Raw genomic sequence first — 55,373 nt, forward strand, 5'->3', positions numbered from 1 at the left:
GTGATCCCCAAGGCCCACTACGAGAACGGGGCCAGGCTCGCCGCGGCCGCCCCGCAGCTCGCGGCCGACGTGCTCGCCGAGACCCAGGCCGTCGCCGACGAGGAGAAGCTGGAGAGCTACCGCACCGTCTTCAACACCGGCAGCGGCGCCGGCCAGACCGTCTGGCACGCGCACGCGCACGTCCTCGGCGGGCGCGGTCTGCAGTGGCCCCCCGGGTGAGGCACCGTGTCCGCCCGTGAACTCGTGGTCCTCGGCACCGCCAGCCAGGTGCCGACCCGGCAGCGCAACCACAACGGCTACCTGCTGCGGTGGGACGGCGAGGGCATCCTGTTCGACCCCGGCGAGGGCACACAGCGGCAGATGCTGCGCGCCGGGGTCGCCGCCCACGACCTGAACCGGATCTGCGTCACCCACTTCCACGGCGACCACTCCCTCGGCCTCGCCGGGGTCATCCAGCGGATCAACCTGGACCAGGTGCCGCACGAGGTGACCGCGCACTACCCGCGTTCCGGTCAGCACTTCTTCGACCGGCTGCGGTACTCCACCGCCTACCGGGAGACGGTCCGCCTCACCGAGGCGCCGGTGGACACCGACGGGTCCCTCGCGGTGACACCGTCGTACACCCTGGAGGCGCGCGGTCTCTCGCACCCCGTCGAGTCCTTCGGCTACCGGCTGACCGAGCCCGACGGCCGCCGGATGCTGCCCGACCGGCTCGCCGCGCACGGGATCAAGGGCGCGGACGTGGGGGTGCTCCAGCGCGAGGGCAGGCTCGGGGACGTGACGCTGGAGGAGGTCAGCGAGGCGCGGCGCGGACAGCGGTTCGCGTTCGTCATGGACACCCGGCTCTGCGAGGGCGTGTACGCGCTCGCGGAGGGCTGCGACCTGCTCGTCATCGAGTCCACGTTCCTCGACGAGGACGAGGAACTGGCCGTCGACCACGGCCATCTGACGGCGGGGCAGGCGGCGGCCGTGGCCCGGGACGCGGGGGTCCGCCACCTCGTCCTCACCCACTTCAGCCAGCGCTACTCCGACCCCGACGAGTTCGAGCGGCAGGCGCGCGCCGCAGGCTTCGACGGGGAGCTGACCGTGGCCCACGACCTGCAGCGAGTGCCTGTTCCGAAACGCCGGTGAGCGGGCCGTACGATGCTTCGATGCCCCTCCCGAAAGCAGAACTGCACCTCCACATCGAAGGCACCCTGGAGCCCGAGCTGGCCTTCGAGCTGGCCGCCCGCAACGGTGTGAAGCTTCCGTACGCCGACACCGACGAGCTGCGCGAGGCGTACCGGTTCGAGGATCTCCAGTCCTTCCTCAACCTGTACTACGAGCTGATGGCCGTGCTGCGCACCGAGCAGGACTTCGCCGACCTGGCGGACGCCTACCTCGCCCGTGCCGCCGCGCAGGGGGTGCGGCACGCGGAGATCTTCTTCGACCCGCAGGCCCACCTCGCCCGGGGCGTGTCCATGGACACGGTGGTGGAGGGGCTGTGGCGGGCGCTCGGCCGCTCCGAGGAGAACCACGGGGTCTCCACCAGGCTCATCCTGTGCTTCCTGCGCGACGAGTCCGCCGAGTCCGCCCTCCGGACGCTGCGGGCCGCCGAGCCGTACCTGGACCGGATCACCGGTGTCGGCCTGGACTCCGCCGAGGTGGGGCACCCGCCGGTGAAGTTCCGCGAGGTGTACGAGGCGGCCGCCGCGCTCGGGCTGCGGCGCGTGGCCCACGCCGGCGAGGAGGGGCCGCCGGAGTACGTCACCGAGGCCCTGGACGTCCTCGGTGTGGAGCGCGTCGACCACGGCCTGCGCTGCATGGAGGACCCGGCGCTGGTCGAGCGGCTGGTGCGGGAGCGGATCCCGCTCACCCTGTGCCCGCTGTCCAACGTCCGGCTGCGCGCCGTCGACACGCTGGCCGACCACCCGCTGCCGGCCATGCTGGACGCCGGGCTGCTGTGCACGGTCAACTCCGACGATCCCGCGTACTTCGGCGGGTACGCGGGCGACAACTTCACCGCGGTCCGCGACACCCTGGGGCTGACCGAGGACCGGCTGCGCGAGCTGGCCCGCAACTCCTTCCTCGCCTCCTTCCTGGAGGACGACGAGGAGCGGCGGGCCCGTTACCTCGCCGAGGTGGCGGCGTACGAGTTCGGGGACGCGGTCTCGTAGGCCCCCCGGGCGGGCACGGCGGCCGTCTCCAGCGGGACCTCCACGACCTCGACGACCGGCAGGGGCCGCCGGCCCGCCCGCAGCGCCACCGCGGTCATCGGCACCGAGACCAGCAGCAGGCCGGCCGCCAGTACCTCGCCCATGACCGGGAAGCCGGCCGCCCCCGCCAGCACGCTCCCGGCCAGCGGTCCCGCCGCCGTGCCCAGCGAGGCCGCCGAACCGACGAACACCGCCCAGCGGCCGCGCGGGTCGAGGGAGGCGGCGAGGCCGATGACGTACGACAGCACGACGGGGTAGAGCAGGTTCCAGGAGATCTCGCCGGCGGCGAAGGCCGGCAGATCGGTCGCCGACGCGCTGAGCGCGATGCAGACCGCGATCAGCGCCGTACCCGCGCCGATGGGCACGGCTCGGCCCAGCCGCGGGCCGAGCGCTCCCGCGCCCAGCACCCCGAGCAGCCCGGCGCCGAGCGCGACGGCGAACACCGCGCCCACGGTGACCTCCGTCAGGTGGGCCTGGACGAGGCCGATCGTGCCGCTCACGCCCCACAGGGAGTTCTGGGCGAGGGACCAGCAGGGCATGGCGGCGGCCAGCAGCAGTCCGGGGCGGCGCCGGGGCAGCCGGCCCCGCGCGCGGCCGGCGCGGACCGTCGCCGTGCCGGGGGACAGCCGGCCGGTGAGCGGCCACACGGCGAGCGCGGTCAGGGCGAGCGCGGCGAGCGGGATGCCGTGGCCCGGGCCGAGGCGGGGGATGGCCAGGTAGAGCGCGCCGGCGAGGGCGGAGACGCCGAGCAGGCCGAGGGTGGTGACGCGGTGCGGATCGCGGTGCGCGGCGACGCCGCTCGCGGCGACCGCGGTGATCGTGCCGGACCCGAACCCGCCGACGACCGCGCCCGCCACGACGGCCGGCACGAGTCCGGTGAGGGCGGCGCCGCCGTACCCGAGGACGGCGAGCGCGAGGCCGGCGCGGGCGAGTGTCCGGGGGCCGATCCGGTCGACCCGGGAGGCCAGCAGGAAGCCCGCCGTCGCCGAACTCAGCAGCAGCGCACTGCCGATGGCCCCGGCCTGGGTGGCGGTCAGCGGAAGGCCGCTGTCGAGCCGGCCGACGGTGGTGGGCAGCAGATAGGGGGCGAGATACCCGGCCGTGAAAAGGGCGACGAGGGGCCAGGGCAGGGTGCGACGGGCGGACACGGGCGTTCCCAGGGCAGGCGTGCGCGGCACGGAGGAGAGGGGGGAGGGGCGACGACCGTCGACGGACAGGAACGCGCGAGCAAGTTGTATCAAGCACGTGGTTCCGAGAAGAAGGTCGGCCGGAGTGATCCGGATCACTCATTGGTTTGCGCGTGATCGGTGGGGGTAAGTGCGGTCGCCCTCCGGGCCTCACCGCGCGTCGTTCACCCGCCCTCCCATTGACGGCCGCGCAGGCGTGTATCTAGCCTCTGTTCTCATACATGGACGATATTCATAAGAGGAGATGGTGTGGGTGGGCGGCGACCGGAGTCCGCGGGACGTGGCGCGGCGGCTGCGGGACGGGATGGCGCGGGGCGTGCTCTCCTTCCCCCTCACCGCCTTCCACGACGACGGCGCCCTCGACCCCGACGGCCTGCGCGCACACGTCGCCGACCGGCTCGCCGCCGGGCCCGGGGCCGTCTTCCCGGCCTGCGGCACCGGCGAGTTCTTCTCCCTCGACGAGGACGAGTACCGGACGGTCGTCCGCACCACCGTCGAGGAGGCGGCCGGGCGGCTGCCCGTCGTGGCGGGCACCGGGTACGGCTGGGCGCAGGCCGCCAGGTTCGCGCGGATCGCCGAGGAGGCCGGCGCCGACGCCCTGCTCGTCCTGCCGCACTACCTCGTCGACGCCCCGCAGGACGGCCTCGCCGCCCAGTTGGAGCGGCTCGCCGCCCGCACCCGGCTGCCGCTGATCGCCTATCAGCGCGGCCAGGTCGCCTATACGGTGGGCGCACTGCGCCGCATCGCGGGCATCCCGAACGTCATCGGCCTCAAGGACGGCCACAGTGACCTCGACCGCCTCCAGCGCCTCACCCTGGCCGCCCCCGACGGCTTCCTGTTCTTCAACGGCGCCGCCACCGCCGAGATCCAGGCCCGCGCCTACGCCGCCGTCGGCGTCCCCGCCTACTCCTCCGCCGTGCACGCCTTCGCGCCCGAGATCGCCGGCGCCTTCTTCACCGCGCTCCATGACGGCGACCACGGCGCCGTCGACGGGCTGCTGCGCGACTTCTACGTCCCCTTCGTCGAACTCCGCGACCGCGCGCCCGGATACGCCGTCTCCCTGGTGAAGGCGGCGGCCCGGATGCGCGGGCAGCGCGTCGGGCCCGTGCGCGCCCCGCTCGCCGACCCCGCGCCCGCCGACCTCGCCGATCTCAAGGCCCTGCTCACCGCCGGACTCGATCTCGTAGGAGCCTCCCTGTGACCCGTGACCTGACCATCGCCGAGGTGCGGCTGACGCCGATCCTGGTCGCCGACGCCCCGCTGCTCAACACCCAGGGGGTGCACCAGCCCTACACCCCCCGGCTGATCGTGGAGGTCGTCACCGCCGACGGGGTCACCGGGCTCGGCGAGACCTACGGCGACACCAAGTACCTGGAACTGGCCCGGCCGATCGCCGAGCACCTCACCGGCCGGTCGGTCATGGATGTGAACCACCTCTTCGGGGTCGACCTCGGTGTGGACGAGTCCCGGGTCAGCGGGCAGGTCGACGCGGGCGGGCTGCGCGGGGTGCAGAGCGCCGACAAGCTGCGGCTGTCGGTGCTGTCCGCCTTCGAGGTCGCCTGCCTGGACGCCCAGGGCAGGGCGCTCGGACTGCCCGTGCACGCGCTGCTCGGCGGCCGGGTCCGCGACGCCGTGGAGTACAGCGCCTACCTGTTCTACAAGTGGGCCCGGCACCCGGAGGGCGTCCCGGCCGAACCGGACGAGTGGGGCGCCGCCCTCGACCCCGCCGGAGTCGTCGCCCAGGCAAGGGAGTTGCGGCGGCGCCACGGGTTCGGGTCGTTCAAGCTCAAGGGCGGTGTGTTCCCGCCGGAGGAGGAGATCGCCGCCGTACGCGCCCTCGCCGAGGCCTTCCCCGGACACCCGCTGCGCCTCGACCCCAACGGCGCCTGGTCGGTCGGGACCTCGCTGAAGGTGGCGAAGGAACTCGGTGACGTCCTGGAGTACCTGGAGGACCCGACGCTGGGCACACCGGCGATGGCCGAGGTGTCCGCCGGGACCGGCGTGCCGCTGGCCACCAACATGTGCGTGACCACCTTCGGCGAGATCAAAGAGGCGTTCACCCGGGACGCCGTGCAGGTCGTCCTCTCCGACCACCACTACTGGGGCGGGCTGCGCAACACGCAGCACCTCGCCGCCCTCTGCGCCGCCTTCGGGGTCGGGGTGTCCATGCACTCCAACACCCACCTCGGCATCAGCCTCGCCGCCATGACCCAGGTGGCGTCCACCGTGCCGAACCTCCACCACGCCTGCGACTCCCACTACCCCTGGCAGCCGGAGGACGTCCTCACCGAGCGGATCGCCTTCACCGGCGGCCGGGTCGCGGTGTCCGACGCCCCCGGTCTCGGCGTCGAGCTCGACCGGGACGAACTGGCCCGGCTGCACCGGCGGTGGGCCGAGGACGACGGCTCGCTGCGGGACCGCGACGACGCGGCGGCGATGCGGGCGGCCGAACCGGCGTGGCGGACACCGGTGATGCCCCGCTGGTGAGCGCTGCGCGGTGCGCGCGGTGGTGCACACTGGCCAGACCCGCACCACGAGGGAGCGCACCGTGACCCCGTCGCACTCGATCGCCGGAGAGGAACCGGAACACCTCACGCAGGCAGGGCGCCGGCAGGCCCGGGTCGACCCGCTCGCCGCGCTGCGCGCGCCCGGAGATCCGTCCTGGGACGTCTACCTCACCGGCACGGTCTTCCTCGACATCGTCTTCACCGGCCTGGACTCGGCGCCCGTGCGCGGCACCGAGTCCTGGGCCCGGGGCATGGGCTCCAGTCCCGGCGGGGTCGCCAACATGGCCGCCGCGCTGGCCCGCCTCGGACTGCGCACCTCGCTGGCCGCGGCCTTCGGCGACGACCACTACGGCGAGTACTGCTGGGACGCCCTGGAGCAGGGCGAGGGCATCGACCTCACCCCCTCCCGCACCGTGCCCGGCTGGCACTCGCCGGTGACGGTCTCCATGGCGTACGAGGGCGAGCGGACCATGGTCTCGCACGGGCACGAGCCCCCGCCCGAGGAGACCGCCCCCGACCGCCCGCCCCGCGCTCGGGCGGCCGTGGCCTCCCTGACGCCGGGCACCAGGGCGCCGTGGATCGCCGAGGCCGCCCGCGGGGGCACCCGGATCTTCGCCGACGTCGGCTGGGACGAGACCGGCGCCTGGGACCTCGGGGGCCTCCCCGACCTGGCGCACTGCGAGGCGTTCCTGCCGAACGCGGAGGAGGCCAAGCGGTACACCGGGGCCGACTGCCCGCGGGCCGCCGCGCACGCGCTGAGCGCGTACGTGCCGGTCGCCGTGGTCACCCTCGGGTCCGAGGGGGCGTACGCGGTGGACCGGCGCACCGGGGAGGCCGCGGAGGTGCCCGCGATCGCCGTGGAGGCACTGGATCCGACGGGGGCCGGGGACGTCTTCGTCGCCGGGTTCGTGACCGGGACGCTGGCGGGCTGGCCGCTCGCCGACCGGCTGGCCTTCGCCGGGCTCACGGCCGCCCTGTCGGTGCAGGAGTTCGGGGGGTCGCTGTCGGCGCCGGGATGGTCGGAGATCGGGGCGTGGTGGCGGCGGGTGCAGTCACTGCCGGGGCAGGAGCCGATGGCCCTGCGCCGGTACGCGTTCCTGGACGGACTGGTGCCCAGGGAGCTGGACCGGCCCTGGCCGCTGCGGCGGGCGGTGCCGACGATCGGTTTCCGGCGTTCGGGCTGAGCACCGCCCGGACGCCGTCCCCGGAAAAGTCCTACGGGCGTGTCATCCCCCCGTCGTACCCTGGAACCGCGAGGCCGCCCTCAGCCGTGCGGCCGTGACGAGGAGGAAGCGCAGGCCTTCAGCGCCGGCCCATGACACAGACACCCACAGCTCACACCCCCGCGCAGGAGCAGGCGAGAGCGCAGTTGACCGTCCCCGCGCAGCACCCCATGGTGACCGTGCTGGGATCCGGCGACTCCCTCCTGCGCGTGATCGAGAGGGCCTTCCCGGCGGCCGACATCCACGTCCGGGGCAATGAGATCAGCGCGGTCGGCGATCCCGGCGACGTCGCCCTGATCTCACGCGTGTTCGACGAGATGATGCTGGTGCTCCGCACCGGGCAGCCGATGACGGAGGACGCAGTGGAACGCTCGATCGCCATGCTCAAGGCGAGCGACAACGGGACGAGCGACGGCCCGGAGACCCCGGCAGAGGTGCTGACGCAGAACATCCTGTCCTCGCGCGGCCGGACCATCCGCCCCAAGACCCTCAACCAGAAGCGGTACGTCGACGCGATCGACAAGCACACGATCGTCTTCGGCATCGGCCCGGCGGGTACCGGCAAGACCTACCTGGCGATGGCCAAGGCCGTGCAGGCCCTGCAGTCCAAGCAGGTCAACCGGATCATCCTCACCCGCCCCGCCGTGGAGGCCGGTGAGCGGCTCGGCTTCCTGCCCGGCACGCTCTACGAGAAGATCGACCCCTACCTGCGGCCGCTGTACGACGCGCTGCACGACATGCTCGACCCCGACTCGATCCCCCGTCTGATGGCGGCCGGGACGATCGAGGTCGCGCCGCTCGCGTACATGCGCGGACGCACCCTCAACGACGCCTTCATCATCCTGGACGAGGCCCAGAACACGAGCCCCGAGCAGATGAAGATGTTCCTCACCCGCCTGGGCTTCGACTCGAAGATAGTCATCACCGGTGACGTGACGCAGGTCGACCTGCCGAACGGCACGAAGAGCGGTCTGCGGCAGGTGCAGGAGATCCTGGAGGGCGTCGAGGACGTCCACTTCTCCCGGCTGTCGTCCCACGATGTCGTACGGCACAAGCTGGTGGGCCGTATCGTCGACGCGTACGAGCAGTACGACAGCGCGCACGGCACCGAGAACGGCACCCACAAGGGCGGCCGGGGCAGGTCCGGGCACAAGGGGAAGTAGAGACACGGCACCACCATGTCGATCGACGTCAACAACGAGTCCGGCACCGAGGTAGACGAGCAGGCGATCCTCGACATCGCCCGCTACGCGCTCGCGCGGATGCGCATCCACCCGCTCTCCGAGCTCTCGGTGATCGTCGTGGACGCCGACGCCATGGAGCAGCTCCACATCCAGTGGATGGACCTGCCCGGGCCCACCGATGTCATGTCCTTCCCGATGGACGAGCTGCGTCCGCCGGGCAAGGACGACGAGGAGCCGCCGCAGGGGCTGCTCGGCGACATCGTGCTGTGCCCGGAGGTCGCCGCCAAGCAGGGCACCGAGGCGGCCACCCAGCACTCCATGGACGAGGAGTTGCAACTGCTCACCGTCCACGGCGTGCTGCACCTGCTCGGGTACGACCACGAGGAGCCCGACGAGAAGGCCGAGATGTTCGGCCTGCAGGCCGCCATCGTCGACGGCTGGCGGGGCGAGCGCGGCATGACCGGGCCGTCCCCGGCGCCGACCGTCTCGTAAGCGTCGATGAGTCCGCAGATCGTGGTCGGCGCGATCGCGCTGGTCGTCGTCGCCTGGCTCGCCGCCTGCGCGGAGGCGGGCCTGGCGAGGGTCTCCAGCTTCCGCGCCGAGGAGGCCGTGAAGTCGGGCCGGCGCGGCAGCGCCAAGCTGGCCCAGATCGCCGCCGACCCCACCCGCTACCTCAACCTGGCCCTGCTGGTCCGCGTCGCCTGCGAGATGGCGGCCGCGGCCCTGGTGACGTACGCCTGCCTGGAGGAGTTCCCGGCCACCTGGCAGGCCCTGCTCGTCGCCATCGGCGTCATGGTCCTGGTGTCGTACGTCGCCGTCGGCGTCTCCCCGCGCACCATCGGCCGCCAGCACCCGCTGAACACCGCGACCGCGGCCGCCTACGTGCTGCTGCCGCTGGCCCGTGTGATGGGGCCGATCCCCTCGCTGCTCATCCTCATCGGCAACGCCCTCACCCCCGGCAAGGGCTTCAGGCGCGGTCCGTTCGCCTCCGAGGCGGAGCTGCGCGCGCTGGTCGACCTCGCCGAGAAGGAGTCGCTGATCGAGGACGAGGAGCGCCGCATGGTGCACTCGGTCTTCGAGCTGGGCGACACGCTGGTGCGCGAGGTCATGGTGCCGAGGACCGACCTGGTCGTCATCGAGCGCTTCAAGACCATCCGCCAGGCCCTCACCCTCGCCCTGCGCTCGGGGTTCTCCCGGATCCCGGTCACCGGCGAGAGCGAGGACGACATCGTCGGGATCGTGTACCTAAAGGACCTGGTCCGCAAGACGCACATCAGCCGGGAGGCGGAGAGCGAACTGGTCTCGACGGCCATGCGGCCCGCCGTCTTCGTGCCCGACACCAAGAACGCCGGCGACCTGCTGCGCGAGATGCAGAAGGAACGCAACCACGTCGCCGTCGTCATCGACGAGTACGGCGGCACCGCCGGGATCGTCACCATCGAGGACATCCTGGAGGAGATCGTCGGCGAGATCACCGACGAGTACGACCGGGAACTGCCGCCCGTGGAGGACCTGGGCGACGACCGCTTCCGGGTCACCGCCCGGCTGGACATCACCGACCTCGGCGAGCTGTACGGCCTGGAGGAGTACGACGACGAGGACGTGGAGACCGTCGGCGGACTGCTCGCCAAGGCCCTCGGCAGGGTGCCCATCGCCGGTGCCTCGGCGGAGGTCGAACTGCCCGACGAGCGCAGGCTGAGGCTCACCGCGGAGGCGGCCGCCGGACGCCGCAACAAGATCGTCACGGTCCTGGTGGAGCCGACCTCCGGGCCCGCGCGGGAGGGGGAACCCGAGTGACCCCCAAGGAGCTGCGCGCCCTGTGCCTGTCCTTCGACGCGGTGGTGGAGGACTTCCCGTTCAACCCGGAGACCTCCGTCTTCAAGGTGCTGGGCAAGATGTTCGCCCTGACGAACCTGGACGCGCGGCCGCTGACGGTCAACCTCAAGTGCGACCCGGAGGACGCCATCCGGCTCCGCACCGAGCACGAGGGCCTGATCGTGCCCGGCTGGCACATGAACAAGCGCCACTGGAACACCGTCACGGCGGACGCGGGCCTGCCCGACCGCCTGCTCCGCGAACTGGTCGAGGACTCGTACGACCTCGTCGTCGCCGGCCTGCCGAGGGCCGAGCGGCTCCGCCTCGACCGGCCCTGAGGTCCCGGGCGAACGCCGCGCGCGGCCGTGCGGTGGGCACGGCCGCGCGCGGCGGGATCGGTCAGACACCGGACCGGCGGCGCAGCCCCAGGCCGACGAGGGCGGCGGCGGCCAGCACGATCGCCGCGTCCAGGGCCAGGACCGTGTGCACGCCCGACAGCAGGTCGCCGGAGGTGGTGGCGAGCACGCCCAGCAGCGGGATGCCGACCGTGATGCCGACCTGCTGGGTGGAGGTCACCAGGCCGGTGGCCAGGCCCTGTTCCTCGTCCGGCACACCGGAGGTCACGGTCAGGCCGTACGAGATGATCGCGCCCAGGTGGCACATACTGGCCAGGGACACGGCGGCCGTGGCGAGCCACACCGACCAGCCGTGGGCGTCGAGCGGCAGCAGGGCCCCGATCAGCGCGCCCTGGCCGGCCAGCGAGCCGACGAGGGTGCGGCGGGCGCCGAAGCGGCCGATGACCTTCGGGGCCACCGTGCCGGCGACGGCCGACAGCACGCCCTGGACGCCGAAGACCAGACCCGTCTCGAAGGCCGACAGACGCAGCACCTCCTGCAGGTACAGGGTCAGCACGAAGATCACCGTCGACATCATCGAGAAGGTGACGAGACCGCCCACGTTGCCCCACGCCACCGTGCGGCGGCGCAGCATGGGCAGGGAGACGAGGGGCGCCGCCGAGCGGGACTCCACGACGGTGAACGCGGTCAGCAGCAGGAGCCCCGCGGCCAGCGCCGCGATGACGTCGGCGCGTCCGAAGCCGTGGTCGGCGGCCGTGGACAGGGCGTAGATCAGCGACAGCAGACCGGCGGTGACGGTGACCGCGCCGGGCACGTCCAGGCGCGGCCGCTCGGGGGTGCGGGACTCGGGCAGCAGGCCCGGCGCCAGGGGCAGCACGATCAGCGCGAACACCGAGAGCAGGGCCATGGTGGAGCGCCAGCCGAGCGCGTCCGTCAGCACACCGCCCGCGACCATGCCGACGGTGAAGCCCAGCGACAGCAGCGTGCCGGAGATGCCGAGGGCGCGGTCGCGGGCCGGGCCCTCCGGGAAGGTCGTCGTCAGCAGGGACATGCCGGTCGGCACGATCGCCGCCGCGCCGAGCCCCTGCAGGGCCCGACCGGCCAGGAACGACGCCGGGTCCCAGGCCAGCGTCGCCAGCAGCGAGGCCGCGCCGAACAGGGCCAGGCCGGCCAGGAACAGCCGGCGGCGGCCGTAGAGGTCGCCGATCCGCCCGAAGAGGAGCAGGAAGCCGCCGGACGGGAGCGCGAACGCGGTGACGGCCCACTGCAGGGCGGACCGGCTCATGCCGAGGTCGTCGCCCAGTGCGGGCAGGGCCACGTTCAGCACGGAGAAGTCCAGCGCGACCATGAACTGGGCCGCGCACAGCACGAACAGGACGAGCTTGTCACGCGTCGACAGCCGGGGCGTGTCGAGCGGAGCGCCCGTGGGGGTGGGTGTCTGGGTGGTGGTGTCGATCGCCATGGCAAGAGCTTGCGGCGGCCGGAATACCGGTGGGGAGTCGGAACTTATGGTGGTGGTGGCACCACCAGACACGACGGGGGAGGAGCGGCCACGTGCGCGGTGCGGAGGCGGCGAGGAGCGGGCGGCGCAGTGAACTGCGCGAGTTCCTGATGAGCAGGCGGGCCCGGGTGAGCCCGGAGGAGGCCGGACTGCCGGTCGGCGGGGCCCGGCGCCGTACGCCGGGGCTGCGCCGGGAGGAGGTCGCCGTGCTCGCCGGGGTGGGCGCCTCCTGGTACCAGTGGCTGGAGCAGGGCCGGGAGATCTCCGTCTCCCCGCAGGTCCTGGACGCCGTCGCCCGGGTGCTGCGGCTCAGCGACGCCGAGCGACGGCACCTGTACCTGCTGGCGGGGATGAACCCGCCCGCGCCCCAAGTGGCGCCCGAGAAGCGGGACATGTGCGAGGGGCTGCGCCGGCTGATCGACACCTGGATGCCGTACCCGGCGCACATCATGGACCTGTACTACAACTGCGTGATGTACAACGACGCGGCCGCGCTGGTGCTCGGGATGCGCCCGGGCAGCACGCAGAACTGCCTCGTCGACTTCTTCACCGACCCGCTGTACCGCTCGCGCAGCAACAGCTGGGAGGAGAACGCGCGGACGGTCGTGGCGCAGTTCCGGGCCGCGTGTGCCGCACGCCCGGAGGACGAGGGCTTCCAGTCCGTGCTCGCGGAGGTGAGCGAGGTCAGCGCGGAGTTCCGGGAGCTGTGGGCGGAGCGGGACATCGAGGACCAGGGGCAGATCCGCAAGGAGCTGGACCATCCGCTGGCCGGACTGCTGGTGGTGGAGTCGACGGTGATGAAGGTGCCGGCCCGTCCCGATCTGGTGATCGTGCTGCACACCCCGCTGGAGGAGGCGAACACCGCGGCCAAGCTGGAGTGGCTGGCCTCCCCGGAGGGGCGCCGCGGTGCCATGTACCCCGTGGCCGGGTGAGCGCGGCACGGCTTCGTATGCTCGGGGCATGACCGAGAGCAACGCGCTTGACCCCGAGGACCGCAAGATCGTCACCCTGGCCCGTTCCGCGCGGGCCCGCAACTCAGTGCCCGAGGGCGCGGCCGTACGGGACGAGACCGGGCGCACGTACGTCGCCGGTTCGGTGGACCTCGCCTCGCTGAAGCTGAGCGCGCTGCGGACCGCCGTGGCCATGGCGGTGGCGTCGGGGGCCGCGTCCCTGGAGGCGGCGGCGGTGGTGAGCGGGGCCGAGTCGCTGCCCGCCGAGGACCTGGCCGCCGTGGCCGACCTCGGCGGCCCCGGGACACCGGTGCTGCTGGCCGGGCCCGACGGGACGGTGCGGCTCACCGTCACCGCGGGCGCCCCGGAGTAGTCCGGATTTCATCCTTGCCGCCGCCCGCCCCGCGCGCATCAATGGATCCGTAAGTTCCGACGATCCGTCAGATCCGCACCGCCGGCCCGTGCGTCCGCATCCGCCCGCCCGGCCTGCCGTTCGTCGGCGCACCTTCCGACCATCCCCACATGGCATCCCCACAGGGAAGGGAAGCGGATCCCCATGAGAGGCAAGCGCACGGCAACGGGTGCGGCACTGGTCGCGGGGGCCCTCGCGGTCACCGGACTCGCCTTCGCACCGACCGCGGCCGCCGTCACTCCCCAGTCGGCGACCATCACCGCGAGCTGCGGCATCTTCGGGGGCGGTGCGGCCACGCTCACCGCCACCCAGAGCGGCACCTCGGCCACCGTCACCATCGCGTCCTCCGCGATCACCGTGCCGATCGCGGTGGCGCAGGACTCGGTGTCGTCCACCGCCACCTTCGTGAAGGCCGGCGGCGGCACCACCGTCTTCAGCGGCAAGCGCAACCCGGCCATGGCGGCCGGTTCCACCGTCACCGTCGGCCCGCTCAGCGCAACCGTGGCCCCCGGGGACAGCCTGGAGTCGTACGGCGGCTCGCTGAAGATGACCGTCTTCGGCATCACCATCACCTGCACGGCCAACGCCCCGCAGTCGCCCGGCCCGTTCGTCTTCGACTGACGGAACCGAGCGATCTGTTCCGGTTGGAACCGGAACCCCCACGGATGCCGCAGAATCTGATGCTCCGTCAGGTTTCTGCGGCATCTCCATTGACTTCTCACGGCGGCTCCACATCAATGCCCCCTGTCGGCGCAGACCAGCCGCTGCGCCAGCAACCCTCAGGAGGGGGCCCATGGGTCCGAAACCCCGAAGAACCCGACGGTGGCGCTGGGCGTCACTGCTCGGGGCGACCGCCCTCGCGGTCACCGCGGGCGGCGCGCTGGCCTGTCCGGCCGGTGCCGCCGGCACGAACGTGGACTTCGCCACGCACTGCATCCCGCCCGCCGTCGCGGGCCTGCCGCCCATCGACGGCACCACGACCGCCGCCGTCTCGGTGGACAACACCAGCCCGAAGGTCGGCGACACCGTCACCGTGACCTACACCGTGGTCACGGCCGCCGCGAGCAACCCCACCGACCTGGCCCTGCCGGCCGACATCATGACCCCGACCGGCAAGGTCACCCTCGGCGGCGCCCAGACCGGTGACGTCACCGTCGCCGGACCCAAGAAGAACCCGCCGGTGCCGGGCAAGGCGGCCTTCCCGTCCTTCTCCATGACCGGCACGTTCACCGTCACCAAGGCCGGGCAGATCACCCTCTCGCCCGGCGACTACAACATCCACACCAGCTACATCCTGGAGCTGGACACCCCCTGCAGCGTCACCAGCCCGCCCGCACCGGCCTCGGAGACGATCACGGCGACCGACGGCACACCGGCCAACACCCGGGCCATCACGCTGGGTTCGGCCTCCGGTGACCCGGGCGCGAGCGTCACGGTGAGCGGCAGCCACTTCACGCCGGGCGCCACCGTCACCCTGGCCGGACGGTCCGGGACCACCCAGACCGCCGACACCGCGACGGCCACCGCCGACTCCTCGGGCGCCTTCAGCGGTTCCCTCGTCGTCAACGACAAGTCGACGACCGGGATCGTGGCCTACGAGGGCGGCACCTGGAGCGCGGACAAGGGCGCGGGCCCCGCGGCCTACGTCGTCAACGACAACACGCCCGTCCCGCCCGGCAGCCAGAAGCTCACCACCACCGTCAAGGCGGGCACCCTGTCCATGTCCCAGGCCGGGGACGCCGTCGCACTGTCGGCGGTCGACTTCGGCACGGGCGGGGCCTCGACCGGCTCCCTGCAGACGGTGACCGTCAAGGACTTCCGCGGCGGCCCCGCGGGCTGGTCCCTGACCGGCAAGGTCACCGACTTCACCGGGCCCGGCGCCAAGATCGACGGCGGCAGGCTGAGCTGGACCCCGTCCTGCGCGGCCAAGGCGGGCAGCCCCAGCACCTGCAAGGCCGGTTCCACGGGAGCCGTGGGCACCTCGGGAGCGACCCTCGCGCAGACCGCCGACGGCACGCTCACCGGCGGCGAGTTCACCGTCGACGCCGGGCTCTCCCTGGACGTACCGGCGTTCACGCCTCCGGGCGCGTACTCCGGCGTCCTGACGCTCACCCTCACCTGACACCGGGGGCCGGGCGCCCCCGTCGTACGACAGGGTCCGCACCCGCCCGACCACCGCCTACCGAGCCCATGGGGGGTCCGCACCCATGCGCAAGCCGCACGTCCTCCTCCTGACCTTGATCTGCCTGCTCCTCGGGATCACCGCCGGGCCCGCGCAGGCCGCCGACAACGGCAGCTGGTCCGTCTACCCGGTCGCCTCGAAGATCGCCGCGCGCCCCTACTTCTACCTCTCCGCCGACCCCGGCCAGACCCTCACCGACACGGTCGCCGTGCAGAACAAGACCGGCACCGCGCTCACCTTCCGGCTCTACGCGGCCGACGCCTACAACACCGCCAGGGACGGCGGGTTCGCCGTACGCGGCGCCGGGGAGCGGATGCACGGGGTGGGCGCCTGGGCGCGCCTCGCCCGGTCCCGGATCACCGTGCCGGGCCACCGGACCGTCACCGTGCCGTTCACCCTCGCCGTCCCGCGGGGAGCCGGGCCCGGCGACCACCCGGGCGCGATCGTCGCGCTCGACGAACGGATCGACCCCGGCAGCGGCAGACTCGCGCTCGGCGTGCAGCGCGCCGTCGGCGCCCGCGTCTACCTCCGGGTCGGCGGCCCCGCCCTGCCCGCCCTCTCCGTCGAGCAGGTGCACATCGGCCACCACCAGCCCCTGCTGCCCGGCCTCGGCGACAGCACCGCGACCATCTCCTACACCCTGCGCAACACCGGCAACGTCACCCTGGACCCCAGGGTGCGGCTGAGGGCGCGCGGGCTGTTCGGGCGCACCCTGCTCGACCGGGCGCTGACCCGGGTCCCCTCCGAGCTGCTGCCGGGACAGCGGGTACGGCTCACCGAGACCTGGCGCGGCGCGCCCCAGCTCGACCGGGCCGACGTCACCCTCACGGCGAGCGCGCCGGGCACCCGCCAGTCGGCGAGCGCCTCCTGGTTCGCGCTGCCCTGGCTGCTCGTCGCGCTCGTGTTCGCCGCGGGAGCGGTGAGCGGGGCGCTGCTGGTCAGAGCGCGTCGGGGCCGCGCTCGCCGGTCCGCACGCGCACGACCGTCTCCACCGGGACGGACCACACCTTCCCGTCCCCGATCTTCCCCGTCTGCGCGGCCCTGACGATCGTGTCGATCACCTCGTCGGCGACCGCGTCCTCCACCACGACCTCGATGCGCACCTTCGGCACCAGGTCGACCCGGTACTCGGCCCCCCGGTACACCTCGGTGTGACCGCGCTGCCGGCCGTAGCCGCTCGCCTCGGTCACGGTGAGACCGTGCACGCCCAGTTCCTGCAGGGCGGTCTTGACCTCGTCCAGACGGTACGGCTTGACGATCGCGGTGATGAGCTTCATGCCTGGGTCTTGGCCTTCTGAGCGGAGGGGAGGAGCGACGGGCTGACCGGGGCGCCGTGGCCCAGGACGCCGTGATCGTATGCCGACTCCGCGTGCACCGTAAGGTCCAGTCCGGTGAGCTCCTGCTCCTCGCTGGCGCGCAGGCCCATCGTCCTGTCGAGCAGCTTGCCGAGGCCGAACGTCACCCCGAAGGCGTACAGCGCCACGACCACCACGGCGAGCAGCTGCCTGCCGAGCGGGGCGAGCCCCCCGCCGTAGAACAGGCCCTGCGTGCCACCGGTCATCGCCTTCTCGGCGAACAGGCCGATCAGCAGGGTGCCGATGACCCCACCGACCAGGTGGACGCCGACGACGTCGAGGGAGTCGTCGTAGTTCAGCCGGAACTTCCAGCTCACCGCGTAGGAGCAGACGGCACCGGCGGCGAGGCCGACGACGAGGGCGCCGAGCAGGGAGACCGTGCCGCAGGAGGGCGTGATCGCGACCAGACCGGCCACCGCGCCGGAGGCGGCGCCCAGGGTGGTGGGGTGCCCGTCCCGCTTCTGCTCCACGAAGAGCCAGCCCAGCAGGCCGGTGCAGCCCGCGGCGAGGGTGTTGAGGAAGGCGGCCGCGGCCAGGCCGTTCGCGCCGAGCGCGGAGCCCGCGTTGAAGCCGAACCAGCCGAACCAGAGCAGACCGGCGCCGAGCACGACCATCGGCAGGTTGTGCGGCCGCATCGCGTCCTTGCGGAAGCCCAGCCGGGGCCCGAGGACCAGGCACAGGGCGAGGCCCGAGGCGCCGGAGGTGATCTCTACGGGCAGACCGCCCGCGAAGTCGAGCGCGCCGAGCCGGTCCAGGATCCAGCCGCCGGGGCCCCACACCCAGTGGGCGACCGGAACGTATACGAGGAGGGTCCACAGCGGTACGAAGACCAGCCAGGCCGAGAACTTCGTCCGGTCGGCCACGGCACCGCTGACCAGCGCGGCCGTGACGATCGCGAAGGTCAGCTGGAAGGTGGCGAACAGCAGGGTGGGCACCGTGCCGTGCACGCTGCCGGGGCCGAGGCCGCTCATGCCGGCCTGTCGCAGCCCGCCGATCAGCCCCCCGCCGGTGTCGTCCCCGAAGGCGAGCGAGTAGCCGGCCGCCAGCCAGACCACCGTGACGAGGGCGATCGACACGAAGCTCATCATCAGCATGTTGAGGACGCTCTTCGTGCGGACCATGCCGCCGTAGAACAGGGCGAGGCCCGGAGTCATCAGCAGGACGAGGGCGGTCGCGGCGAGCAGCCAGGCGGTGTCGCCGGTGTTCACGTGCGCGGCGGCGAGGGTCACGGGCGTCTCCAACGGTGTGGGGGCTCGTCAGAGGGTCACCGGTGCGCGTTTCCGGTCGCGTACGGGTGTGTTTCCGTGACGTTTCATTGCCTGAGGGTTACCGGAACCTCACCGTGCGGCGGGGGCTCATGGATCAGGGACAATGAACGGCATGAGCGTTCGCACCCAGTCATCCGAGCAGCCGGCCGAGACCGCCCACCGCGCCGGCTTCGCCTGCTTCGTGGGCCGCCCCAACGCGGGCAAGTCCACCCTCACGAACGCTCTGGTCGGGAAGAAGGTGGCGATCACCGCGAACCAGCCGCAGACGACGCGGCACACGGTACGCGGCATCGTGCACCGGCCCGACGCCCAGCTGATCCTGGTGGACACCCCCGGCCTCCACAAGCCGCGCACCCTGCTCGGCGAGCGCCTGAACGACGTCGTGCGCACGACGTGGGCCGAGGTCGACGTGATCGGCTTCTGTCTGCCGGCGAACGAGAAGATCGGCCCCGGTGACCGCTTCATCGCCAAGGAGCTGGCGGGGATCCGGAAGACCCCCAAGGTCGCCATCGTCACCAAGACCGACCTGGTCGACTCCAAGACCCTCGCCGAGCAGCTGATCGCCATCGACCAGCTCGGCAAGGAGCTGGGCTTCGAATGGGCGGAGATCGTCCCGGTGTCCGCGGTGGGCGACAAGCAGGTGGGCCTGCTGGCCGACCTGCTCGTCCCGCTGCTGCCGGAGGGCCCGGCGCTCTACCCCGAGGGCGACCTGACGGACGAGCCCGAGCAGGTCATGATCGCGGAACTGATCCGCGAGGCCGCCCTGGAGGGCGTCCGGGACGAACTGCCGCACTCCATCGCGGTGGTCGTCGAGGAGATGCTCCCGCGCGAGGACCGTCCCGCGGACCGCCCCCTCCTGGACATCCACGCCAACGTCTACATCGAGCGCCCCAGCCAGAAGGGCATCATCATCGGCCCCAAGGGCAAGCGCCTGAAGGAGGTCGGCATCAAGTCCCGCAAGCACATCGAGGCGCTGCTGGGCACGCCGGTCTTCCTCGACCTGCACGTGAAGGTGGCCAAGGACTGGCAGCGCGACCCCAAGCAGCTGCGCCGGCTGGGCTTCTGACCCACCCGCAGTGCCGCGCCCGGTCCGGCGGGGGCCCGCGGGGTCAGTCCCGCGGGGCCGTGGGACTCCGTGCCCGGGCGGGCCGTGTGGATGACGAGGAGCTGATGGTGCTGGTGGCTCAGCAGGACCTCGCAGTCGAGTTCCAGGAGGCCCACGACCGGGTGCCGGAAGCGCTTGGGTCGAGGCGCGCCGCAGCGCCACCTCGTGGACGGCCCACAGGCGGGCGAACTCCTCGCTGCCGGTGCGCAGTCCGGTCACCAGGGCCGCGGGTTCAGGGTCGTCGGGGCGGGCCGCCGCCACCGCGCGCAGGTTGGCGACGTGGTCGCGGGCGAGGTCCGGGACGTCCTCCGGCGGGAACAGGTCCCGGGCGGCGGGTTCCAGGAAGAAGCGGCGGATCAGGTTGCGCTCCCGCGGCGGCCGGGCGAAACAGTCCCCGGACAGGGCCCGCGACAGGGCGTTCTGCGCCAGCACCTCGCCGCAGTCCGTGACCACCTGCGCCGGGGTGTCGTGCAGCCGGTCAAGGACCAGCAGCAGGTCGCCCGCGACGCCGGGGCGCTGTGACCCTCGGCGCGCCGGGTGCCCGGACCACTCTGCGCGCCGGGCGTCCCGGCCCGCTCGGCGCCGCGGATCACTCGACGCCCCTGATCCGTCCCACCAGCACCGCCCCGGCCAGCCCGACCACCGCCGCCACCAGGTACAGCACCCGGTAGCCGCCGAGGTACGTCACGATCGGCGCCGCGAGCGCGGGGGCCGCGACCTGGGGCAGGGCGTTGGCCACGTTGATCACGCCGAGGTCCTTGCCGCGGTCCAGCGCCTTCGGCAGGACGTCCGTCATCAGCGCGAAGTCGACCGAGGTGAACACGCCGAATCCGATGCCGAGCAGGGCCGCCGCCACGATCGCGCCGGGCCAGGTCTGCCAGCCGGCGAGCGCCGCCGTCGCCACCGCCATCAGCACGCCCGACCAGACGACGAACGGCTTGCGCCGGCCCACCCGGTCCGACCACACGCCGCCCGCCACGACCGTCGCGACCAGTGTCAGGCCGTTGACCGCCGTGAGCACCAGCACCCCCTGGCCGGGGTCGGGGCGGTGCAGGCGGTCGCGCAGGTAGTACAGGAGGTACAGCAGCACGAGCGAGTTGCTGAGGTTGATCAGGAAGCGGGTGAGCCAGGCCCAGCCCAGGTCGGGATGGCGGCGCGGGCTCAGCCAGAAGCCCGCCAGGAACCCCCGCCAGGACCACGGCGGCCGGTCGGCGGGGGACAGCCGCGGATCCTCGTGGCGCAGGACGTACGGCAGCACGCCCGCCACCGTGAACACCGCGCAGGCCGTGTACCCGGCCCCGGTGCCGCCCGCCGCCGTGGCCAGGCCCGTGCCGCCGACCACGCCGAGGATCTGCGCCGCGCCCAGCCAGCCGCCCACCGCGCCCCGCTGGAGCCGGGGCACCCGGTCGGGGACGGCCGCCGTGACCGCCGCGAAGGCCGCGTTCAGGGTGAGCTGCACCAGGCACCAGCCGGCCGCCATGGACCACACCCCGCCCGCGCCCGCGAGCAGCAGCAGCGACAGCGCGCCGCCCGCGGTCCCGGCCGTGATCCACGGGGTACGGCGGCCCCGGCGGGCGGTCGTACGGTCCGACAGCGCGCCGAAGAAGGGGTTCGCGAGCAGGGAGACCACCGCGCCCGCGCCGGTCACCCACGCCAGCATCGTCTCCTTGGACATGCCGGAGCCGGGCGCGAAGTCCCGTGCCTGGTCGGCGAGCAGGATCTGCAGCGGGCCGAACCAGCCCACCCAGATGGCCCCGTTGGCCAGGGACAGGGCCGCCGTCCAGCCCCGGCCGACCGGTTCGACGGGCTCGGCCAGGGCGGCCGGGGCGCGGACGGTGGTCACCCCTGCGTCCGGAGCACGTCCCGGAACCAGTGGTACGACGCCTTCGGGGTGCGCTCCAGCGACGCGTAGTCCACGTGCACCAGGCCGAAGCGGCGCGCGTAGCCCTCGGCCCACTCGAAGTTGTCCAGCAGGGACCACACGAAGTAGCCGCGCACGTCCACCCCGGCCCGCAGGGCGGTGTGCAGGGCGCGGATGTGGGCGTCCAGGTAGGCGATGCGGTCCTGGTCGTCGACGCCCTCGTAGGAGCAGCCGTTCTCGGTGATGACGACCGGGGGCAGCCGGTCGCCGTAGCGGTCGCGGAACGTCGTGAGCAGTTCCGTCAGCGCCTCGGGGACCACCGGCCAGCCGAAGTCGGTCACCGGGCGGCCCTCGATCTCCCGGACCGAGAAGGGCAGTTCGGCGGGCATGGTGAGGCCGCCGAACTCGGTCTCGGTGCCCCGGGGGGCGCCCACGAGGGACGGCGCGTAGTAGTTGACGCCGTACCAGTCGACGGGCTCGGCGATGACTTCGAGGTCCGCCCGCACGTCACCGGGCATCAGCTCGCCCATGCCGTCGGGGTACTCGCCGAGGATGACGGGCTCGGCGAACAGGCGGTTGAGCAGGACGTCGTAGAAGCCCGCCGCCTCCACGTCGGCCGGTTCGGCGGAGGCGGGCCAGACCGGGCCGTGCGAGTTGGCGATGCCGATGTCCGCCGCCCCGGCCGCGCGCAGCGCCCGTACCGCGAGGCCGTGGGCGAGGAGCTGGTGGTGGGCGACCGGGAGGGCGTCGAAGAGCAGCTGCCCGCCGGGGGCGTGGGCGCCGAGCGCGTGGCCCAACAGGGTGTGCTCGGCGGGCTCGTTGAGGGTGATCCACTTGGTCACCCGGTCGCCGAGGCGCTCGGCGACCGCCGTCACGTGGTCGGCGAACCTGGCCGCCGTGTCGCGGTCCAGCCAGTCCAGCGAGGCGGGCAGGTCCCAGTGGAAGAGGGTGGGCACCGGCCGCACGCCGGCCGCGCACAGCTCGTCCACCAGGCGGTCGTAGAAGTCCAGCCCGCCGGGGGAGTTGACCCGGGGCCAGGAGACGGAGAAGCGGTACGCGTCCACGCCGAGCCCGGCGAGCAGGGCCACGTCCTGCGCGTAGCGGTGGTAGTGGTCGCAGGCCACCGCCGCCGTGGAACCGTCTTTCACCCGGCCGGGCTCGGCGGTGAACACGTCCCACACGGACGCCTCGCGCAGATCGGCCGCCCCCTCGATCTGATGGGCGGAGGTCGACACGCCCCACAGGAAGCCGGCCGGGAACCGGGGTATCGGATCGCCCGCGTCAGTCGCCATGGCCGGATCATCCTTACCCCGAGTAACAGAAGTCAACGGCCGTGCGCCACCTCATAACTGACGAAGCCTTGGTGATGAAGCTCTGTCGGCCGGTTGGAGCAGCGGAGTGGCAAAAGGGAACCCGACGTTCCGAGACTGAGCCGCATGAATCACCGACTTCGGTTCCGCGGATCGCTCGTACGGTCGTGGGCCGCCCTCGCGGTCTGTCTTCTCGTCGTCCTCGCCGGCGCGCCCAGCGCGTTCGCGGGCTCCGGCCGGAGCGCCGCGGCCGCCCCCGTCGGCGGCTGCATCTCCACGCCGGCCGAGTACCGGGCCGCGTGGGTCGCGCGCGAGGTCCGCTGTGTGTCGCCGTCGCTGTTCGGCACCACGCACACCCGGGGCGACACCTCCCCCTACCCGAGCGGCTTCCGGTACGCCTGGGCCGGCTCGAGCACCAACCTGGAGCGGTACCTGGAACTGCGCAGGCGCTACGGCACCCAGCCGCCGAAGAACGGCATCGGGGTGCTGTCGTACGTCGGCTACCCGGGCCTGGAGACCTGGTCCACCCCGACGGACCTGGCCGTGTACACCGTGCCGTCCGGGGTCCGGGCGCTGGTCCCGGCCTTCGAGACCTGGTTCCGGCTGCTCGACGAGCAGTTCGGGGACACGGGGACCTACCCGCTCGCCGCCCAGCGGGACCTCGTCCTCGCCTACTCCCGGCTCCGTCCGGGCGAGGACGTCGTCGGCGCGTTCCAGGACGTGACCGGGTGCCGGCGGGATCGGCTGCTCCAGGGCGCCGTCCCCTCGGCGGCCATCGGCTGCAACCGCTCCTTCCTCGGGGCGCTGGCCGCCGTCGGCCCGTCCCCGTACGACGGCGGCAACTCCCTGACCTGCTTCGCGAACTTCCGGACGCGGTACACCGGTCCCCGGGACGCCGCCGCGCTGCGGGGCGTGCTGTACCAGTGCCAGGACGCCGGATTCCTCAACACCGGCACCGGGCTCGGCTACAACACGTACGCCAATCCCTTCGTGTGCGCTCCCGCCGACCGGCAGACGGTGCGGCAGCGGTACACCGGAAGGGAGTTCATCCTCCCGAACGTCTCCTTCGCCGCCCTCCCGAGCCATGTCGACATCCCCCTGGACCTCGGCACGCCCGGCCGGCGCGGCTTCCTGCGCGCCGGTTACTGCTAGGGCCTGTCTGAACAATTCCCGTCTGCCGCGCGACGCCATGCACGCCGAGAGCGCGCACCTGACGCCGCGCGGCCGCCCTTCGGGCGACGACGCGCATTGTCGGACAGAACACCTAGGCGCCCTCCTTCAGCACCCGGGTGATCAGCTCCCGCTCGTCCTCGGTCAGCCGGGGGTCGGCCGCGTACACCGACCGGCCGTCCACCGTGATCTCGTAGCCGAACCCGTCGGGGACACCCGCCGGGGGCGTGGCCCGGCCGGACGCGAGGACGCGTTCGGCCAGGGCCCGCCACTCCTGGGCGTCCGGCCGGGCCGAGGTGTCCACCTCGGCCCGGCGCTCGATGCCCGCGAAACCGCCCGTGCGCCGCACCTGAATCCGCATGGGCCCAGTGTGCGGTACTAGAGCGTTCGCACGCCGACCTGTTCCCAGGCCTTCTGCACGGACTGCAGTTCGTCCCCGGCGCCGTAGCGCTCGCGCGCCGCCTGCACGGTGAGCGTGGCGAAGTCGGCGAACAGGGCGTCCTGTTTCAGCTCGCCGCCGGTCAGCACGTCGTACCAGATCTGCCCCGCCTTCTCCCAGGAGTGGCCGCCGAGGGCCGTGGCGGCGAGGTAGAAGGCGTGGTTGGGGATGCCGGAGTTGATGTGCACGCCGCCGTTGTCGCGGCCGGTGCGGACGTAGTGCTCCATGGTCGCCGGCTGCGGGTCCTTGCCGAGGTTCGGGTCGTCGTACGCCGTGCCCGGGGCCTTCATCGAGCGCAGCGCCGTGCCGTGCACGCTCGGGGCGAGCAGGCCCGCGCCGATCAGCCAGTCGGCCTCGGCGGCGGTCTGGCCGAGCGTGTACTGCTTGATCAGCGAGCCGAACACGTCGGAGAGCGACTCGTTGAGCGCGCCGGACTGACCGAAGTAGGTCAGGTTCGCGGTGTGCTGGGTGACGCCGTGGGTCAGCTCGTGGCCGATGACGTCGACCGGGATGGTGAAGTCGAGGAAGACCTCGTTGTCGCCGTCCCCGAACACCATCTGCTCGCCGTTCCAGAAGGCGTTGTCGTAGCCCTCCCCGAAGTGCACCGTGGCGTCCAGCGGCAGCCCGTCGCCGTCGATGGAGTGGCGGCCGTACGCCTTCAGGTACAGCTCGAAGGTGGCGCCGAGGCCCGCGTAGGCGCGGTTGACCGTGGCGTCCGAGCCCGGGTCGGACCCCTCCTCGCGGACCTTGGTGCCGGGCAGGTCCTGGGTGTGGTGGGTGTCGTAGATGGTGCGGTGCGGCTGGTCGGCCGCGGCGCCGGCCGGCGCCGCGACGGCGGGTGCGCCGATCACCGTGGTCAGCCGCCGCTTGGTGCGCTGGTAGGCGTCGTGCTCCAGGGACCGGCGGGCCGGTCCGGAGAGCGCGGGATCCTCGGCCTGCGCGAGCCGGTCGAGGACATGGGGCGGCACGATCGTGCAGAAGACGGGCTGGGAGCCCCCGTTGGTCGTCATGCCCGGCACACTTGCACTGTGTGACGCACATGTCACTAGCTGCCACCATGATTGGTGAAATACCCGGACAGGAATCGCGACGCTCAGTGACGATGTGGTACGGCGCACTTTTCGTCCCTTTTGCACCCGCGGTCCCGCATACTGGAACGCGTCCCCGCGTCCGGGGCGGCTCGGCTAGGCTGCGAAGCATCATGCGTTTCGGGCTGCTTCTTCTTAGCTGCCGCGGCGAGGGCCTGTAGTCGAGGCCGACCCCCTCCCCGCGGAGCTTGGCGTTGCGTCGTCGGCCGTCCTTCCGGACCTCCAGAGGAGCCTTACGCATCATGGCCAACCGCCAGCAGCCCAGTTCCATGCCGATCCACAAGTACGGCCGCTACGAGCAGGTCGACATCGCGGACCGCACCTGGCCCCAGAAGCGCGTCACCACCGCCCCCCGCTGGCTCTCCACCGACCTGCGCGACGGCAACCAGGCCCTGATCGACCCCATGTCGCCCGAGCGCAAGCGCCGGATGTTCGACCAGCTGGTCAAGATGGGCTACAAGGAGATCGAGGTCGGCTTCCCCGCCTCCGGCCAGACCGACTTCGACTTCGTGCGCTCGATCATCGAGGAAGAGGGCGCGATCCCCGAGGACGTGACGATCTCCGTCCTGACCCAGGCCCGTGAGGACCTGATCGAGCGGACCGTGGAGTCCCTGAAGGGCGCCCGCCGGGCCACCGTCCACCTGTACAACGCCACCGCCCCGGTCTTCCGCCGGGTCGTCTTCCGCGGCTCCAAGGACGACATCAAGCAGATCGCCGTCGACGGCACCCGCCTGGTGATGGAGTACGCCGAGAAACTGCTGGGCCCGGAGACGGAGTTCGGCTACCAGTACTCGCCCGAGATCTTCACCGACACCGAGCTGGACTTCGCGCTGGAGGTCTGCGAGGCGGTCATGGACGTCTACCAGCCGGGCCCGGGCCGCGAGATCATCCTCAACCTGCCCGCCACCGTGGAGCGTTCGACCCCCTCCACGCACGCGGACCGCTTCGAGTGGATGCACCGCAACCTGTCCCGCCGCGAGTACGTCTGCCTGTCCGTGCACCCGCACAACGACCGCGGCACGGCCGTGGCGGCCGCGGAGCTGGCGCTGATGGCCGGCGCCGACCGCGTCGAGGGCTGCCTGTTCGGGCAGGGCGAGCGCACCGGCAACGTCGACCTGGTCACCCTGGGCATGAACCTCTTCTCCCAGGGCGTCGACCCGCAGATCGACTTCTCCGACATCGACGAGATCCGTCGTACGTGGGAGTACTGCAACCAGATGGAGGTCCACCCGCGCCACCCGTACGTGGGCGACCTGGTCTACACGTCCTTCTCCGGCTCCCACCAGGACGCCATCAAGAAGGGCTTCGACGCCATGGAGGCCGACGCCCTCGCCAGGGGCGTCACCGTCGACGACATCGAGTGGGCGGTGCCGTACCTGCCGATCGACCCCAAGGACGTCGGCCGCTCCTACGAGGCCGTGATCCGGGTCAACTCGCAGTCCGGCAAGGGCGGTGTCTCCTACGTCCTGAAGAACGACCACAAGCTGGAGCTGCCGCGCCGGATGCAGATCGAGTTCTCGAAGATCATCCAGGCGAAGACCGACGCCGAGGGCGGCGAGATCACGCCGAAGGACATCTGGGCGGTCTTCCAGGACGAGTACCTGCCGAACCCCGAGAACCCGTGGGGCCGCATCCAGGTCAGGACCGGCCAGTCGACCACCGACACCGACGGCGTGGACACCCTGACCGTCGAGGCCACCGTCGACGGCGAGGACACCGTCCTCACCGGCTCCGGCAACGGTCCGATCTCGGCCTTCTTCGACGCCCTGCAGTCCATCGGCGTCGACGTACGCCTGCTGGACTACCAGGAGCACACGATGAGCGAGGGCGCCTCCGCGCAGGCCGCCTCCTACATCGAGTGCGCGATCGACGACAAGGTCCTGTGGGGAATCGGCATCGACGCGAACACGACGCGTGCGTCGCTGAAGGCGGTCGTCTCCGCCGTCAACCGCGCCACCCGCTGACCACCCTGACCGGGAGTTTCGGGGCCCCGGCCGCCAGGTACGGCGGCCGGGGCCCCGTCGCTTATCGGCCACCGGGCCGGCCAGGTCACAGAAAGGTCTCTTACGGGGTACTGACTCAGCCTCCGTGATGTGGCTAACATCACGCCAGCGCGGCGATGTTGCCGTGCGGTTACGGAGGTGCGACGTGCTGCCAGTACGGGGACGAGACGACCGTGCCACCAGGGCTGTGCACATCCTGGGCACCCGCACCGCCTGGACACCCGTGGGCGACGGCGAGTTCTTCTGCCCCGGCTGCGGAGGCGACCGCAACTACCAGCGGCTCACCGGGCGCCGCCGGCTCACCGTGCTCGGCGTGCCCGTGCTGCCCCGCGGGGCGACCGGACCGGTCGTGGAGTGCGCCGCCTGCCACCACCACTACGGCACCGACGTCCTCGACCACCCCACCACCCGCCGCTTCTCCGCGATGCTCCGCGACGCCGTGCACACCGTCGCCCTCGCCGTCCTCGCCGCGGGCGGCACCTGCTCCCGCACGGCCCTGGAGACGGCCGCCGCCACGGTCCGCGCGGCCGGCTTCGACGACTGCACCGAGGAGCAGCTCGCCGCCCTGGTCGAGGCCCTCGCCGCCGACACCGGCCGGGTCTTCGAGCAGCCCTGCGGAGCGAGCCTGACCATAGAGCTGCACGAGGCCCTGGACCCGCTCGCCCCGCACCTCGCCCCGGGCGGCCGCGAGGCCCTCCTCCTCCAGGCCGCCCGCATCGCCCTCGCCGACGGCCCCTACACCCCCGCCGAACGCGACGCCCTCACCACGGTCGGCGCGGCCCTGACCATCTGCGCCCCCGACGTCACCCGGCTGCTGGCCGCGGCCCGGACACCGTCCTGATCAGCCGGACGGAGTAAGAACAGCCCGGTCGATCCGGGCAGCATCACCGCGTGACCCCGCTGAACCGCGCCCTCCTGACCAGCCTCGCCCTCCTCACGCCGTTCACCCATCCGCTGCCCGCGCACGCGGCCCCCGCGCGCGCCGCCTGTGTGTCCTCGCGGCCGTACGTGTCGGGCGAGGGCGGCTACCACACGTACCGGATCCCCGCCGTGGTCCGCAGCCGGGCCGGTACCGTCCTGGCGTTCGCCGAGGGGCGCCGCGACGGGGCGGGGGACAGCGGGGACATCGACGTCGTGCTGCGCAGGTCCGGCGACGGCGGATGCAGCTGGGGCCCGCTGACCGTGGTCGCCGCGGGGGAGGGGGACACCCGGGGCAACCCGGCGCCCGTGGCCGACCCGCGCACCGGCGCGATCGTCCTGGTGACCTGCGGCAACGGCGGGGACGTGACGGAGGACCAGATCATGCGCGGTCGGGCCGCGCCCGGGGCGGGGCGCCGGGTGTACGTGCAGCGCAGCCTGGACGACGGCCTCCACTTCACCGCCCCGCGGGACATCACGGCCGGGGTGAAGCCGCCGCGCTGGCGCTGGTACGCGACCGGCCCCGGCCACGCCGTCGCCCTCACCCTGGGCCCCCACGCCGGCCGCCTCCTGGTCCCCGCCGACCACTCCACCGCCCCGCCCGCGGGCTCCCCCGCCACCGGCCGGGAGCCCCGGTTCTACGGCGGCCACTCCCTCTACAGCGACGACGACGGCCGCACCTGGCACCTCGGCTTCGTGACCCCCGGCCACGACGGCGAGACCAACGTCAACGAGACCAGCGCCACCCAACTCCCCGACGGTCGCGTCTACTTCAGCGCCCGTGACCAGTTGGGCGGCGCGCCCGGCAACCGCCTCGACACCTACTCGGGCGACGGCGGCACCACCCTCGACCGCCCCTACGCCGCCCAGCCCACCCTGAGCGACGTCCCCGTGGTCGAGGGCAGCGTCCTGCAGCTGCGCGGCCCCGGCGCCCCGCTGCTGTTCTCCGGCCCGTCCGTGCCGACCGCCCGCCGCGCCATGGCCCTGTGGACCAGCACGGACGCCGGCCGCACCTTCACCCGGCTGCGCACCCTGTCCGGGCTGCGGGCCGCCTACTCCGACCTGGTCCAGCTCGGCCACGGCACGGCCGGCGTCCTGTACGAGACGGGCGCCTACGACGGCCTGGAGTTCCGCAGGCTGAGCGTGCCCTAGAGGAGCCCCGCCGCCGCCAGGAACTTGGCGACCCGCTCGGTCTCCTCTCCGGACAGCGGGACCTGGGGCTCGGCGGTGACCGGGCAGTCGATGACGCCGCGCAGATGCAGGGCCGCCTTGAACGCGCCGAGCGCCGAGGAGCTGCCGCCCATCCGGGCCGGATCACCCGCCCCGGTCAGGCCGAACAGGGCGCACAGCCGCTCCTGTTCGGCCCGCGCCCCCTCCCGATCTGCCGCCCGGCACTGGCGGTAGAGGCGGACATAGCCGTGCGGGTCCACGTTGGCCAGGCCCGGCACCGCCCCGTCCGCGCCCATCGCGAGAGCGGCGTCGGCGACCAGTTCGGAGCCGGTCAGGACGCTGAAGCCGGGGTGCGCGCGGGCCCCGGTGACGACCTCCCGGAAGGCCGCCAGGTCCCCGCTGGAGTCCTTGATCCCCACCAGCACACCGTCCCCGGCCAGCCCCAGCACCACGTCGGCCGGGAGCTTGGTGTGCACGGCGGCCGGGATGTCGTAGGCGATGACCGGGACGGGGCTCGCGGCCGCGATCCGGCGGTAGTGGTGGACGATCTCCGAGGGGTGGGTGCGGGCGTAGAACGGGGCGGTGACGACGACGGCCTCGGCGCCGGCCGCCGTGACCGCCCGGACGTGGTCCAGGACGCGGGGGGTGGTCATGTCGATGGCCCCGGCCAGCACGGGCAGCTGACCGCCCGCATGGCCGGCGACCGCCTCGACCACCTGGCGGCGCTGCCGGTCGGTGAGGAAGGCCGCCTCGGACGTCGAGCCGAGCAGGAACAGGGCGTGCACCCCGGCGTCCACCAGGTGGTCGACGAGTCTGAGCAGCGAGGGGACGTCCACCTCGCGCTCCGGTGTCAGGGGGGTGCAGACGGGCGGGACGACACCGGTGAGCGGGGCGGGGAAGGTCATTCACGGCTCCTGCGGGCTAGGTCGCGGGTCGACAGGTCCTCCTCCACAGGATGGTGACAGCGGTAGCGGTGTCCGGGCCGCGACGCGGCCGAGAACTCCGGCATCGCCCGCGCGCACACCTCGTCCGCCCGCCAGCAGCGGGTGCGGAACGGACAGCCGTCCGGCGGCCGGGTCGCCGAGGGCACGGGACCGGTCAGCGGGATCGGGTCGACGGGGTGCAGCAGACCGGGCGTGGCCGAGAACAGGGCGCGGGTGTACGGGTGCCGGGCCCCGTCGCCGACCAGGGCGGCCGGGGTCTCCTCCACGATCCGGCCCAGGTACATGGTGACCACCCGGTCGCTCATCCGCCGTACCGTCTGGATGTCGTGCGAGACGAACACCAGGGCGAGGCCGAGGCGGTCCTTCAGGTCGAGCAGCAGGTTGAGGATCTGCGCGCGGACCGACACGTCCAGCGCGCTGGTCGGCTCGTCGGCGACGACCAGGGCCGGGTCCAGGGCCAGCGCCCGGGCGATCGCGACCCGCTGCCGCTGCCCGCCGGACAGCTGGCCGGGCAGCGCGTCGGCGAGGGCCCCGGGGAGTCCGACCAGGGCCATCAACTCCCGCACCCGCTCCTCCCGTTCGGCCCGGACGCCGCGGTCGTGGACGTCCAGCGGGTCGCGCAGGACGCGCCGTACCGTCAGCCGCCGGTTCAGGGCCGTCGACGGGTCCTGGAAGATCACGCCGGTGCCCGCGCCGACCGTCGCCCGGCGCTCGGCCGGTGTCATCGCCCACAGGTCCCGCCCCTGGAACGACACCGTGCCGGGGACCGGCCGCTCGATGCCCACCAGCACCCTCGCCAGCGTCGACTTCCCGCACCCCGACTCGCCGACCACACCCACCGTCTCGCCGGCGGCCACCGAGAGGTCCGCGCCGGTCAGCGCGTACACCCGGTCCCGCCGGAACAGGCCGCCGCCGCGCGCCCGGTGGACCACATGGGCGTCCCGTACCTCCACGATCACTGCAGGGCCTCGCTCTCCGCCGACGTCGGATCCACGGCCGGGTGGTGGCAGGCGGCCGCGTGCCCGGCCGTGCCCGCGAGGACGGGCGCGTGCGCGTGGCACACCGCGCTCGCCAGCGGGCAGCGGCCCGCGAAACGGCAGCCCGGGGGGAAGTCGGCCGGGGCCGGTACGACCCCCTCGATCTGGGTCAGCCGCTCCTGCGCCGACTCCAGCGACAGCACGCTGCCCAGCAGCCCGCGTGTGTAGTGGTGGGCCGGTGCCGCCACGAGGTCGGCGGTCACCCCGCTCTCCACGATCTGCCCGCCGTACATCACCACCACCCGGTCGGTGACGTCGGCGACCAGCGCCAGATCGTGCGAGACCAGGAGCAGCGCGAAGCCCAGTTCCTCGCGCAGCCGCAGCAGCAGCGCCATGACCTGGGCCTGCACGGTGACGTCCAGGGCGGTCGTCGGCTCGTCGGCGACGATCAGGCTCGGGTCCCGGGACAGGGCCATGGCGATCAGCACCCGCTGGCGCTGGCCACCGGAGAGCTCGTGCGGAAAGCTGCGCAGGGTGCGCTCCGGTTCGAGGCCCACCAGCGACAGCAGCTCCCGCGGGCTGCGCCGGCCGCCGCGGCGGGCCAGCTGCCCCAGCTGGGCGCGGACGGTCATCGCCGGGTTCAGCGAGGACAGCGCGTCCTGGTGGACCATCGCCATCTCGTGCCCGAGCAGCCGCCGCCGTACCCGCGCCGGCTCGGTCAGCAGGTCCCGCTGACGGAAGCGCACCCGGCCGCGCACGCGGGCCCCCCTCGGCTGGAGGCCCATGACGGTCAGCGCGGTCAGCGACTTCCCGCAGCCGGACTCGCCCACCAGGCCGAGGACTTCACCGGGGTACACCTCGAAGCCGACCCCGGCGACGACGTCGACGCCCCGGTGCCGGTCCGGGAAGCCGACGGTGAGGTTCTCCACCGCCAGCACCGGCGGCCCGCTCCGGTCCGGCAGCGGCCGGGCCCGGGACCGCAGCCGCCGGGCGGCCTCGGCGAGCCCCGGCAGCGGCAGCACCCCGCCGGTGCCGGGCTCCGCGGTCTCCACCCGGTCCCCGGGCGTCTCGACCTCCCGGGGCGCGGGGGCGGCCCACGCGTCCGAGACGCCTTCGGACAGGACGTTCAGCGACAGCACGGTCAGCAGGATCAGCAGCCCCGGGAAGACGGTCGCCCACCAGCCTCCGGTCAGCACCATGTTCTTGCCGTCGGCGATGACACTGCCCCAGGACGGGTCCGGGGGCCGTACGCCCGCGCCGATGAAGGACAGCGACGCCTCGAAGACGATCGCCTCGGCGACCTGGACCGTGCAGAACACCAGCACGGGGGCGGCGCAGTTGACGGCCACGTGCCGCAGCACGATGTGCGGGGTGCGGGCGCCGATGACCCGCTCGGCGGTGACGTAGTCCTCGCCGTACTGGTCGAGCACGTTCGCCCGGACGACCCGCGCCACCGGCGGGGTGAACAGGAAGGCGATCGCGCAGATCAGCACGCCGATCCCGCCGCCGAACACGGCGACGAGCACGGCCGCGAGCGCGATGCCCGGAAACGCCATCACCACGTCCAGGCCGCGCATCAGCGTCTCGTCGACCGCCTTCCGCGAGGTCGCCGCGAGCGCCCCGAGGAGCGCGCCGGCCACCAGCGCGAGCGCGGTCGAGCCCAGCCCGATCGCCAGGGACCAGCGGGCGCCGTACATCAGCCGGCTGAGGACGTCCCGGCCGAGACTGTCCTGCCCCATCCAGTGCGCGGCCGACGGCGCCCCCGAGCCGCCGACCGGGTCCTGCTGGTCGAGCGGATCGTCGGGGGCGAGCACCGGGGCGAGTACGGCGGCCAGGACGACGACCGCCAGGAAGTAGAGGGCGATCGCCGGCAGCGGCGGCAGCCGGCGCAGGCCGCGCAGCCGCACGCCCGGCCGGGCGAGGCGCCCGGCGATGTTCGCACGCGTGATCATCAGGCCGCCCTCAGCCGTGGGTTGACCAGCAGGTACAGGATGTCGATGACGAGGTTCACGACGACGAACCCGGTGGCCGTGGTGAGCACGACCCCCTGGACCACGGCCGGGTCGCCGTTCTGCACGGCGTCGATCATCAGCTTGCCCATGCCGGGCAGCGAGAAGATCGTCTCGATGACGACGGCACCGCCGAGGAGGTAGCCGACCCGCAGCCCGAGCACGGTCAGCGGGTTGACCAGGGCGTTCCTGAGGACGTTGCGGCCCACCACCACCCGGGGCGGCAGCCCGCCGCCGATGGCCGTGCGCACGTAGTCCTTGTCCAGCTCCTCCACCACCGAGGTGCGCACGATCCGGGTCAGCTGGGCGGCCACCGGCAGGGACAGCGCGAACGCGGGCAGCGCCATGGTCCGCAGCCAGCCGGTGAGGGAGTCGGCGGGGTTGACGTAGCCGCCGGCCGGGAACCAGCCCTGGTCCACCGCCAGGTACTGGATCATCAGCAGTGCCAGCCAGAACCCGGGCGCGGCGACCCCGACCAGGGAGACCACGCGGATGACCTGGTCCGGCAGCCGGTCCCGGTAAACGGCGGCCGTCACCCCGCCCGCCAGCGCCAGCACGACCGCGATGCCGAGGCCCAGGAAGGTCAGCTGGAGGGTGAGCGGCAGGGCGGTGGTCACCTGGTCGGCCACGGGGGCCCGGGTCAGGGCGCTGGTGCCGAGGTCGCCGTGCAGGAGGTCGCCGACGAAGCGGACGTAGCGCACCGGCAGCGGGTCGAGCAGCCCGCCTCGCTCGCGGAAGGCGTGCAGCTGCGCCGGGGTCGGGTTCGCGCCCTGGAAGAACGCCGACGCGGGGTCGACGTCCGAGAACCGCATCACCAGGAACACGAAGAGCACGATCCCGAGCAGCAGCGGCACGAGCAGGACGACACGGCGCAGCAGGATCCGTACGACCGCCGTCATGCCGTCAGACCCACCGCGCCCGGAGCAGGTTGATCCCCGGATACGGCTGGGCCCTTATGCCGGTGAGCCGGCGCGGGTCCCAGGCGGTCATCAGCTCGTTGTGCACCACCGGATACAGCACGGCCTGCTCGGCGACGACGTCGATGTAGTCCTGGACCATCGCCCGTTTCCGCGCCGCGTCGGGCTCCCGGGTGGCCCGGTCCATGTCCCTGAAGAGCCGTCGGGCGACGGGGTGGCCGGCCCAGCGGGTGTAGCCCATCCAGAGGTTCTGGGGCCCGTAGTTGTAGTGCATGATCAGGTCGGCGTCGAGGCCGAACTGGTTGGGGTTGGAGGCGGCGGCGACGACCTGGTAGTCCTGCTTCTGGTCCATCTTGGTGAAGACGGCCGTGGTCTCCTGCGGTGCCAGCGTCGTCTCGACGCCGATCGCGTCCCAGGAGGACTTGATGGTCGGCAGGCAGTCCACGATCCAGCTGACGTTCACGGCGAGGACGTCGACCTTGAGGTTCCCGACCCCGGCCGCCTTCAGCAGCGCCTTCGCCCGGGCGGGGTCGTGGCCGTAGACCGTCTTCGCCCGGCGGTAGGACGGGTTGCCCTCGTCGAGGAAGGAGGACGCCGGCCGTCCGTGCCCCTTCAGGGCGACCCGCACCATCTTCTCGGTGTCGATGGCGTAGTGGAGCGCCTGGCGCACCCGTACGTCGTCGAAGGGCTTGTGCCGGGTGTTGAACATCAGGAAGAGGTTGTTCATCCCGGCGCCGCTCGCGACCTTCAGGCCGCCCTGCTCCAGGCGGGGGATGTTGGCGTAGGGGATGTTGTCGGCGATCTGGGCGCCGGCGCCGGTCCCGGAGATCCTGGCGACGCGCGGGGCCGCGTCCACGATGGTCAGCCAGTTCATCTTCCTGAAGGCCGGCCTGAGCGGGCCGTTGTAGGCGTCGAAGGCGGCGAAGGCGGTGTTGGACTTGGGGTGGTGCGCGCTCTGCCGGTACGGCCCGGAGCCCACGGCCAGCCCCCTGATCGCGTCGTCCCAGGCGCCGGGCCGGGAGAACACGTGCCGCGGCATGATCTTGGCCAGGGTGAGCCGCGAAAGCCCTTCGGGGAAGGGGAAGTCGAGCACCAGCTCGACGGTGCCCGCGTCGACCTTGCGGACGTCCCGCAGCCAGCTCGCGAAGAAGCCCTTGGCGAGGGTCTGCGTGCCGGGGTCCAGGATGCGCTCGTAGGTGAACACCACGTCGTCGGCGGTGACCGGCCTGCCGTCGTGGAAGGTCGCGCCCGGCCGCAGCCCGAACCGCCAGGTGGTCGCGTCCGGGTCCTTCGGCACCTCGGTGCCGAGCGCGGGGTACGGCACCCGGGAGATCGGGTCGGTGTCCAGCAGCCCCTCGTAGATGTGGTTGTTGGCCGCCATCGAGAACGCGGACGCGGTCTGCGTCGGATCCCAGCTGCCGTCGTTGCCGTATCCGATCACCGCGGTCAGGGTGCGGTCCTTCCCGCCGCCCCCGCCGCCCGTGTCGTTCGTCGACTCGGGGCCGGCGGAACAGGCGGCGAGCGCGGGCGGCAGCGCGGCGGCCGCGCCGAGGGCGCCGGTGAACCTGAGGAACGACCGGCGGCGCGGTGCCGGTACGTCGGGGCCGGGGCTCACGTCGTCGCGCACGGGTCCTCCAACGGGTCGGTGGGGGGAGGGAGTGGGAGATACGACGTCCTACGTCCGGTCGGTAGCGCGACCATAAGAAGGGTTCCGGGGACGGTCAAGACAGCGCACACGAATGGCGTAGACGCCAGTGGTCGGTACCGGTGGCGCCCTCGGCGCACCCGGCCCGGCCCAGCGCCACCCGGGTGATTCCCGCGTCCCGTCGGCGCCGTTCGAGTTCCGCGGCCCCGGGCCCGCGCACGGCCCCCCGGCAATCGGTGGGCGTCGCCAACGCCCCTGGTGCGGGCGGCACTTGACGGGCGCAACTCGATGCCGAGTGTAGAGGCGGAGCGTCACCCCGGGTGTGCGAAGCGTGAAACTCGGGAGGGGAGGGGAGCACGTGAAAGGCGTGGCGGACCACACACTCGGCGTTGTGCGTCGAAGAAGCGGAGGAGTGACCCCATGAAGTACCCCGTCGAGCCCCCCATCGGCAGCCATGTCGTGGACACGCGTACCGGCAGGGTCGGGATCGTCATGGGGCACGAGGGGCCGTACGTCCAGCTGAGACCGTACGGCGGCGGCCGGGAGTGGGACGCCGAGCCCGGGGACGTGCGGCGCGCGACCGACGCCGAACGGCTGAGCGCGGCGACGGCGCACGCCAACGCCCGCAGCCGAGGGGAGACGCTCTAGCCGCCCACCGTCCACCGCCCCCGCCCCGCTCGCCCGGTCCCGCCCCGGCCACTCGTCCCGATGGGCGAGAATGGGGCCATGAGCCTGTTCCGCGACGACGGCATCGTGCTGCGCACCCAGAAGCTGGGTGAGGCGGACCGGATCATCACGCTGCTCACCCGCGGACACGGACGGGTGCGGGCCGTGGCCCGGGGGGTGCGGCGCACCAAGTCGAAGTTCGGTGCCCGCCTCGAACCCTTCTCCCATGTGGACGTGCAGTTCTTCGCGCGGGGGAGCGAGCTGATCGGACGCGGGCTGCCGCTGTGCACCCAGAGCGAGACCATCGCCCCCTACGGCGGCGGGATCGTGACCGACTATGCGCGGTACACCGCCGGCACGGCCATGCTGGAGACCGCCGAGCGGTTCACCGACCACGAGGGCGAGCCCGCCGTGCAGCAGTACCTGCTGCTGGTGGGGGCCCTGCGGACGCTCGCCCGTGGCGAGCACGCGCCGCACCTGGTCCTCGACGCCTTCCTGCTGCGCTCCCTCGCCGTCAACGGGTACGCGCCCAGCTTCGGCGACTGCGCCAGGTGCGGGATGCCCGGCCCCAACCGGTTCTTCTCCGTCGCCTCGGGCGGCTCCGTCTGCACCGACTGCCGGGTGCCGGGCAGCGTCGTGCCCTCCTCCCAGACCCTGGTACTGCTCGGTGCGCTGCTTACGGGAGACTGGGAGACGGCGGACGCGTGCGAGGCGCGCTACGTCCGGGAGGGCAGCGGTCTTGTGTCCGCCTACCTGCACTGGCATCTGGAGCGCGGACTGCGCTCGCTGCGGTACGTGGAAAAGTGAGAGGGAGACGAGAGGCACATGGTGGTACGCGGGATCCTGGGGCGCCAGCGGCGCGAGTACACGACGCCGGAGCCGCACCCGTCCGGCGCCCGCCCGCCGAAACTCCCGGGTGAGCTGGTCCCGAACCACGTGGCGATCGTCATGGACGGCAACGGCCGGTGGGCGAAGGAGCGCGGGCTGCCGCGCACCGAGGGGCACAAGGTGGGTGCCGAGCGGGTGCTCGACGTCCTGCAGGGCTCCATCGAGATCGGCGTCCGCAACATCTCCCTGTACGCCTTCTCCACCGAGAACTGGAAGCGCTCGCCCGACGAGGTCCGCTTCCTGATGAACTTCAACCGCGACTTCATCCGCAAGACCCGCGACCAGCTCGACCAGCTCGGCATCCGGGTGCGCTGGGTGGGCCGGATGCCCAAGCTGTGGAAGTCGGTCGCCAAGGAGCTCCTGGTCGCCCAGGAGCAGACCAAGGGCAACGACCGGCTCACGCTGTACTTCTGCATGAACTACGGCGGCCGGGCCGAACTCGCGGACGCGGCGAAGGCGATGGCCGAGGACGTGAAGGCGGGGCGGCTCGACCCGTCCAAGGTCGGCGAGAAGACCATCCAGAAGTACCTGTACTACCCGGACATGCCGGACGTGGACCTGTTCCTGCGCCCGAGCGGCGAGCAGCGCACCTCCAACTACCTGCTCTGGCAGAGCGCGTACGCCGAGATGGTCTTCCAGGACGTGCTGTGGCCCGACTTCGACCGCCGCGACCTGTGGCGGGCCTGCCTCGAATTCGCCTCCCGCGACCGGCGGTTCGGCGGCGCCGTCCCGAACGAGGAACTGCTGGCCATGGAGGGCGACGACCCGGCAACCTCGTAGCCATCGCCGGTTCACCGGGGCCGCCGAGGATGCGGGACTCATGAGACGCCTCATTCCTGTCCTCGCCCTCGGCGCCCTGCTGACGACCGCCCTGCCCGCGCACGCCGCGGACGGTCCCGCGCACCGGGAGAGCTACGGCACCAAGGCCGTCTACACGGCCGAACAGAGCCCGCGCGCCTACCAGCGCCCCCCGGCCGGCTTCACGCCGGTCTTCACCGAGAACGTCTCCCGCCACGGTTCCCGCGCGGCCACCGACAGCGGCGACGGCGACCTGATCCTCCCGCTGTGGGACAAGGCCCTGGCCCAGGGACAACTCACCCGCAGGGGAGAGGAGTTCGGGCCCGCGGTGCGGGCCCTCCAGGCCGCCATGGCACAGGTCGGCTACGGCAACCTCAGCGGGCGCGGGCGCCAGGAGATGCGGGACACGGCCGACCGCGCGGTCGAGCGGCTGCCGTCCCTGTTCGCGCGGATCGCCGACCGGGGCGAGAAGATCGACGTGGTCAGCTCCGGGCAGGGGCGGGCGGTGGACAGCGCGGCCGAGTACACCGGCGCCCTCGCCGCGGCCGCCCCCCGGCTGAAGCCGCTGATCGGCCCGACCCGCACCGACAAGGACCTGCTGTACTTCCACAAGGCGGCGGGCGGCGCGGCCTACCGCGACTACCTCGCGAACGACCAGCGCCTCAAGGACACCCTGAACGCCGTCACCGACCAGCCGAGGACCCACGAGGCCGCCCGCGACGTGCTGCGGCGGATCTTCACACGGTCCTTCGTCGACGGGATCACCGACCAGGTCGGGGCGGCCCAGGCCGTCTACGACCTGTACGCCATCGCCCCCGCGATGAGCGAGGAGAGCCCCGGCGGCGAGGGCTGGGGGATGGAACGCTACCTCTCCCGCGCCGACGCGGCCTGGTTCGGCTACCTCGGCGACGCCGAGGACTTCTACGAGAAGGGCCCCGGCTTCTCCGACAGCGACATCACCTACCGGATGGCGGAGGTCCTCCTCGACGACTTCTTCCGGCAGGCCGAGGCCGAGCGCGCCGGCACCAGCGACGTCGGCGCCGAGCTGCGCTTCACCCACGCCGAGGAGATCATCCCGCTGGCCGCGCTGATGGGTCTGCCCGGCAGCACCCGGCCGGCCGACCCGGACGAGCCGTACACCTACGCCGACAACCCCTGGCGGGGCTCGTCGGTGGCCCCCCTGGGCGCCAACATCCAGTGGGACGTCTTCCAGAAGGGCGGCCGCTACCTGGTTCGCATGCTCTACAACGAGAAGGAGACGGCCTTCAAGCAGGGCTGCACCCCGATCGCCAAGGGCTCCGCGTTCTACGACCTGGACGAACTGGAGCGCTGCTTCGGCCGCGACTGAGCGCCAGGCCCTAGGCGGCGCAGTCCGCGCAGGTGCCGAAGATCTCCACGGTGTGTGCCACGTTCACATAGCCGTGCTCGGCGGCGATCGCCTCCGCCCACTTCTCCACCGCGGGCCCCTCCACCTCGACGGCCTTGCCGCAGGTGCGGCAGACCAGGTGGTGGTGGTGCTCGCCGGTGGAGCAGCGGCGGTAGACGGACTCGCCGTCGGAGGTGCGCAGCACGTCGACCTCGCCGGCCTCGGCGAGGTTCTGCAGGGTGCGGTAGACGGTGGTGAGCCCGACCGAGTCACCCTTGTGCTTGAGCATGTCGTGCAGTTCCTGCGCGCTGCGGAACTCGTCGACCTCGTCCAGGGCCGCCGCCACGGCTGCACGCTGTCTGGTCGCGCGGCCCTTCACGGGCGGTCCAGCGGTCGTCACCGTTGCCTCCTTGATGGCTCGCTCAACCGGCGGGGCGCTGTGCGCCGGGGCCGAGACCGCGTCCGGCCCTCGGGCGTGCGCGTTCGCGCTCACCACAGCGGCGCGCCCCTCCGGTTCTCTCGCGGGCTCATGTCTCACCTCTGCCCCGGCCATTGTGCCAGCAAGGACCCCGGGCGGTCAGACTCCGGCCTCGTCCGCGGCCGTGCGCGTGGCCGGAACCGAGCGCTCCGCCGGGACTTCGGGCGGCTGTGCCGCGGCGGCCGCGCGGGCGCGCCGCCGGGCCAGCGGGGCGGCGGCCACGTTCAGCGCGACGAAGGCGGCGATGGTCAGCAGCACGATCGTCGCACCGGGCGGCACGTCCTGGTAGAACGACGTGATCGTGCCGCTCACCGACACGGTGACGCCGATGGCGACGGCGAGCGCGAAGGTCGCGGCGAAGCTGCGGGTGAGCTGCTGCGCGGCGGCGACCGGTACGACCATGAGCGCGGAGACCAGAATCAGGCCGACCACCCGCATGGCGACGGTCACGGTGACCGCCGCGGTGACCGCGGTGAGCAGGTTCAGGGCGCGCACGGGCAGCCCGGTGACCCGCGCGAACTCCTCGTCCTGGCTGACCGCGAACAGCTGGCGGCGCAGGCCGAGGGTCACCAGGGCGACGAACGCGGCGAGCACCACGATCGCGGTCACGTCCGCGGGGGCGACCGTCGACAGCGAGCCGAACAGATACGACATGAGGTTCGCGTTGGAGCCGCCCGGCGCCATGTTGACGAACATCACGCCGCCCGCCATGCCGCCGTAGAAGAGCATCGCGAGGGCGATGTCGCCGCGTGTCCTGCCGTACCAGCGGATCAGTTCCATGAGGACCGAGCCGAGCGCCGAGACGGCCGTGGCCATCCACACCGGCGAGGCGTGCAGCAGGAAGCCGAGGCCGACGCCGGTCATCGCCACGTGGCCGATGCCGTCGCCCATCAGCGGCTGGCGGCGCTGGACGAGGTAGATGCCGATCGCGGGCGCGGTGATGCCGACCAGCACGGCGGCGACGAGCGCCCGCTGCATGAAGGCGTAGTTCAGGAGGTCCATCAGCTCAGCAGTCCCGTGCCGATCGGTGCGGTGCCCGCGGGTGCGTGCGGGTGGTGGTGGGGGTCCCCCCGGTCGAGCGACCCGGAGGGCGGCCCGTCGTGGACCACGCGGCCGTCGCGCAGGACGACAGCCCGGTCGAGCAGGGGCTCCAGGGGGCCCAGTTCGTGCAGCACGAGCAGGACCGTGGTGCCCCGGGAGACCTGCTCGCGCAGGGTCTGGGCCAGCACCTCCTGGCTGGCCAGGTCGACGCCCGCCATCGGCTCGTCCATGATCAGCAGTTCGGGCTCGGCGACGAGGGCGCGGGCGATCAGCACGCGCTGGTGCTGGCCGCCGGAGAGGGCCGTCACGGAGTCCTTCGCGCGGTCCGCCATGCCGACCAGTTCCAGGGCGCGGCGCACGGCCCCCCGGTCGGTCCCGCGGAAGGGGCCGAAGCGGGTGCGGGACAGCCGGCCCGAGGAGACGATCTCGGTGACCGTAGCCGGGACACCGCCCGCCGCCGTGGTGCGCTGGGGTACGTAGCCCACACGCGCCCAGTCGCGGAAGGCGCCCCGCGGGGTGCCGAACAGCTCGACCGTGCCGCCGCTCACCGGCACCTGGCCGATGACCGTGCGGACCGCCGTGGACTTGCCGGAGCCGTTCGCGCCGAGGAGCGCGACGACCTCGCCGCGGCCGACGGTGAGGTCGATGCCGCGCAGCACCGGGCGCGCGCCGAGTTCGGCGCCGACCCCGCGCAGGGCTATGACGGGCTCTGCCATGATCCTGCCTTCCCTGCCGGTCACTTGGCCCCCAGCGCCTGCCGGAGGGCCTTGAGGTTGGCCTCCTGGACGGAGAAGTAGTCCCTGCCGCGGGACTTGGCCGTGATGCCCTCGATGGGGTCCAGCACGTCGGTCCGCAGGCCCGAGTCGCCCGCGACGGTCCTGGCGGTCCTGTCGCTGACGAGCGTCTCGTAGAAGACGGTGGAGACGCCGTCGGCCCTGGCCAGGGTCTCCAGGTCCTTCACGCGCGCGGCGCTGGGCTCCGACTCGGGGTCGAGGCCGTTGATGGCCTCCTCGGTGAGGCCGTAGCGCTCGGCGAGGTAACCGAAGGCGGCGTGCGTGGTGATGAAGACCTTGGTCCTCGTGTGCGCGAGACCGGTGCGGAACTGCCGGTCCAGGCCGTTCAGCCGCTTGACCAGGGCCGCGGTGTTCCTGCGGTAGTCGGCGGCGTGCTCGGGGTCGGCCTTCTCGAAGGCGGCGCCGACGCCCCGGGCGACCTGGGCGTAGCGCACGGGGTCGAGCCAGATGTGCGGGTCCTTGCCCGCGGACTCCCCGTTCGTCTCGCTGTCGTGCGCGGCCGCGTGGCCGCCGACCTCGTTGCCGTGTTCCTCCAGCGTGGTCAGGGAGGCCGCGTCGATCTTCGTTCTGACCGGGGACTGGGCGACCGCGTCGTCGACGGAGGGCTGGAGGTTCTTCAGGTACAGGACCGCGTCGGAGTCCTGGAGCATCGCGATCTGCTTGGGGCTGATCTCCAGGTCGTGCGGTTCCTGGCCGGGCGAGGTGAGACCGGTGACGTGGACGTGGCCGCCGCCGATCCGCTCGGCGAGGAAGGCCATCGGATAGAACGACGCGACGACGTCGAACTTTCCGGTGCCGGCCGCCGCCGCGCCGTCGGCGGAGCAGGCGGTGAGCGTGCCGGTCCCGAGCGCGGCGGCCGCGGCGAGCGCGGCGGCGGATATGAGGCGTCGTCGTACGTTCATGACAGTCATTTTCAACAAACATGGAAACCGTTGTCAACAAGCTCTGCTCGGGGTCTCGCGGCAGGGGGGCCGATTTGGCCGTGTGGGAGCATGCGCCGGTAACCTGAATCATTCGCTGGAAGCATCTCGCTTCAACGCCCGTCGTCGTAATGAAGAGAGCACCGTGGCCGCCGACAAGATCGACACCATCGTCAGCCTGAGCAAGCGCCGTGGCTTCGTTTTCCCCTGCAGTGAGATCTACGGCGGACAGCGCGCCGCCTGGGACTACGGACCGCTGGGTGTCGAGCTCAAGGAGAACATCAAGCGTCAGTGGTGGCGCTACATGGTGACGTCGCGCGAGGACGTGGTCGGTATCGACTCGTCCGTCATCCTGGCCTCCGAGGTCTGGGTCGCGTCCGGCCACGTCGCCACGTTCACGGACCCGCTGACCGAGTGCACCGCGTGTCACAAGCGGTTCCGCGCCGACCACCTGGAAGAGGCGTACGAGGAGAAGAAGGGGCACGCGCCGGCAGGCGGCCTGGCCGACATCAACTGCCCGAACTGCGGCAACAAGGGCCAGTTCACCGAGCCCAAGCAGTTCTCGGGCCTGCTGTCGACGCACCTCGGCCCGACGCAGGACAGCGGCTCCGTCGCCTACCTGCGCCCCGAGACCGCCCAGGGCATCTTCACCAACTTCGCCCAGGTGCAGACCACCTCGCGCCGCAAGCCGCCGTTCGGCATCGCCCAGATGGGCAAGTCGTTCCGCAACGAGATCACGCCGGGCAACTTCATCTTCCGCACCCGCGAGTTCGAGCAGATGGAGATGGAGTTCTTCGTCAAGCCGGGCGAGGACGAGAAGTGGCAGGAGTACTGGATGGAGCAGCGCTGGAACTGGTACACGGGCCTCGGCCTGCGTACCGAGAACATGCGCTGGTACGAGCACCCGAAGGAGAAGCTCTCCCACTACTCCAAGCGCACCGCCGACATCGAGTACCGCTTCCAGTTCGGCGGCAGCGAGTGGGGTGAGCTGGAGGGCGTCGCCAACCGCACCGACTACGACCTCGGCGCCCACTCCAAGGCCTCCGGCCAGGACCTCTCCTTCTTCGACCAGGAGGCCGGGGAGCGCTGGACGCCGTACGTCATCGAGCCGGCGGCGGGTGTCGGCCGGGCCATGCTGGCCTTCCTCCTCGACGCCTACGTCGAGGACGAGGCGCCGAACGCCAAGGGCAAGATGGAGAAGCGCACGGTGCTGCGCCTCGACCACCGCCTCGCCCCGGTGAAGGTCGCCGTCCTCCCGCTGTCCCGCAACCCCGAGCTGTCCCCGAAGGCCAAGGGTCTCGCGCAGGCGCTGCGGCAGAACTGGAACATCGAGTTCGACGACGCGGGTGCCATCGGGCGCCGCTACCGCCGTCAGGACGAGATCGGTACGCCGTTCTGTGTGACCGTCGACTTCGACACGCTCGAGGACAACGCGGTGACCGTGCGTGAGCGCGACTCGATGAAGCAGGAGCGGGTGTCCCTCGACCAGATCGAGGGCTACCTGGCTCAGCGCCTCCTGGGCTGCTGACACCGGTCCCGCACGCTTTTCACGCCCGCCCTCCGGCCGACCCGCTCGGCCGGAGGGCGGGCGTTTCCGTCTCCTGGGCCGGCTGCCCCGGTGGGGCTTCCCCGGGCCGGCTGCCCCGGCAGGGCGGGTATGGAATGACAGATATTGAAATCTGTCATCTGTCATGGCAGGGTGGAGCCATGACGATGCGAACCCGAACCCTCGGAACCACCGGCCCCCAGGTCTCCGCCCTCGGCCTCGGCTGCATGGGCATGTCCGCCCTGTACGGCGACGCCGACCGCACCGAGTCCGTCGCGACCGTCCACGCGGCCCTGGAGGCGGGTGTCACCCTGCTGGACACCGGCGACTTCTACGCCATGGGCCACAACGAGATGCTGCTCGGCGAGGCCCTGCGCACCGCACCCCCCGCCCTGCGTGAACAGGCCCTGGTCAGCGTGAAGTTCGGTGCCCTGCGCGACCCGGACGGCAACTGGAGCGGCTACGACGGCCGCCCGGCCGCCGTGAAGAACTTCGCCGCCTACTCGCTCCAGCGCCTCGGCGTCGACCACATCGACGTCTACCGGATCGCCCGGCTCGACCCGGACGTCCCGATCGAGGAGACCGTCGGCGCGATCGCCGAACTGATCGAGAAGGGGCACGTCCGGCACGTCGGCCTCAGCGAGGTCGGCGCCGAGACCGTCCGGCGGGCCGCCGCCACCGCCCCGATCGCCGACCTCCAGATCGAGTACTCGCTCATCTCCCGCGGCATCGAGCGGGAGATCCTGCCGGTCACCCGCGAACTGGGCATCGGCATCACCGCCTACGGCGTGCTCTCCCGCGGCCTGATCTCGGGCCACTTCGCCCGTGACCGGCGGCTGGCCGCGAACGACTTCCGCGCCCACTCGCCCCGCTTCCAGGGCGAGAACCTCCAGCACAACCTGAACCTGGTCGAGGCGCTGCGCAAGATCGCCGAACAGAAGGGCGCCACCGTCGCGCAGACCGCCATCGCCTGGGTGCTCTCCCGCGGCGAGGACATCGTGCCGCTGGTCGGAGCCCGCACCCGGGAGCGGTTGGCCGAGTCGCTCGGCGCGCTGGACGTGAGCCTGGACGCGGCCGACCTGGCGGCGATCGAGGAGGCCGTCCCGGCGGACGCGGCGGCCGGCGACCGCTACCCCGGCGCACAGATGGCGCACCTCGACAGCGAGCGCTGACCGGTATGCCGGGTACGGTCTAGGGCATGGCACCGACCAGCGAGATCCTGACCGCGGAGCGCATCCTCGAAGCCACCGAGGAGGTGCTGCGCCGCCACGGCCCGGCCAAGGCCACCGTGGTGGACGTGGCCCGCGCGCTCGGCGTCAGCCACGGCAGTGTCTACCGGCACTTCCGCACCAAGGCGGCGCTGCGCGAGGCGGTCACCAAGCGCTGGCTGGACCGGACGTCGGAAAGGCTCGCCGGGATCGCCGCGGCGGACCGCGACCCGGAGAGCCGGCTTCGGGACTGGCTGGCCGCCCTGTTCGAGGCCAAGCGGCACAAGGCGGGCGACGATCCCGAACTGTTCGCCACCTACACGGTGCTCACGGACGAGAACGGCGCGGTCGTCGGCGAGCACATAGCCGAGCTGACCGCGCAGCTGACCCGGATCATCATGGAAGGGGCCGGGTCGGGCACCTTCTCCGTGCCCGACCCGGCCGCCACGGCCCGAGCCGTCTTCCAGGCCACCGGCCGGTTTCACGACCCCTGCTACGCCCGGGAGTGGATCCGCCCCGGCGTCGGCGAGGAGTTCACGGCCGTCGTGGACCTACTGGTTCGTGGCCTCAGCTCACCGTCACGGTGATCGGCGACGAGTGGACCGAGCCGGTCCTGGTCGCCACCCGCACCTGCTCGGTGCCCTGGTCGGTGAACGTCCGTTTGATCTTGTAGGTGCCGTTCTTGGTGACGAGGGCCGTCGTCTTGAGCGTGGTCCACTTGCCGTTCAGCTGGTGCTGGAGCACCAGCGCGGAGCCGGCCTTCATGCCCTTGACGGTGCCGGTGAACACCACGGTGTCACCGATCTTGATGGTCTTCTTGTTGGCGGAGACGGTGATCGCGCTCGTGGTCGTCAGCGCCGGCTTCATGGAAGCCTTCATCGAGGGCTTCATGGACGGCTTCATCGACGGCTTCATGGACGGCTTCATGCTGCCGGTCATGGAGGGCTTGGGCTTGGGCTGCGGGGCGGTGCCGGCGGCGTAGGCTCCGGCCGTACCGCCGGAGAGCAGCGCCACGGACAGGACACCGGTGCCCAGCGCGAGGCCGTAGCGGTGGTGGCGGAGTACGGAGGTCATGGTTCTCTCCTGTCGCTCGTTCGGACGTCTCCCAGGCTGACCCGACTTCGCTCCGTCGGCCACTCGAGACGCTGTGTGACCGCCCTTCGACAGGTGTGAAACCGCAGGTCAGAGCCGATATTCGCGACCTTTGCCGCGGCCCTTGGCGACGGTCTGGGAGCCCTTCGCGCCTCAGCGTGACGGCTGCCGGGCCGCCGCCGGGTCGACCGTCGCCTGGTGGGCCTCGGCCAGGTGCTCCTCCGCCTTCAGCCAGGGCAGGAACTGCGCGCCCCGCCGCCAGCCGCAGGTGTCGCAGCTGATCGTGCGCTGCACCCCCGTGCGCCGGACCCGGACGACGTGCTCCCGTCCGTGCCGGTCCCAGCGAGTGACCTTGCTCGTGCTGCTGCCCTCCGGCATGACGCCTCCCGCGTCCGTGAGTCCCGCACACCCCGACCGCAAGGAGTGTGCAGCAGGAACAACATCAACGGGGGGAGCTTCACGGTGAGTTGAACGGCCCTCGCGCTGCGTTCAACCGACCGACCGGGGCAGTCGCAGCCCGAGCGGCCCGGTCGGCGCGACCCCGGCCAACTGCACCAGCAGCGTGGTGACCAGTGCGTCCCGCATGCCCAAGTGCGGTACGAGCGTGAGGAACAGGGTGCCGAGCGTGGCCACGCCGAGGGCCGGCGCGGACTGCTGGGTGATGACCGTCACACCGCTGCCGACACCGGCCCGGGCGGGCGGCACCTCGGACAGCACGATCCGCATCACGTCGGGCAGTTGGAGCGCCTGCCCCGCGCCGGCCACGGCCACGCCCGGCAGCAGCGGACCGCCGTCCGGGTGCGGCCAGCCACACGGCCAGCAGCACGCCGACGCCCTGCACGACGGCCCCGCGGAGACCACCCGGGTGCCGTGGCGGGCGATCAGCCGCGGTCCGGCGAGGGACACGCACAGGAACGCCACGGCCAACGGCGCGAGCGCCAGCCCGGCTGGCACGGGACCGAGACCCGCACCCCGCCGGAGCGCGTGGTGCAGGACAGGACCGCCCGGCCGGCGCGGGGCGCGGAGGTCAGGCGGCACGAGCCGGCCGCCTTCCTGCGCAGCCGGCGCGAGCGCATCGCCCCGGGGGAGGTGGGCCTGCCGCGCGGGCCGCGGCGCCGTACGCCGGGGCTGCGACGGGAGGAGGTCCGGCTCTCATGGGGGACCTGGACGCGATCGCGCTCGAGGACCGCAAGTGCATGCTGCTCGTGTACACCGACGCGGACTGGCAGGCCGCGGTCGTGCACCTGGGGGAGACCCAGCGCCTGATGGCCGCCCGGCTGCGCGCCGCGCTCGCCGGTCATCTCGGGGAGCCCGCCTGGAAGATGCTCCTCAAGCGGCTGGACGAGTCCCCGGCGCTCCGCGGGCACTGGGAGCGTTACGAGGTGCTGGGCAGCCGCAGCAAGACCAAGGAGTTCCTCAACCCCTGTGTGGGGCACCTCACTCCGGAGCACACCGACCTGTGGCCGGGCCCCGAAGCGGGTCTCCGGATGGTGACGTACACCGCGAGGGGCGAGGAGGCGCGCGAGCGTCTGGAGGGGCTCCACGAGCTGGCGCTGGGGAGTTGACCAACTCGGGGGCACAGGTGCTGATTCGGTAAAAGATTCGATATCTACAGTTCAACAGGGTTGTCCTGTGCATGACTCAGTAGATGGGATGCGCGAGACCACTTCGGTCGACACCAGACCACTCAGGGGAATTCATGCACATAGCGCGTACCGGGCGAGGCGTCGCGGCTTCCACGGCCGCCACCGCCGCCCTCGTCGCCGCCGCACTGGCAGTCGCTGCTCCGGCCGGCGTCACCAGCGCCGCGTCCGCGGCCGTACCGCACACCAAGGCGGTCCCGGCCATCGTCGGGCACAACCTCGTCCACGGCGTGGCCAGCCCGCTCCCCATCGCCCAGTGCCAGGCAAAGTGGCACATCAACTGCTACAGCCCGCTCCAGTACCGCACCGCGTACGACCTCAACGCCCTGTACAAGAAGGGCGTCACGGGCAAGGGGCGCACGATCGTCATCGTCGACTCGTTCGGCTCCCCGACGGTCCAGCACGACCTCGACGTCTACAGCAAGCAGTTCGGTCTGCCGAGCACCAAGGTCAAGGTGGTCAAGTGGGGCAAGGTGCCCCCCTTCGACCCGAAGAACTCGGACATGACGGGCTGGGCCGGCGAGACCTCGCTGGACGTCGAGATGGCGCACGCCGTGGCGCCCGACGCCAAGATCATGCTGGTGGAGACCGCGGTCGCCGAGACCGAGGGCACCACCGGTCTGCCGGAGATGATGAACGCCGAGAAGTACTACATCGACCACGGGGTCGGCGACGTCATCACGCAGAGCTTCGGCGCGACGGAGAACACCTTCCCCGGCTTCGAGAAGGGCGACTTCTCCAGCATCAAGAAGCTGCGGTACGCGTTCGAGGCCGCCAACCGCAAGCACGTGACCGTGCTCGCCTCCTCCGGTGACGGCGGCGCCACCGACAGCACCGCGGACGGCAAGGGCTACTACAAGAAGCGCGTCAACTCCTGGCCCTCGTCCGACCCGCTGGTCACCTCCATCGGCGGGACCCAGCTCCACCTGAACGACAAGGGCGAGCGGGTCAAGCCGGACAGCGTCTACAACGACTACGGCGCGGGCGGCGGCGGCCAGTCCCACGTCTTCACCCGACCCGGCTTCCAGAACGGTGTGAAGAACGTCGTCGGCACCCGCCGCGGCACCCCGGACATCTCGATGGCCGCCGCGGTCAACGGCGGTGCCTGGGTCTACTCCAGCTACGACCCGACCGCCACCGGCTGGGACGTCTCCGGCGGCACCAGCGAGGCCTCCCCGCTGTTCTCCGGCATCGTCGCCCTCGCCGACCAGGCGGCCGGGCACCGCGTGGGCAACATCAACGCGGCGCTCTACAGCCTGTTCAAGCACAAGGGCTCGGGCATCGTCGACGTCAACGACGGCACCGACAACAGCTACCAGGGCGTGACGGGCTACAAGGCCGTCAACGGCTACGACATGGCCACCGGTGTCGGCACGGTCGACGCCCTGCGCTTCGTCGCGGCCCTGGCCAAGTTCCGCGGCTGACGCCAGGCGGCAGATCGTTCGTGAGGCGGCCCGGGTGCCACACCCGGGCCGCCTTCGCGTGTCCGGCTCCGTCCCTGGTCCGGAGCCGGTGCCGTGCCGGGCGTCGCGAGCCGGCGGACCCTTCCGGTCGCAGCGACAGGCCCTCAGGCGCGCCCCGAGGCCCCCACCACCTGCCGGACCTCCGGGGACTCCAGCTGCTCGGCCGTGCGCTCGGCGGTCCCGCGGGCCCAGCGGCCGCTGGTGAGCAGGCCGAGGACGAGCACGGCGAGGCCGCAGGCGGTCAGGATCCACCAGCCGGGACGGGCCGCGGAGACGAACGCGTCCTTGTACGGCGACGAGCCGATGCCGGAGACCAGGACGGCGCCGACCACCGCGACGCCGAGGGTCTGGCCGAGCTGCCTGCTCGTGGAGGCGACGGCGGCGGCGACCCCGGCCTGGGCGCGGGGCATGCCCGAGACCGCCGTGTTGGTGATCGGCGCGTTCACGAAGCCGAAGCCGATGCCGAAGAGGATGTAGCCGACGAGCAGGGTGGCGTTCGACGTCTCCGCCTCGAAGGCCGCGAAGAGCACACCGCTCGCCGTCATCGCCGTACCGGCCACCACGAGCGGCAGCCGGGGGCCGCGGCTGCCGACCAGGCGGCCGGAGAGCGGCGCGCACAGGAAGGTGGGCGCGGCCATGGGCAGCATCCACAGGCCCGCGTGCAGGGCGTCGAGGCCGCGCACGTTCTGCAGGTACAGGGTCGACATGAACAGGAAGCCGCCGAGCGCGGCGAAGGCGCTGATCGCGATCACGGTCGCCCCGCTGAACGGCGCGGAGTGGAAGAAGCGCAGGTCGATGAGGGGCTCGTCACGCCGGGGCTCGTACCAGAGCAGGGCGAGCAGGGCGACGAGGGCCACGGCGGCGAACGGGGCGACCGCGGCGAAGCCCGAGTCCGGCGCCTCGATGATCGCGTACGTCAGCGAGCCGAACAGGGCGATGACCAGGAGCTGGCCGAGCGGGTCGGGGCGGCGGGCCTTGGGCGCGCGGGATTCCGGGACGAAACGCAGGGTGAGCAGCAGGGCCGCGAGACCGACGGGGAGGTTGACCCAGAAGATCGAGCGCCAGCTGACCGACTGGACCAGCAGACCGCCGACCAGCGGGCCCGCCGCCATGGATATGCCGACCACCGCGCCCCAGACGCCGATCGCGCGGGCGCGCTCACGGGAGTCGGTGAAGGTGTTGGTGATGATCGACATGGCGACCGGGTTCAGCATCGAGCCGCCGATCGCCTGGACCATGCGGAACACGACGAGCAGTTCCAGGTTCGGGGCGAGCGAGCACAGCAGCGAGCCGATGGAGAACACCACCAGGCCGGCCATGAAGACCCGCTTGCGGCCGATCCGGTCCGCCGTGGAGCCCGCCAGCATCAGCAGGGAGGCGAGGACGAGCGTGTAGGCGTCGATCGTCCACTGCAGACCGGAGGTCGTGGCGTGCAGGTCGCGCTGCATCGAGGGCAGCGCCACGTTCAGCACGGTGTTGTCGAGGCTCACGATCAGCAGGCTCATGCAGCAGATCGCGAGCACGATCAGGCGTCTGCGGTGACTCAACTCTGGCATGCGTTCCATCGTACGTGCATTTCGATAGTGCGTCTAACTAATGACCGCTACATGATCTTGGCCGTCCCTTCGCCGGGACCAGGGGACGGGTGCCCCGCCGGGTGAGGGACAATGGGTGCTTGCCTTCTGTCGTACGTCCGTCCCGGAGCCGTCTGATGACCCACCCGCTCTCCATCGGCCCGCACGCCGTGGCGCCGCCGGTCGTGCTCGCCCCCATGGCGGGCATCACCAACGCACCCTTCCGCACCCTGTGCAGGGAGTTCAGCGGCGGCAAGGGGCTGTTCGTCAGCGAGATGATCACGACCCGGGCACTGGTCGAGCGCAACGAGAAGACCATGCAGCTGATCAGGTTCGACGCGAGCGAGACGCCGCGTTCGATCCAGCTGTACGGCGTGGACCCGGCGACCGTCGGCAAGGCCGTCCGCATGATCGCGGAGGAGGGCCTGGCCGACCACATCGACCTGAACTTCGGCTGCCCGGTCCCCAAGGTCACCCGCAAGGGAGGCGGCTCCGCCCTGCCCTACAAGCGCAACCTGCTGCGGGCCATCCTGCGCGAGGCGGTCTCCGGGGCCGGCGATCTCCCCGTGACGATGAAGATGCGCAAGGGCATCGACGACGACCACATCACCTACCTCGACGCCGGCCGGATCGCCGTCGAGGAGGGCGTGACCGCCATCGCCCTGCACGGCCGCACGGCCGCCCAGCACTACGGCGGCACCGCCGACTGGGACGCCATCGCCCGGCTCAAGGAGCACGTCCCGGAGATCCCCGTGCTCGGCAACGGCGACATCTGGTCGGCCGAGGACGCGCAGCGGATGGTCCGCGAGACCGGCTGCGACGGGGTCGTGGTCGGGCGCGGCTGCCTGGGCCGGCCGTGGCTGTTCGCGGACCTGGTGGCGGCGTTCGAGGGGCGGCCCGAGCACGTGGCCCGCCCCTCGCTGCGGACGGTGGCCGACGTCATGGTCCGGCACGCCGGACTCCTCGGCGAGTGGCTCGGCGACGAGTCCAAGGGCGTCGTCGACTTCCGCAAGCACGTCGCCTGGTACCTGAAGGGCTTCGCGGTCGGCTCCGAGATGCGCAAGCGGCTCGCGATCACCTCCTCGCTCCAGGAGCTGCGGGCCGGGCTGGACGAGCTCGACCTCGACCAGCCGTGGCCGACCGGTGCGGACGGGCCCCGGGGCCGTACGTCCGGCAACAACCGGGTGGTGCTGCCGGACGGCTGGCTGAAGGACCCGTACGACTGTGCGGGCGTGAGCGAGGACGCGGAGCTCGACACCTCGGGCGGCTGACCGCCGCGGCTCAGCCCTTCTTCGGGTGCGGGGTCGAGCCGTACGCCGTCAGGAAGCGGTCGCGGAAAGCGCTCATCTTCCAGACGGGGGCGGTGTGGGCGGGGCGCAGGCCGTCCGTCCAGCCCCAGTCCGCGACCTTGTCGAGGACCTTGGGGTCCTTGGCGACGATCGAGACGGGCACGTCACGGCTGGCGTGGTTGCCGCTGACCCGGGCGATGGGCTGGTGGTCGCCGAGGAACACCAGGACGGTGTTGTCGTTGCCGTAGCGCTCCAGCCACTGGGTGAGGGCGGTCACCGAGTACTGGATCGACTTGCCGTACTCCTGCCGGGACTTGGTGGTGTCGGCGATGACGTCGGCCGGGTTGTTGCCCGCCGCCTCGATGCCCTTGAAGATCGAGCCGTCGCCGAGCTGGTCCCAGCCGACCATCTTCGGGATGGGCGCCCAGGGCTGGTGGCTGGAGGTGAGGATCAGCAGCGACATCCGCGCCTTGCCGTCGGCGGGCCGCTTGCTGTGCACCCGGTCCTGGTACTGCTGGAGCGTGTACTGGTCCGGCATGGTCGACCAGCTGAACTTAGGTCCCTTGTAGCCCAGTTGGAAGGCGTTGTAGACCTTGTCCAGGCCGTACCACTGCTGCTCGGGCCACGCCTTCTGCACGCCCGGCATGACGCCGACCGTGTCGAACGCGCCGGTCTTCTTGAAGGCGTCGGTCAGGCTGAGGTGGTCGCTGGCCATGACGGTGCGGTAGCGCTGCTGGTTGCTGATCCACAGGCCCGACATGGTGGTGGAGTGGCCGAGCCAGCTGCTGCCGCCGTAGGTCGCCGACGTCAGCCAGCCGCTCTTGGCGTGGAAGCCGGCCTTGGCCAGCGCCTTGGTACGGGCGTCGAGGGTGCTGTCGACACCGGGCGCCATGATCGGGTCCTCGATCGCGCTGCGGCCGTAGCTCTCGATGAACGTGAAGATCATGTCCTTGCCGCGCAGGTCGGGGACCAGCTGGCTGCCCGGGGTGTTGCCGAAGGCGTCGACCTTCGCGACCTTCTGGAACTCCGCCTCGTCCCGGAGGGTGTCCGAGATCCGGTGGGCCTGGTCCTTCAGCGCGGTGGCGGTGCCGTCGGAGGCGATCGGCACGCCGGAGACCTGCAGGCCCAGGGAGGAGCAGGTGATCCAGACGACGCCCGCGATCAGCGTGCCCCGGGTCGCGGTGCCGGTGTGCCGGGCGAGCAGGTTGGCGAGCCGGACCATGGACAGCGCCAGCAGCACGAACAGCAGGAGGACGACGGCGATCAGGCCGGCCACGGCGGCGAGGGTGGCCGTGCGGCCGAGGGAGTCCTCCAGGTACGACTCCGCGTCGCCGAACAGGCTCCAGTCGAGCACGACGTTGAAGGGGCGGCCGAGGTACTGGTTGAAGCCCATGTCGAGCAGGTTCAGCACGGTCATCGCGGCCAGCGCGACGCCGGACACCGCGGCCAGCGCGATCCGGGGGCGGCGCGGCAGCGCGATCATCACGGCGGCCCCGATGACCGCCTCGCCGGGTATCCGCAGGAACTTCGTCGGCCCGAGCCCCACGACGGAGTGCGGCAGCACGAGCGCCGCGACGACCAGCGCGGCGGCGAGCACGGTGACGCCGACGGACAGCACCCGGGCGGCCCCGGGGTGCTCCTGGCGCCACCGCCGCCCCCACGCGCCCCACGGCCGCCGGGGCCCACCGGCCCCCCGGGGCTCCGGCGCACCGTCGGGTGACGTCCCCGGGGCCACGGCGCCTTCCAGCGGTACCTCTTCGGCGGCGGTGGCCTCCGGCGCGTCCTGCACGACCACGGCCTCGGGCGCGTCCTGCGCGGAGTGGGTTTCCGGAGAGGCCTGCCCGGCGCCGGCCTCCGGCTCGGCCTGCTCGGAGTTGCAGCCGAGCGCGGCTTCCGCCGCGGTCCCGGCCGCCGTCTCCGCCGTGCCGGTCTCCCGCTCGGCCTTCGCGGTGCCCGCGTCCTGGGAGGCCTCGGCGGCGGTCGCTTCGGCCGCGGTCTCGGGCTCCGGCTTCGCCGTGCCGGTCTCCCGCTCGGCCTTCGCGGTGCCCGCATCCCGGGAGGCTTCGGCGGCGGTGGCCTCGGAGGCGTCTCGCGCGGTGTCGAGGGACCCGGTGGCCTGTGTGGCGGCGGCCTTCGGTTCGGCCTGCTCGGGGCCGGAGCCGAGCGCGGCCCCGGTGACGGTCTCGGGCTCCGGCTCCGCCGTGTCGGTCTCCCGTTCGGCCTTCGCGGGGTCCGGGGCACGCGTGGCATCGGTCGTGTCGGGCGTCGGCTTCCCGGGGGTGGCCTCCGGCTCGGTCTTCGTGGGGCCGGGCCGCGCCGCCGCCTTCGCGGTGCCGTTCTTCCGCGGGGCCTTCGCCGTGCCGTTCTTGCGCGTGGCCTTCGTGGTGCCGGCCTTCCGGGACGGGCCCGTGGTCTGGGCGGGCTCCGTTTGCGCCGGGCCGGCCTGGTCCTGGTCCGTGGCCTCGGGCGTGCGGGCTCCGGGGACGCGGGGCTCGCCGGGTTCGGGGGCGGCCGGGGCTTCCTCGGGGCCTCGTTCGGCGAGGACGTCCTCTGTCCCTCCGGCCGTACCCGGTGGCTGGCGCGTGCTCGTGTGCTGAGGCAACCCGAAGGTCCTTCCGTGCGAGACCCGTGACGGACGGCGGGCCACGCTGGGGAGGCTGGACGGGACCGGAGACCCGGTCCGCCTGGCCCGCCGCCATCCCGTACGGCCCCTCACCCGCCCCTGTTCACGGCACTCGGCAAACACCCGGCAAACGCCTCGCCAACTGCTTCCCCGGAGGGGCTACGCGCCTCCCACCGCCGTCAGCAGCGCGAGCGGCGCCGCGGCCGAGCGGGACTCGCGGACGCACGCGTGCGGGTAGGGCACCGGCTCCGGGTGCGTGTCGCGGCCGTAGCCCGCCAGGACCTCGGGGAGCC

At 72.4% G+C, this 55,373-nt stretch carries 51 protein-coding genes and 3 pseudogenes (2 of these 54 running past the window's edge); 30 read left to right on the forward strand and 24 right to left on the reverse strand.

The genetic code is table 11. The features are described from left to right. The 3 genes in view from ACZ7FF_RS00995 to ACZ7FF_RS01005 are tightly spaced (at most 20 nt apart) and all read left to right on the forward strand, a layout consistent with a single transcriptional unit that may run on beyond the window. Nucleotides 1-219, forward strand: partial view of a histidine triad nucleotide-binding protein gene (locus tag ACZ7FF_RS00995; RefSeq protein ID WP_470808378.1) — the 3' portion only. It extends 135 nt beyond the left edge of the window; the window shows 219 of its 354 coding nt (coding positions 136-354); its start codon lies beyond the left edge, outside the window; its stop codon occupies nt 217-219. Nucleotides 220-225: 6 nt separating this feature from the next. Continuing rightward, the gene (locus ACZ7FF_RS01000; protein WP_470808380.1) at nt 226-1,131 is read left to right on the forward strand and encodes a ribonuclease Z; all 906 of its coding nucleotides are present in this window, start codon (nt 226-228) and stop codon (nt 1,129-1,131) included. Nucleotides 1,132-1,151: 20 nt separating this feature from the next. Beyond that, complete coding sequence (locus ACZ7FF_RS01005; RefSeq protein ID WP_470808381.1) at nt 1,152-2,156, forward strand: adenosine deaminase; 1,005 nt, start codon at nt 1,152-1,154, stop codon at nt 2,154-2,156. Here the strand turns inward: ACZ7FF_RS01005 and ACZ7FF_RS01010 are convergent. Next, a complete protein-coding gene (locus ACZ7FF_RS01010) occupies nt 2,108-3,343 on the reverse strand; it encodes an MFS transporter (protein ID WP_470808383.1) in 1,236 nt (411 codons plus the stop codon). The two genes, ACZ7FF_RS01005 and ACZ7FF_RS01010, sit on opposite strands and share 49 nt — an antisense overlap. A 343-nt stretch (nt 3,344-3,686) precedes the next feature. Here ACZ7FF_RS01010 and ACZ7FF_RS01015 point away from each other — a divergent pair, with 343 nt between their 5' ends. The 7 genes from ACZ7FF_RS01015 to ACZ7FF_RS01045 all read left to right on the forward strand — a co-directional run bounded on the left by ACZ7FF_RS01015 (nt 3,687) and on the right by ACZ7FF_RS01045 (nt 10,449). Continuing rightward, entirely contained in the window at nt 3,687-4,583 is an 897-nt protein-coding gene (locus tag ACZ7FF_RS01015; RefSeq protein ID WP_470809555.1) for a 5-dehydro-4-deoxyglucarate dehydratase, read from the forward strand. Next, nucleotides 4,580-5,869: a glucarate dehydratase family protein gene (locus ACZ7FF_RS01020; RefSeq protein WP_470808384.1), complete on the forward strand. Its 1,290-nt coding sequence runs from the start codon at nt 4,580-4,582 to the stop codon at nt 5,867-5,869. The genes ACZ7FF_RS01015 and ACZ7FF_RS01020 overlap by 4 nt, the downstream gene beginning before the upstream one ends. Before the next feature lie 61 nt (nt 5,870-5,930). Next, nucleotides 5,931-7,073 (forward strand): carbohydrate kinase family protein, encoded by a 1,143-nt coding sequence (locus tag ACZ7FF_RS01025; protein ID WP_470808386.1) that lies wholly within the window; start codon nt 5,931-5,933, stop codon nt 7,071-7,073. Between the two features lie 131 nt (nt 7,074-7,204). Then, entirely contained in the window at nt 7,205-8,275 is a 1,071-nt protein-coding gene (locus ACZ7FF_RS01030; protein ID WP_470808388.1) for a PhoH family protein, read from the forward strand. A gap of 15 nt (nt 8,276-8,290) precedes the next feature. After that, the gene (ybeY, locus tag ACZ7FF_RS01035; protein WP_470808390.1) at nt 8,291-8,788 is read left to right on the forward strand and encodes an rRNA maturation RNase YbeY; all 498 of its coding nucleotides are present in this window, start codon (nt 8,291-8,293) and stop codon (nt 8,786-8,788) included. Nucleotides 8,789-8,794: 6 nt separating this feature from the next. Then, entirely contained in the window at nt 8,795-10,093 is a 1,299-nt protein-coding gene (locus tag ACZ7FF_RS01040) for a hemolysin family protein (RefSeq protein WP_470808392.1), read from the forward strand. Beyond that, nucleotides 10,090-10,449 (forward strand): MmcQ/YjbR family DNA-binding protein, encoded by a 360-nt coding sequence (locus tag ACZ7FF_RS01045; RefSeq protein ID WP_470808394.1) that lies wholly within the window; start codon nt 10,090-10,092, stop codon nt 10,447-10,449. Before ACZ7FF_RS01040 ends, ACZ7FF_RS01045 begins: the two co-directional genes overlap by 4 nt. A gap of 61 nt (nt 10,450-10,510) precedes the next feature. Here ACZ7FF_RS01045 and ACZ7FF_RS01050 read toward each other — a convergent pair whose 3' ends face one another. Further along, nucleotides 10,511-11,929, reverse strand: coding sequence for an MFS transporter (locus ACZ7FF_RS01050; RefSeq protein WP_470808396.1), 1,419 nt, complete (start codon nt 11,927-11,929; stop codon nt 10,511-10,513). A gap of 149 nt (nt 11,930-12,078) precedes the next feature. On the opposite strand from ACZ7FF_RS01050, the gene ACZ7FF_RS01055 reads away from it, so the two are divergent. From ACZ7FF_RS01055 to ACZ7FF_RS01075, 5 genes are all read left to right on the forward strand, one after another. Further along, the gene (locus ACZ7FF_RS01055; protein WP_470809556.1) at nt 12,079-12,900 is read left to right on the forward strand and encodes a helix-turn-helix transcriptional regulator; all 822 of its coding nucleotides are present in this window, start codon (nt 12,079-12,081) and stop codon (nt 12,898-12,900) included. A gap of 28 nt (nt 12,901-12,928) precedes the next feature. Then, nucleotides 12,929-13,291: a cytidine deaminase gene (locus ACZ7FF_RS01060; protein ID WP_470808398.1), complete on the forward strand. Its 363-nt coding sequence runs from the start codon at nt 12,929-12,931 to the stop codon at nt 13,289-13,291. 183 nt (nt 13,292-13,474) lie between these two features. Next, nucleotides 13,475-13,951, forward strand: coding sequence for a hypothetical protein (locus tag ACZ7FF_RS01065; RefSeq protein ID WP_470808400.1), 477 nt, complete (start codon nt 13,475-13,477; stop codon nt 13,949-13,951). A gap of 172 nt (nt 13,952-14,123) precedes the next feature. Beyond that, entirely contained in the window at nt 14,124-15,452 is a 1,329-nt protein-coding gene (locus tag ACZ7FF_RS01070) for a WxL domain-containing protein (RefSeq protein WP_470808402.1), read from the forward strand. An 85-nt stretch (nt 15,453-15,537) separates the two neighbouring features. Next, nucleotides 15,538-16,557: a DUF916 domain-containing protein gene (locus ACZ7FF_RS01075; protein ID WP_470808404.1), complete on the forward strand. Its 1,020-nt coding sequence runs from the start codon at nt 15,538-15,540 to the stop codon at nt 16,555-16,557. Here the strand turns inward: ACZ7FF_RS01075 and ACZ7FF_RS01080 are convergent. After that, nucleotides 16,451-16,789 (reverse strand): P-II family nitrogen regulator, encoded by a 339-nt coding sequence (locus ACZ7FF_RS01080; RefSeq protein WP_470808406.1) that lies wholly within the window; start codon nt 16,787-16,789, stop codon nt 16,451-16,453. The two genes, ACZ7FF_RS01075 and ACZ7FF_RS01080, sit on opposite strands and share 107 nt — an antisense overlap. Continuing rightward, the gene (locus ACZ7FF_RS01085) at nt 16,786-18,096 is read right to left on the reverse strand and encodes an ammonium transporter (RefSeq protein WP_470808408.1); all 1,311 of its coding nucleotides are present in this window, start codon (nt 18,094-18,096) and stop codon (nt 16,786-16,788) included. Before ACZ7FF_RS01085 ends, ACZ7FF_RS01080 begins: the two co-directional genes overlap by 4 nt. A gap of 151 nt (nt 18,097-18,247) precedes the next feature. Between ACZ7FF_RS01085 and era the strand changes: the two genes are divergently transcribed. Then, nucleotides 18,248-19,201 (forward strand): GTPase Era, encoded by a 954-nt coding sequence (gene era / locus ACZ7FF_RS01090; RefSeq protein ID WP_470808409.1) that lies wholly within the window; start codon nt 18,248-18,250, stop codon nt 19,199-19,201. A gap of 59 nt (nt 19,202-19,260) precedes the next feature. Here the strand turns inward: era and ACZ7FF_RS01095 are convergent. From ACZ7FF_RS01095 to ACZ7FF_RS01105, 3 genes and pseudogenes are all read right to left on the reverse strand, one after another. Then, nucleotides 19,261-19,741 (reverse strand): annotated as a pseudogene (locus tag ACZ7FF_RS01095) (MmyB family transcriptional regulator); the annotation flags it as partial. An 88-nt stretch (nt 19,742-19,829) separates the two neighbouring features. Next, nucleotides 19,830-21,083 carry an MFS transporter gene (locus ACZ7FF_RS01100; RefSeq protein ID WP_470808411.1) on the reverse strand — a complete coding sequence of 418 codons (1,254 nt, stop codon included), beginning with the start codon at nt 21,081-21,083 and terminating at the stop codon, nt 19,830-19,832. Next, entirely contained in the window at nt 21,080-22,393 is a 1,314-nt protein-coding gene (locus ACZ7FF_RS01105) for a GH1 family beta-glucosidase (RefSeq protein WP_470808413.1), read from the reverse strand. Before ACZ7FF_RS01105 ends, ACZ7FF_RS01100 begins: the two co-directional genes overlap by 4 nt. Nucleotides 22,394-22,537: 144 nt before the next feature. Between ACZ7FF_RS01105 and ACZ7FF_RS01110 the strand changes: the two genes are divergently transcribed. Further along, nucleotides 22,538-23,563, forward strand: coding sequence for a hypothetical protein (locus tag ACZ7FF_RS01110; RefSeq protein ID WP_470808415.1), 1,026 nt, complete (start codon nt 22,538-22,540; stop codon nt 23,561-23,563). Nucleotides 23,564-23,675: 112 nt separating this feature from the next. On the opposite strand, the gene ACZ7FF_RS01115 is transcribed toward ACZ7FF_RS01110, so the two are convergent. After that, on the reverse strand, nt 23,676-23,942 hold the full coding sequence (locus tag ACZ7FF_RS01115) for a protealysin inhibitor emfourin (protein ID WP_470808416.1): 267 nt from the start codon (nt 23,940-23,942) through the stop codon (nt 23,676-23,678). Nucleotides 23,943-23,959: 17 nt separating this feature from the next. Then, complete coding sequence (locus tag ACZ7FF_RS01120) at nt 23,960-25,030, reverse strand: M4 family metallopeptidase (RefSeq protein ID WP_470808418.1); 1,071 nt, start codon at nt 25,028-25,030, stop codon at nt 23,960-23,962. A 320-nt stretch (nt 25,031-25,350) separates the two neighbouring features. On the opposite strand from ACZ7FF_RS01120, the gene leuA reads away from it, so the two are divergent. The 3 genes from leuA to ACZ7FF_RS01135 all read left to right on the forward strand — a co-directional run bounded on the left by leuA (nt 25,351) and on the right by ACZ7FF_RS01135 (nt 29,181). Next, nucleotides 25,351-27,072 (forward strand): 2-isopropylmalate synthase, encoded by a 1,722-nt coding sequence (gene leuA / locus ACZ7FF_RS01125; protein ID WP_470808420.1) that lies wholly within the window; start codon nt 25,351-25,353, stop codon nt 27,070-27,072. A gap of 184 nt (nt 27,073-27,256) precedes the next feature. After that, the gene (locus ACZ7FF_RS01130) at nt 27,257-27,952 is read left to right on the forward strand and encodes a tellurite resistance TerB family protein (RefSeq protein ID WP_470808422.1); all 696 of its coding nucleotides are present in this window, start codon (nt 27,257-27,259) and stop codon (nt 27,950-27,952) included. A 50-nt stretch (nt 27,953-28,002) separates the two neighbouring features. Next, nucleotides 28,003-29,181 (forward strand): sialidase family protein, encoded by a 1,179-nt coding sequence (locus ACZ7FF_RS01135; RefSeq protein WP_470808424.1) that lies wholly within the window; start codon nt 28,003-28,005, stop codon nt 29,179-29,181. Here the strand turns inward: ACZ7FF_RS01135 and ACZ7FF_RS01140 are convergent. Genes ACZ7FF_RS01140 through ACZ7FF_RS01160 form a run of 5 tightly spaced genes read right to left on the reverse strand, consistent with a single transcriptional unit; the run spans nt 29,178 to nt 35,673 of the window. Further along, nucleotides 29,178-30,104: a dihydrodipicolinate synthase family protein gene (locus ACZ7FF_RS01140; RefSeq protein ID WP_470808426.1), complete on the reverse strand. Its 927-nt coding sequence runs from the start codon at nt 30,102-30,104 to the stop codon at nt 29,178-29,180. The two genes, ACZ7FF_RS01135 and ACZ7FF_RS01140, sit on opposite strands and share 4 nt — an antisense overlap. Then, entirely contained in the window at nt 30,101-31,096 is a 996-nt protein-coding gene (locus tag ACZ7FF_RS01145) for an oligopeptide/dipeptide ABC transporter ATP-binding protein (RefSeq protein ID WP_470809557.1), read from the reverse strand. The genes ACZ7FF_RS01140 and ACZ7FF_RS01145 overlap by 4 nt, the downstream gene beginning before the upstream one ends. Before the next feature lie 2 nt (nt 31,097-31,098). Further along, nucleotides 31,099-33,072, reverse strand: coding sequence for a dipeptide/oligopeptide/nickel ABC transporter permease/ATP-binding protein (locus tag ACZ7FF_RS01150; RefSeq protein ID WP_470808427.1), 1,974 nt, complete (start codon nt 33,070-33,072; stop codon nt 31,099-31,101). Next, on the reverse strand, nt 33,072-34,028 hold the full coding sequence (locus ACZ7FF_RS01155; protein ID WP_470808429.1) for an ABC transporter permease: 957 nt from the start codon (nt 34,026-34,028) through the stop codon (nt 33,072-33,074). The genes ACZ7FF_RS01150 and ACZ7FF_RS01155 overlap by 1 nt, the downstream gene beginning before the upstream one ends. A gap of 4 nt (nt 34,029-34,032) precedes the next feature. Then, complete coding sequence (locus tag ACZ7FF_RS01160; RefSeq protein WP_470808431.1) at nt 34,033-35,673, reverse strand: ABC transporter substrate-binding protein; 1,641 nt, start codon at nt 35,671-35,673, stop codon at nt 34,033-34,035. 438 nt (nt 35,674-36,111) lie between these two features. Here ACZ7FF_RS01160 and ACZ7FF_RS01165 point away from each other — a divergent pair, with 438 nt between their 5' ends. The 4 genes from ACZ7FF_RS01165 (at nt 36,112) to ACZ7FF_RS01180 (ending at nt 39,391) form a co-directional block, all read left to right on the forward strand. Continuing rightward, nucleotides 36,112-36,339, forward strand: coding sequence for a hypothetical protein (locus tag ACZ7FF_RS01165; protein WP_470808433.1), 228 nt, complete (start codon nt 36,112-36,114; stop codon nt 36,337-36,339). A 78-nt stretch (nt 36,340-36,417) separates the two neighbouring features. Beyond that, nucleotides 36,418-37,164, forward strand: a complete 747-nt coding sequence (recO, locus tag ACZ7FF_RS01170; protein ID WP_470808435.1) for a DNA repair protein RecO — start codon at nt 36,418-36,420, stop codon at nt 37,162-37,164. 18 nt (nt 37,165-37,182) lie between these two features. Then, nucleotides 37,183-38,025, forward strand: coding sequence for an isoprenyl transferase (locus tag ACZ7FF_RS01175; RefSeq protein WP_470808436.1), 843 nt, complete (start codon nt 37,183-37,185; stop codon nt 38,023-38,025). Nucleotides 38,026-38,065: 40 nt separating this feature from the next. After that, nucleotides 38,066-39,391 carry a histidine-type phosphatase gene (locus tag ACZ7FF_RS01180; protein WP_470808438.1) on the forward strand — a complete coding sequence of 442 codons (1,326 nt, stop codon included), beginning with the start codon at nt 38,066-38,068 and terminating at the stop codon, nt 39,389-39,391. 10 nt (nt 39,392-39,401) lie between these two features. Here the strand turns inward: ACZ7FF_RS01180 and ACZ7FF_RS01185 are convergent, their stop codons facing one another. From ACZ7FF_RS01185 to ACZ7FF_RS01200, 4 genes are all read right to left on the reverse strand, one after another. Then, nucleotides 39,402-39,809, reverse strand: coding sequence for a Fur family transcriptional regulator (locus ACZ7FF_RS01185; protein ID WP_470808440.1), 408 nt, complete (start codon nt 39,807-39,809; stop codon nt 39,402-39,404). Between the two features lie 177 nt (nt 39,810-39,986). Next, nucleotides 39,987-40,889 carry a metal ABC transporter permease gene (locus tag ACZ7FF_RS01190; protein ID WP_470808442.1) on the reverse strand — a complete coding sequence of 301 codons (903 nt, stop codon included), beginning with the start codon at nt 40,887-40,889 and terminating at the stop codon, nt 39,987-39,989. Then, complete coding sequence (locus ACZ7FF_RS01195; RefSeq protein WP_470808444.1) at nt 40,889-41,644, reverse strand: metal ABC transporter ATP-binding protein; 756 nt, start codon at nt 41,642-41,644, stop codon at nt 40,889-40,891. Before ACZ7FF_RS01195 ends, ACZ7FF_RS01190 begins: the two co-directional genes overlap by 1 nt. Before the next feature lie 20 nt (nt 41,645-41,664). Continuing rightward, a complete protein-coding gene (locus ACZ7FF_RS01200; protein ID WP_470808446.1) occupies nt 41,665-42,624 on the reverse strand; it encodes a metal ABC transporter substrate-binding protein in 960 nt (319 codons plus the stop codon). Nucleotides 42,625-42,787: 163 nt separating this feature from the next. Between ACZ7FF_RS01200 and ACZ7FF_RS01205 the strand changes: the two genes are divergently transcribed. The 3 genes from ACZ7FF_RS01205 to ACZ7FF_RS01215 all read left to right on the forward strand — a co-directional run bounded on the left by ACZ7FF_RS01205 (nt 42,788) and on the right by ACZ7FF_RS01215 (nt 45,983). After that, nucleotides 42,788-44,170, forward strand: coding sequence for a glycine--tRNA ligase (locus tag ACZ7FF_RS01205; RefSeq protein ID WP_470808448.1), 1,383 nt, complete (start codon nt 42,788-42,790; stop codon nt 44,168-44,170). Nucleotides 44,171-44,349: 179 nt separating this feature from the next. Next, on the forward strand, nt 44,350-45,360 hold the full coding sequence (locus ACZ7FF_RS01210; protein WP_470808450.1) for an aldo/keto reductase: 1,011 nt from the start codon (nt 44,350-44,352) through the stop codon (nt 45,358-45,360). Between the two features lie 26 nt (nt 45,361-45,386). Continuing rightward, the gene (locus ACZ7FF_RS01215; RefSeq protein WP_470808452.1) at nt 45,387-45,983 is read left to right on the forward strand and encodes a TetR/AcrR family transcriptional regulator; all 597 of its coding nucleotides are present in this window, start codon (nt 45,387-45,389) and stop codon (nt 45,981-45,983) included. Here the strand turns inward: ACZ7FF_RS01215 and ACZ7FF_RS01220 are convergent. The 3 genes and pseudogenes from ACZ7FF_RS01220 to ACZ7FF_RS01230 form a co-directional block, all read right to left on the reverse strand. Further along, the gene (locus tag ACZ7FF_RS01220) at nt 45,964-46,470 is read right to left on the reverse strand and encodes a hypothetical protein (RefSeq protein WP_470808453.1); all 507 of its coding nucleotides are present in this window, start codon (nt 46,468-46,470) and stop codon (nt 45,964-45,966) included. The genes ACZ7FF_RS01215 and ACZ7FF_RS01220 overlap by 20 nt on opposite strands. A gap of 171 nt (nt 46,471-46,641) precedes the next feature. Further along, nucleotides 46,642-46,866: a hypothetical protein gene (locus ACZ7FF_RS01225; RefSeq protein ID WP_470808455.1), complete on the reverse strand. Its 225-nt coding sequence runs from the start codon at nt 46,864-46,866 to the stop codon at nt 46,642-46,644. A 111-nt stretch (nt 46,867-46,977) separates the two neighbouring features. Next, nucleotides 46,978-47,274 (reverse strand): annotated as a pseudogene (locus tag ACZ7FF_RS01230) (MFS transporter); the annotation flags it as partial. Between the two features lie 198 nt (nt 47,275-47,472). Here ACZ7FF_RS01230 and ACZ7FF_RS01235 point away from each other — a divergent pair. Beyond that, nucleotides 47,473-48,053 (forward strand): annotated as a pseudogene (locus ACZ7FF_RS01235) (MmyB family transcriptional regulator). Between the two features lie 134 nt (nt 48,054-48,187). Then, nucleotides 48,188-49,555, forward strand: a complete 1,368-nt coding sequence (locus ACZ7FF_RS01240) for a S53 family peptidase (protein WP_470808457.1) — start codon at nt 48,188-48,190, stop codon at nt 49,553-49,555. Nucleotides 49,556-49,698: 143 nt separating this feature from the next. Here the strand turns inward: ACZ7FF_RS01240 and ACZ7FF_RS01245 are convergent, their stop codons facing one another. Further along, nucleotides 49,699-51,150 carry an MFS transporter gene (locus tag ACZ7FF_RS01245; protein ID WP_470808459.1) on the reverse strand — a complete coding sequence of 484 codons (1,452 nt, stop codon included), beginning with the start codon at nt 51,148-51,150 and terminating at the stop codon, nt 49,699-49,701. A gap of 155 nt (nt 51,151-51,305) precedes the next feature. On the opposite strand from ACZ7FF_RS01245, the gene dusB reads away from it, so the two are divergent. Continuing rightward, nucleotides 51,306-52,439: a tRNA dihydrouridine synthase DusB gene (gene dusB, locus ACZ7FF_RS01250; protein WP_470808461.1), complete on the forward strand. Its 1,134-nt coding sequence runs from the start codon at nt 51,306-51,308 to the stop codon at nt 52,437-52,439. A 10-nt stretch (nt 52,440-52,449) separates the two neighbouring features. Here dusB and ACZ7FF_RS01255 read toward each other — a convergent pair whose 3' ends face one another. Together ACZ7FF_RS01255 and ACZ7FF_RS01260 are read right to left on the reverse strand one after the other, a co-directional pair. Beyond that, nucleotides 52,450-54,204: an alkaline phosphatase family protein gene (locus ACZ7FF_RS01255; protein WP_470809558.1), complete on the reverse strand. Its 1,755-nt coding sequence runs from the start codon at nt 54,202-54,204 to the stop codon at nt 52,450-52,452. Between the two features lie 1,035 nt (nt 54,205-55,239). After that, nucleotides 55,240-55,373, reverse strand: partial view of an amylo-alpha-1,6-glucosidase gene (locus ACZ7FF_RS01260; protein ID WP_470808463.1) — the 3' portion only. 1,804 nt of this gene lie beyond the right edge of the window; 134 of the gene's 1,938 nt are visible here — the last part of the coding sequence; the start codon falls outside the window, past its right edge — the gene reads right to left on this strand; it ends in the stop codon at nt 55,240-55,242.

The organism is Streptomyces sp. NPDC037126, from assembly GCF_055605965.1.

What these genes read in the sequence shown, in the direction of transcription:
- ACZ7FF_RS01005 (WP_470808381.1), top strand. Translation starts at nt 1,152, where the DNA reads ATGCCCCTCCCGAAAGCAGAACTGCACCTCCACATCGAAGGCACCCTG.
- ACZ7FF_RS01015 (WP_470809555.1), top strand. Translation starts at nt 3,687, where the DNA reads ATGGCGCGGGGCGTGCTCTCCTTCCCCCTCACCGCCTTCCACGACGAC.
- ACZ7FF_RS01030 (WP_470808388.1), top strand. Translation starts at nt 7,205, where the DNA reads ATGACACAGACACCCACAGCTCACACCCCCGCGCAGGAGCAGGCGAGA.
- ybeY (WP_470808390.1), top strand. Translation starts at nt 8,291, where the DNA reads ATGTCGATCGACGTCAACAACGAGTCCGGCACCGAGGTAGACGAGCAG.
- ACZ7FF_RS01040 (WP_470808392.1), top strand. Translation starts at nt 8,795, where the DNA reads ATGAGTCCGCAGATCGTGGTCGGCGCGATCGCGCTGGTCGTCGTCGCC.
- ACZ7FF_RS01050 (WP_470808396.1), bottom strand. Translation starts at nt 11,929, where the DNA reads ATGGCGATCGACACCACCACCCAGACACCCACCCCCACGGGCGCTCCG.
- ACZ7FF_RS01055 (WP_470809556.1), top strand. Translation starts at nt 12,079, where the DNA reads ATGAGCAGGCGGGCCCGGGTGAGCCCGGAGGAGGCCGGACTGCCGGTC.
- ACZ7FF_RS01060 (WP_470808398.1), top strand. Translation starts at nt 12,929, where the DNA reads ATGACCGAGAGCAACGCGCTTGACCCCGAGGACCGCAAGATCGTCACC.
- ACZ7FF_RS01065 (WP_470808400.1), top strand. Translation starts at nt 13,475, where the DNA reads ATGAGAGGCAAGCGCACGGCAACGGGTGCGGCACTGGTCGCGGGGGCC.
- ACZ7FF_RS01070 (WP_470808402.1), top strand. Translation starts at nt 14,124, where the DNA reads ATGGGTCCGAAACCCCGAAGAACCCGACGGTGGCGCTGGGCGTCACTG.
- ACZ7FF_RS01075 (WP_470808404.1), top strand. Translation starts at nt 15,538, where the DNA reads ATGCGCAAGCCGCACGTCCTCCTCCTGACCTTGATCTGCCTGCTCCTC.
- ACZ7FF_RS01080 (WP_470808406.1), bottom strand. Translation starts at nt 16,789, where the DNA reads ATGAAGCTCATCACCGCGATCGTCAAGCCGTACCGTCTGGACGAGGTC.
- era (WP_470808409.1), top strand. Translation starts at nt 18,248, where the DNA reads ATGAGCGTTCGCACCCAGTCATCCGAGCAGCCGGCCGAGACCGCCCAC.
- ACZ7FF_RS01105 (WP_470808413.1), bottom strand. Translation starts at nt 22,393, where the DNA reads ATGGCGACTGACGCGGGCGATCCGATACCCCGGTTCCCGGCCGGCTTC.
- ACZ7FF_RS01110 (WP_470808415.1), top strand. Translation starts at nt 22,538, where the DNA reads ATGAATCACCGACTTCGGTTCCGCGGATCGCTCGTACGGTCGTGGGCC.
- ACZ7FF_RS01115 (WP_470808416.1), bottom strand. Translation starts at nt 23,942, where the DNA reads ATGCGGATTCAGGTGCGGCGCACGGGCGGTTTCGCGGGCATCGAGCGC.
- ACZ7FF_RS01120 (WP_470808418.1), bottom strand. Translation starts at nt 25,030, where the DNA reads ATGACGACCAACGGGGGCTCCCAGCCCGTCTTCTGCACGATCGTGCCG.
- leuA (WP_470808420.1), top strand. Translation starts at nt 25,351, where the DNA reads ATGGCCAACCGCCAGCAGCCCAGTTCCATGCCGATCCACAAGTACGGC.
- ACZ7FF_RS01140 (WP_470808426.1), bottom strand. Translation starts at nt 30,104, where the DNA reads ATGACCTTCCCCGCCCCGCTCACCGGTGTCGTCCCGCCCGTCTGCACC.
- ACZ7FF_RS01150 (WP_470808427.1), bottom strand. Translation starts at nt 33,072, where the DNA reads ATGATCACGCGTGCGAACATCGCCGGGCGCCTCGCCCGGCCGGGCGTG.
- ACZ7FF_RS01155 (WP_470808429.1), bottom strand. Translation starts at nt 34,028, where the DNA reads ATGACGGCGGTCGTACGGATCCTGCTGCGCCGTGTCGTCCTGCTCGTG.
- ACZ7FF_RS01165 (WP_470808433.1), top strand. Translation starts at nt 36,112, where the DNA reads ATGAAGTACCCCGTCGAGCCCCCCATCGGCAGCCATGTCGTGGACACG.
- recO (WP_470808435.1), top strand. Translation starts at nt 36,418, where the DNA reads ATGAGCCTGTTCCGCGACGACGGCATCGTGCTGCGCACCCAGAAGCTG.
- ACZ7FF_RS01175 (WP_470808436.1), top strand. Translation starts at nt 37,183, where the DNA reads ATGGTGGTACGCGGGATCCTGGGGCGCCAGCGGCGCGAGTACACGACG.
- ACZ7FF_RS01180 (WP_470808438.1), top strand. Translation starts at nt 38,066, where the DNA reads ATGAGACGCCTCATTCCTGTCCTCGCCCTCGGCGCCCTGCTGACGACC.
- ACZ7FF_RS01190 (WP_470808442.1), bottom strand. Translation starts at nt 40,889, where the DNA reads ATGGACCTCCTGAACTACGCCTTCATGCAGCGGGCGCTCGTCGCCGCC.
- ACZ7FF_RS01195 (WP_470808444.1), bottom strand. Translation starts at nt 41,644, where the DNA reads ATGGCAGAGCCCGTCATAGCCCTGCGCGGGGTCGGCGCCGAACTCGGC.
- ACZ7FF_RS01200 (WP_470808446.1), bottom strand. Translation starts at nt 42,624, where the DNA reads ATGAACGTACGACGACGCCTCATATCCGCCGCCGCGCTCGCCGCGGCC.
- ACZ7FF_RS01210 (WP_470808450.1), top strand. Translation starts at nt 44,350, where the DNA reads ATGACGATGCGAACCCGAACCCTCGGAACCACCGGCCCCCAGGTCTCC.
- ACZ7FF_RS01215 (WP_470808452.1), top strand. Translation starts at nt 45,387, where the DNA reads ATGGCACCGACCAGCGAGATCCTGACCGCGGAGCGCATCCTCGAAGCC.
- ACZ7FF_RS01220 (WP_470808453.1), bottom strand. Translation starts at nt 46,470, where the DNA reads ATGACCTCCGTACTCCGCCACCACCGCTACGGCCTCGCGCTGGGCACC.
- ACZ7FF_RS01225 (WP_470808455.1), bottom strand. Translation starts at nt 46,866, where the DNA reads ATGCCGGAGGGCAGCAGCACGAGCAAGGTCACTCGCTGGGACCGGCAC.
- ACZ7FF_RS01240 (WP_470808457.1), top strand. Translation starts at nt 48,188, where the DNA reads ATGCACATAGCGCGTACCGGGCGAGGCGTCGCGGCTTCCACGGCCGCC.
- ACZ7FF_RS01245 (WP_470808459.1), bottom strand. Translation starts at nt 51,150, where the DNA reads ATGCCAGAGTTGAGTCACCGCAGACGCCTGATCGTGCTCGCGATCTGC.
- dusB (WP_470808461.1), top strand. Translation starts at nt 51,306, where the DNA reads ATGACCCACCCGCTCTCCATCGGCCCGCACGCCGTGGCGCCGCCGGTC.